The 56,243-nt window shown below is 68.5% G+C and carries 51 protein-coding genes (1 of these 51 running past the window's edge); 28 read left to right on the forward strand and 23 right to left on the reverse strand.

Going from position 1 to position 56,243, the window contains the following annotated elements:
- From ACE5C1_RS15440 to ACE5C1_RS15460, 5 genes are all read left to right on the forward strand, one after another.
- The coding region (locus tag ACE5C1_RS15440; protein ID WP_374944960.1) for a beta strand repeat-containing protein at positions 1-1,946 on the forward strand (1,946 nt) is incomplete at its 5' end.
- 60 nt (positions 1,947-2,006) lie between these two features.
- A complete protein-coding gene (locus tag ACE5C1_RS15445; RefSeq protein ID WP_374944961.1) occupies positions 2,007-4,124 on the forward strand; it encodes a penicillin acylase family protein in 2,118 nt (705 codons plus the stop codon).
- A gap of 56 nt (positions 4,125-4,180) precedes the next feature.
- Positions 4,181-7,021 (forward strand): M16 family metallopeptidase, encoded by a 2,841-nt coding sequence (locus tag ACE5C1_RS15450; protein WP_374944962.1) that lies wholly within the window; start codon positions 4,181-4,183, stop codon positions 7,019-7,021.
- A gap of 12 nt (positions 7,022-7,033) precedes the next feature.
- The gene (locus ACE5C1_RS15455; RefSeq protein ID WP_374944963.1) at positions 7,034-7,330 is read left to right on the forward strand and encodes a hypothetical protein; all 297 of its coding nucleotides are present in this window, start codon (positions 7,034-7,036) and stop codon (positions 7,328-7,330) included.
- Between the two features lie 133 nt (positions 7,331-7,463).
- The gene (locus tag ACE5C1_RS15460) at positions 7,464-9,266 is read left to right on the forward strand and encodes a DUF885 family protein (RefSeq protein WP_374944964.1); all 1,803 of its coding nucleotides are present in this window, start codon (positions 7,464-7,466) and stop codon (positions 9,264-9,266) included.
- Between the two features lie 26 nt (positions 9,267-9,292).
- Here the strand turns inward: ACE5C1_RS15460 and ACE5C1_RS15465 are convergent, their stop codons facing one another.
- Both ACE5C1_RS15465 and purE read right to left on the reverse strand, forming a co-directional pair.
- Positions 9,293-10,387, reverse strand: coding sequence for a 5-(carboxyamino)imidazole ribonucleotide synthase (locus ACE5C1_RS15465; protein WP_374944965.1), 1,095 nt, complete (start codon positions 10,385-10,387; stop codon positions 9,293-9,295).
- Complete coding sequence (purE, locus tag ACE5C1_RS15470; protein WP_374944966.1) at positions 10,384-10,860, reverse strand: 5-(carboxyamino)imidazole ribonucleotide mutase; 477 nt, start codon at positions 10,858-10,860, stop codon at positions 10,384-10,386. The genes ACE5C1_RS15465 and purE overlap by 4 nt, the downstream gene beginning before the upstream one ends.
- Before the next feature lie 159 nt (positions 10,861-11,019).
- Here purE and ACE5C1_RS15475 point away from each other — a divergent pair, with 159 nt between their 5' ends.
- Positions 11,020-11,424, forward strand: coding sequence for a hypothetical protein (locus ACE5C1_RS15475; protein WP_374944967.1), 405 nt, complete (start codon positions 11,020-11,022; stop codon positions 11,422-11,424).
- Between the two features lie 139 nt (positions 11,425-11,563).
- On the opposite strand, the gene ACE5C1_RS15480 is transcribed toward ACE5C1_RS15475, so the two are convergent.
- Genes ACE5C1_RS15480 through ACE5C1_RS15495 form a run of 4 tightly spaced genes read right to left on the reverse strand, consistent with a single transcriptional unit; the run spans position 11,564 to position 14,692 of the window.
- The gene (locus ACE5C1_RS15480; RefSeq protein WP_374944968.1) at positions 11,564-12,244 is read right to left on the reverse strand and encodes a hypothetical protein; all 681 of its coding nucleotides are present in this window, start codon (positions 12,242-12,244) and stop codon (positions 11,564-11,566) included.
- Positions 12,241-12,927, reverse strand: coding sequence for a 2,3-diphosphoglycerate-dependent phosphoglycerate mutase (gpmA, locus tag ACE5C1_RS15485; protein ID WP_374944969.1), 687 nt, complete (start codon positions 12,925-12,927; stop codon positions 12,241-12,243). Before gpmA ends, ACE5C1_RS15480 begins: the two co-directional genes overlap by 4 nt.
- Positions 12,928-12,959: 32 nt before the next feature.
- Complete coding sequence (locus ACE5C1_RS15490; RefSeq protein ID WP_374944970.1) at positions 12,960-14,081, reverse strand: M14-type cytosolic carboxypeptidase; 1,122 nt, start codon at positions 14,079-14,081, stop codon at positions 12,960-12,962.
- Positions 14,078-14,692 (reverse strand): DUF4136 domain-containing protein, encoded by a 615-nt coding sequence (locus ACE5C1_RS15495; RefSeq protein ID WP_374944971.1) that lies wholly within the window; start codon positions 14,690-14,692, stop codon positions 14,078-14,080. The genes ACE5C1_RS15490 and ACE5C1_RS15495 overlap by 4 nt, the downstream gene beginning before the upstream one ends.
- Before the next feature lie 143 nt (positions 14,693-14,835).
- Between ACE5C1_RS15495 and ykgO the strand changes: the two genes are divergently transcribed.
- Genes ykgO through ACE5C1_RS15515 form a run of 4 tightly spaced genes read left to right on the forward strand, consistent with a single transcriptional unit; the run spans position 14,836 to position 16,323 of the window.
- Positions 14,836-14,961, forward strand: a complete 126-nt coding sequence (gene ykgO / locus ACE5C1_RS15500) for a type B 50S ribosomal protein L36 (RefSeq protein ID WP_003046794.1) — start codon at positions 14,836-14,838, stop codon at positions 14,959-14,961.
- A gap of 14 nt (positions 14,962-14,975) precedes the next feature.
- Positions 14,976-15,578, forward strand: coding sequence for an HAD-IA family hydrolase (locus ACE5C1_RS15505; protein ID WP_374944972.1), 603 nt, complete (start codon positions 14,976-14,978; stop codon positions 15,576-15,578).
- A gap of 41 nt (positions 15,579-15,619) precedes the next feature.
- Positions 15,620-15,934 carry a type II toxin-antitoxin system Phd/YefM family antitoxin gene (locus ACE5C1_RS15510; RefSeq protein ID WP_374944973.1) on the forward strand — a complete coding sequence of 105 codons (315 nt, stop codon included), beginning with the start codon at positions 15,620-15,622 and terminating at the stop codon, positions 15,932-15,934.
- The gene (locus tag ACE5C1_RS15515; protein ID WP_374944974.1) at positions 15,931-16,323 is read left to right on the forward strand and encodes a type II toxin-antitoxin system VapC family toxin; all 393 of its coding nucleotides are present in this window, start codon (positions 15,931-15,933) and stop codon (positions 16,321-16,323) included. Before ACE5C1_RS15510 ends, ACE5C1_RS15515 begins: the two co-directional genes overlap by 4 nt.
- Here ACE5C1_RS15515 and pyk read toward each other — a convergent pair.
- Positions 16,299-17,768, reverse strand: coding sequence for a pyruvate kinase (gene pyk, locus ACE5C1_RS15520; protein ID WP_374944975.1), 1,470 nt, complete (start codon positions 17,766-17,768; stop codon positions 16,299-16,301). The two genes, ACE5C1_RS15515 and pyk, sit on opposite strands and share 25 nt — an antisense overlap.
- A gap of 85 nt (positions 17,769-17,853) precedes the next feature.
- On the opposite strand from pyk, the gene ACE5C1_RS15525 reads away from it, so the two are divergent.
- The 3 genes from ACE5C1_RS15525 (at position 17,854) to ACE5C1_RS15535 (ending at position 19,900) form a co-directional block, all read left to right on the forward strand.
- The gene (locus ACE5C1_RS15525; RefSeq protein ID WP_374944976.1) at positions 17,854-18,144 is read left to right on the forward strand and encodes a DUF1244 domain-containing protein; all 291 of its coding nucleotides are present in this window, start codon (positions 17,854-17,856) and stop codon (positions 18,142-18,144) included.
- Between the two features lie 51 nt (positions 18,145-18,195).
- Positions 18,196-19,515 (forward strand): amidohydrolase family protein, encoded by a 1,320-nt coding sequence (locus ACE5C1_RS15530; protein ID WP_374944977.1) that lies wholly within the window; start codon positions 18,196-18,198, stop codon positions 19,513-19,515.
- Positions 19,516-19,633: 118 nt separating this feature from the next.
- Entirely contained in the window at positions 19,634-19,900 is a 267-nt protein-coding gene (locus ACE5C1_RS15535; RefSeq protein WP_374944978.1) for a DUF2312 domain-containing protein, read from the forward strand.
- 96 nt (positions 19,901-19,996) lie between these two features.
- Here the strand turns inward: ACE5C1_RS15535 and ACE5C1_RS15540 are convergent, their stop codons facing one another.
- Positions 19,997-20,578 carry a hypothetical protein gene (locus ACE5C1_RS15540; protein ID WP_374944979.1) on the reverse strand — a complete coding sequence of 194 codons (582 nt, stop codon included), beginning with the start codon at positions 20,576-20,578 and terminating at the stop codon, positions 19,997-19,999.
- A 4-nt stretch (positions 20,579-20,582) separates the two neighbouring features.
- The gene (locus ACE5C1_RS15545) at positions 20,583-22,043 is read right to left on the reverse strand and encodes an ATP-binding protein (protein ID WP_374944980.1); all 1,461 of its coding nucleotides are present in this window, start codon (positions 22,041-22,043) and stop codon (positions 20,583-20,585) included.
- Between the two features lie 130 nt (positions 22,044-22,173).
- On the opposite strand from ACE5C1_RS15545, the gene ACE5C1_RS15550 reads away from it, so the two are divergent.
- The 8 genes from ACE5C1_RS15550 to ACE5C1_RS15585 all read left to right on the forward strand — a co-directional run bounded on the left by ACE5C1_RS15550 (position 22,174) and on the right by ACE5C1_RS15585 (position 27,493).
- On the forward strand, positions 22,174-22,917 hold the full coding sequence (locus tag ACE5C1_RS15550) for a YebC/PmpR family DNA-binding transcriptional regulator (protein ID WP_374944981.1): 744 nt from the start codon (positions 22,174-22,176) through the stop codon (positions 22,915-22,917).
- A 142-nt stretch (positions 22,918-23,059) separates the two neighbouring features.
- Complete coding sequence (gene ruvC, locus ACE5C1_RS15555; RefSeq protein ID WP_374944982.1) at positions 23,060-23,545, forward strand: crossover junction endodeoxyribonuclease RuvC; 486 nt, start codon at positions 23,060-23,062, stop codon at positions 23,543-23,545.
- 169 nt (positions 23,546-23,714) lie between these two features.
- Complete coding sequence (ruvA, locus tag ACE5C1_RS15560) at positions 23,715-24,311, forward strand: Holliday junction branch migration protein RuvA (RefSeq protein ID WP_374944983.1); 597 nt, start codon at positions 23,715-23,717, stop codon at positions 24,309-24,311.
- 1 nt (position 24,312) lies between these two features.
- A complete protein-coding gene (locus ACE5C1_RS15565) occupies positions 24,313-24,534 on the forward strand; it encodes a DUF5397 family protein (RefSeq protein WP_374944984.1) in 222 nt (73 codons plus the stop codon).
- Positions 24,534-24,812 (forward strand): virulence factor, encoded by a 279-nt coding sequence (locus tag ACE5C1_RS15570; RefSeq protein ID WP_374944985.1) that lies wholly within the window; start codon positions 24,534-24,536, stop codon positions 24,810-24,812. Before ACE5C1_RS15565 ends, ACE5C1_RS15570 begins: the two co-directional genes overlap by 1 nt.
- Positions 24,813-24,816: 4 nt before the next feature.
- Positions 24,817-25,221, forward strand: a complete 405-nt coding sequence (locus ACE5C1_RS15575; protein ID WP_374944986.1) for a hypothetical protein — start codon at positions 24,817-24,819, stop codon at positions 25,219-25,221.
- A complete protein-coding gene (gene ruvB, locus ACE5C1_RS15580) occupies positions 25,218-26,252 on the forward strand; it encodes a Holliday junction branch migration DNA helicase RuvB (RefSeq protein ID WP_374944987.1) in 1,035 nt (344 codons plus the stop codon). The genes ACE5C1_RS15575 and ruvB overlap by 4 nt, the downstream gene beginning before the upstream one ends.
- Positions 26,249-27,493, forward strand: coding sequence for an esterase-like activity of phytase family protein (locus tag ACE5C1_RS15585; protein ID WP_374944988.1), 1,245 nt, complete (start codon positions 26,249-26,251; stop codon positions 27,491-27,493). Before ruvB ends, ACE5C1_RS15585 begins: the two co-directional genes overlap by 4 nt.
- Positions 27,494-27,497: 4 nt before the next feature.
- Here the strand turns inward: ACE5C1_RS15585 and ACE5C1_RS15590 are convergent, their stop codons facing one another.
- From ACE5C1_RS15590 to ACE5C1_RS15620, 7 genes are all read right to left on the reverse strand, one after another.
- Entirely contained in the window at positions 27,498-28,499 is a 1,002-nt protein-coding gene (locus ACE5C1_RS15590; RefSeq protein ID WP_374944989.1) for a UDP-glucuronic acid decarboxylase family protein, read from the reverse strand.
- A gap of 20 nt (positions 28,500-28,519) precedes the next feature.
- Positions 28,520-29,593 carry a glycosyltransferase gene (locus tag ACE5C1_RS15595; protein WP_374944990.1) on the reverse strand — a complete coding sequence of 358 codons (1,074 nt, stop codon included), beginning with the start codon at positions 29,591-29,593 and terminating at the stop codon, positions 28,520-28,522.
- Positions 29,590-30,678 carry a glycosyltransferase gene (locus ACE5C1_RS15600; protein ID WP_374944991.1) on the reverse strand — a complete coding sequence of 363 codons (1,089 nt, stop codon included), beginning with the start codon at positions 30,676-30,678 and terminating at the stop codon, positions 29,590-29,592. The genes ACE5C1_RS15595 and ACE5C1_RS15600 overlap by 4 nt, the downstream gene beginning before the upstream one ends.
- Positions 30,675-31,862, reverse strand: a complete 1,188-nt coding sequence (locus tag ACE5C1_RS15605) for a glycosyltransferase (RefSeq protein ID WP_374944992.1) — start codon at positions 31,860-31,862, stop codon at positions 30,675-30,677. Before ACE5C1_RS15605 ends, ACE5C1_RS15600 begins: the two co-directional genes overlap by 4 nt.
- Positions 31,859-33,064: a glycosyltransferase family 4 protein gene (locus ACE5C1_RS15610; protein WP_374944993.1), complete on the reverse strand. Its 1,206-nt coding sequence runs from the start codon at positions 33,062-33,064 to the stop codon at positions 31,859-31,861. The genes ACE5C1_RS15605 and ACE5C1_RS15610 overlap by 4 nt, the downstream gene beginning before the upstream one ends.
- On the reverse strand, positions 33,064-34,122 hold the full coding sequence (locus ACE5C1_RS15615; protein WP_374944994.1) for an SDR family NAD(P)-dependent oxidoreductase: 1,059 nt from the start codon (positions 34,120-34,122) through the stop codon (positions 33,064-33,066). The genes ACE5C1_RS15610 and ACE5C1_RS15615 overlap by 1 nt, the downstream gene beginning before the upstream one ends.
- A 148-nt stretch (positions 34,123-34,270) precedes the next feature.
- Positions 34,271-35,386 carry an NAD-dependent epimerase/dehydratase family protein gene (locus ACE5C1_RS15620; protein WP_374944995.1) on the reverse strand — a complete coding sequence of 372 codons (1,116 nt, stop codon included), beginning with the start codon at positions 35,384-35,386 and terminating at the stop codon, positions 34,271-34,273.
- 202 nt (positions 35,387-35,588) lie between these two features.
- On the opposite strand from ACE5C1_RS15620, the gene ACE5C1_RS15625 reads away from it, so the two are divergent.
- Positions 35,589-36,185 carry a histidine phosphatase family protein gene (locus tag ACE5C1_RS15625; RefSeq protein WP_374944996.1) on the forward strand — a complete coding sequence of 199 codons (597 nt, stop codon included), beginning with the start codon at positions 35,589-35,591 and terminating at the stop codon, positions 36,183-36,185.
- A 4-nt stretch (positions 36,186-36,189) separates the two neighbouring features.
- On the opposite strand, the gene ACE5C1_RS15630 is transcribed toward ACE5C1_RS15625, so the two are convergent.
- Positions 36,190-36,684 carry a DUF1003 domain-containing protein gene (locus ACE5C1_RS15630; protein WP_374944997.1) on the reverse strand — a complete coding sequence of 165 codons (495 nt, stop codon included), beginning with the start codon at positions 36,682-36,684 and terminating at the stop codon, positions 36,190-36,192.
- A 68-nt stretch (positions 36,685-36,752) separates the two neighbouring features.
- On the opposite strand from ACE5C1_RS15630, the gene ACE5C1_RS15635 reads away from it, so the two are divergent.
- The 6 genes from ACE5C1_RS15635 (at position 36,753) to ACE5C1_RS15660 (ending at position 44,651) form a co-directional block, all read left to right on the forward strand.
- The gene (locus ACE5C1_RS15635; RefSeq protein ID WP_374944998.1) at positions 36,753-37,721 is read left to right on the forward strand and encodes a zinc-binding dehydrogenase; all 969 of its coding nucleotides are present in this window, start codon (positions 36,753-36,755) and stop codon (positions 37,719-37,721) included.
- Positions 37,714-38,694, forward strand: coding sequence for a Gfo/Idh/MocA family protein (locus ACE5C1_RS15640; RefSeq protein WP_374944999.1), 981 nt, complete (start codon positions 37,714-37,716; stop codon positions 38,692-38,694). Before ACE5C1_RS15635 ends, ACE5C1_RS15640 begins: the two co-directional genes overlap by 8 nt.
- A 120-nt stretch (positions 38,695-38,814) precedes the next feature.
- Positions 38,815-39,201 (forward strand): YsnF/AvaK domain-containing protein, encoded by a 387-nt coding sequence (locus tag ACE5C1_RS15645; protein WP_374945000.1) that lies wholly within the window; start codon positions 38,815-38,817, stop codon positions 39,199-39,201.
- Positions 39,201-39,830, forward strand: coding sequence for an OmpA family protein (locus tag ACE5C1_RS15650; RefSeq protein WP_374945001.1), 630 nt, complete (start codon positions 39,201-39,203; stop codon positions 39,828-39,830). Before ACE5C1_RS15645 ends, ACE5C1_RS15650 begins: the two co-directional genes overlap by 1 nt.
- Positions 39,831-39,858: 28 nt before the next feature.
- On the forward strand, positions 39,859-40,761 hold the full coding sequence (locus ACE5C1_RS15655; RefSeq protein WP_374945002.1) for a DUF2382 domain-containing protein: 903 nt from the start codon (positions 39,859-39,861) through the stop codon (positions 40,759-40,761).
- Positions 40,762-41,204: 443 nt separating this feature from the next.
- The gene (locus tag ACE5C1_RS15660; RefSeq protein WP_374945003.1) at positions 41,205-44,651 is read left to right on the forward strand and encodes a calcium-binding protein; all 3,447 of its coding nucleotides are present in this window, start codon (positions 41,205-41,207) and stop codon (positions 44,649-44,651) included.
- Between the two features lie 13 nt (positions 44,652-44,664).
- Here the strand turns inward: ACE5C1_RS15660 and ACE5C1_RS15665 are convergent, their stop codons facing one another.
- The 6 genes from ACE5C1_RS15665 to ACE5C1_RS15690 form a co-directional block, all read right to left on the reverse strand.
- Positions 44,665-47,784, reverse strand: coding sequence for a helicase-related protein (locus ACE5C1_RS15665; RefSeq protein ID WP_374945004.1), 3,120 nt, complete (start codon positions 47,782-47,784; stop codon positions 44,665-44,667).
- Entirely contained in the window at positions 47,781-48,320 is a 540-nt protein-coding gene (locus ACE5C1_RS15670; RefSeq protein WP_374945005.1) for a PRC-barrel domain-containing protein, read from the reverse strand. The genes ACE5C1_RS15665 and ACE5C1_RS15670 overlap by 4 nt, the downstream gene beginning before the upstream one ends.
- Positions 48,321-48,447: 127 nt before the next feature.
- Positions 48,448-50,694, reverse strand: coding sequence for a TonB-dependent receptor (locus tag ACE5C1_RS15675; protein WP_374945006.1), 2,247 nt, complete (start codon positions 50,692-50,694; stop codon positions 48,448-48,450).
- Positions 50,695-50,797: 103 nt separating this feature from the next.
- A complete protein-coding gene (locus ACE5C1_RS15680; RefSeq protein WP_374945007.1) occupies positions 50,798-51,205 on the reverse strand; it encodes a DUF2946 family protein in 408 nt (135 codons plus the stop codon).
- The gene (locus ACE5C1_RS15685; protein ID WP_374945008.1) at positions 51,202-54,381 is read right to left on the reverse strand and encodes a PAS domain-containing protein; all 3,180 of its coding nucleotides are present in this window, start codon (positions 54,379-54,381) and stop codon (positions 51,202-51,204) included. The genes ACE5C1_RS15680 and ACE5C1_RS15685 overlap by 4 nt, the downstream gene beginning before the upstream one ends.
- A protein-coding gene (locus tag ACE5C1_RS15690; protein WP_374945009.1) for a glycosyltransferase crosses the window boundary here: on the reverse strand, positions 54,378-56,243 show its 3' portion. It continues 438 nt past the right edge of the window; only the last 1,866 of its 2,304 coding nucleotides appear in the window; the start codon falls outside the window, past its right edge; its stop codon occupies positions 54,378-54,380. The genes ACE5C1_RS15685 and ACE5C1_RS15690 overlap by 4 nt, the downstream gene beginning before the upstream one ends.

Here is a 56,243-nt window from a genome sequence, read left to right on the forward strand (position 1 = left end):
CCGCGACGATCACCGGCACGCGGACGGGCAGCGTGACCGAAGACGGCACGCTGACCACGAGCGGCGATCTCGACATCGCCGACGTCGACACCGGCGAGGCGGTGTTCGCAGGGACCTCGGGCACGCGCCCGGGCACCTACGGCACCTTCACCTTCGACGTGACGACCGGCGCGTGGAGCTACGCGCTCGACAACGCCAATGCCGCGGTGCAGGCGCTCAACACCGGCCAGACGCTGATCGACACCTTGCCGGTCCAGTCGCTCGACGGCACCGCATCGACGACGCTCCAGGTGACGATCAACGGCACCGACGAGGCGCCGATGGGGATCGTCGGCACCAATGGCGACGATACGCTGAGCGGCACCGCGGCGGCCGACACGATCTATGGGCTCGACGGCAACGACGTCCTCAGCGGACTCGGGGGGGCGGACCGGCTGTTCGGCGGCAACGGCATCGACACTGCGAACTATGCGGCGTCGCTAGTTGCGGTCTCGGTCAGCCTGGTGACGGGCAGCGGCATCGGCGGCGATGCGTCGGGCGACGTGCTCGACAGCATCGAGAACCTGACCGGTTCGGGGCTGGCCGACACGCTGATCGGCAATGGCGGGGCCAACACGCTGAACGGCGGCGCGGGCAACGACACGCTGAACGGCGGCGGCGGCAACGACGTGCTGACCGGCGGCACCGGCAACGACACGATGACCGGCGGCAGCGGCGACGACACGTACGACGTCGACGCGACCGGCGACGTGGTGAGCGAGGCCGCGGGCGAGGGCACCGACACCGTCCGTACCGCGCTCGCCACCTATACGCTGGGCGGCAATGTCGAGAATTTGACCTACACCGGCTCCGCGGCTTTCACCGGCACCGGCAACACGCTGGCGAACGTCATTACCGGCGGCGCCGGTGCCGACAAGCTGGACGGCAAGGAGGGCGCCGACACGATGATCGGGCTCGGCGGCAACGACACCTATACGGTGGACGATGCCGGCGACCTGGTGATCGAGGCGTTCGGCGGCGGTACGGACACGGTCAACGCCAGCGTCAGCTACACCCTGGGGGCCGAGATCGAGAACCTCACCCTGGTGGGCGCCGCGCTCAACGCGACCGGCAACGCGCTCGACAACCTCATCAAGGGGACGAACGGCGCCAACCGGCTCGATGGCGGCGTGGGTAACGACAATTTGCAGGGGGGCCTCGGCGACGACACGTACGTCGTTGATAGTACCGGCGATATCGTGGTTGAGAACACAAGTGCTGGCTACGATACAATCGAAGCCTTCCTCAATACGCTGGTGTTACGCACCAACGTCGAAAAGCTCGTGTTTATCGGTACCGGCGATTTCGTCGGTACCGGTAACGCCGACGCCAACATGATCATCGGCGGCGCGGGGAACGACCACCTCGACGGGCGAACGGGCGCGGACACCATGGTCGGCGGGCAGGGCGACGACACCTACGCGGTCGATAACGTCGACGATGTGATCGTCGAGAATATCGGCGAAGGCGTGGACGAAGTCGTCATCCAGGTGGCGAGCTACACCGTCGGCGCCAATGTCGAGCGGATCACGCTGAGCTCGGCGGGGCGCAACGTCGTCGCGGGTGCCGTGGACAACACCATTCTCGGCAACGGCCAGGTCAACCGCATCGACGGCGGGGGCGGAGCCGACACGATGTCGGGCTTTGCGGGCAACGACACCTTCGTCTTCCAGCGCGGCCAGGCGTCCGGCGACGTCGTCACCGACTTCGCGGGTGCAGGCGTGGCGGGCGGCGACGTGCTCGAGTTCCAGGGCTATGGTACGGTCGCGTCGGGGGCGAGCATCGTCCGGATCGGTGCCACCGACCACTACCTTATCAAAGCCGACGCCGCGCACGGCGGTGGCACCGAGGAGATCGTGCTGACCGGGGTGACCACGCTGAACAGCGGCGACTACACCTTCCTGTAGGATCGGTCGCTCGGACGCAGACAGGTGGCAAGCTGCGCGGCATGGACTAGGAACGAGTCCATGCTGCGCCGTTTGCCGTTCGCCCTCATCGCTCTTGCCGTCCTGATCGCGATCGGGCTGGTGGTGTGGGAGCCGTTGCTTGCCGAGCGGGTGACGCCGCCGCCAGCGCATCGTTACGACAGCGTCATCGCCCGCGACGGTTTCGGGGTGCCGCACATCTTCGGGCGGACCGACCCCGACGTGGCGTACGGCATCGGCTATGCGCATGCCGAAGACGATTTCGCGACGCTGCAGCAGGTGCTGGCGATGACCCGCGGGCGGCTCGGCGCGATCACCGGATCGGACGGGGCGAAGACCGACTACGTCCTTCACCTGCTCGGCGCGCGCGCGACGGTCGCACGCGAGTACGACCGTCAGCCGGTCGACGTCCGATTGTTGCTCGACGGCTATGCGAGCGGGCTCAACCGTTACGCCGAACGCCACCCGGACGAAGTGCTGCTCGCCAAGCTGTTCCCGGTAAACGGCCGCGACGTCGCGGTCGGCTTCGTCGCGCGCTCGCCCTTTTTCTACGGGCTCGACGGGGTGCTCGGCGCGCTTGCGGGGAATACGCCGATGGCGGCGGAGAATGCGGGACCGCGCCCGGACGCGCCCGATGTGACGCCGGTCGGGCCCGATGGCGCGGAGAATGGCTCCAACGCCTTTGTCGTCGCGCCGAAGCGGTCGGCGGACGGCTGGACCAGGCTGGTCTCCAACGCGCACCAGCCGTGGCGCGGCGGGGTGGCGTGGTACGAGCTGGTCGTCCATTCGGGCACGGGATGGAACTTCGCGGGCGCGACCTTCCCTGGCGCGCCCTATCCGCTGCTGGGGCACAACGAGCGGCTGGGATGGACCAACACCGTCGACCGGCCCGACCTGCTCGACGTCTACAAGCTGACGCTGAACGCCGCGCGCGATGCCTACCGGTACGACCGTGCGTGGCGGCCGCTCGAACGGCACCGCGTCTGGCTGCCGGTCAGGCTCTGGGGTCCGTTCGTCCTGCCGGTGCCGAAGACGGTGGCGCGCGCGGTGCAGGGACCGGTGGTCGCGAACGACGCGGGCGCCTTCGCGGTCCGCTATGGCGGCGCGGACCAGATGCGGATGGTGGAGCAATATTACCGGCTGACGCGCGCGCGCAGCTATGCCGAGTGGGACCGCGCGATGGCGATCCAAGGCGTGCCAGGGACCAACTTCCTCTATGCCGACGCGACCGGCCGCATCGCGCACGTCTACAACGCCGCCTTTCCCAACCGCAAGCCGGGGTTCGACTACGCGCACGTCCTGCCCGGCGACACCAGCCGCGACTACGCGCCGGGAACGGTGCCGTGGACGATGGTTCCGAAGCACGTGAACCCCCGCACGGGCTTTCTCATCAACGCCAACAACACGCCGTTCCAGGCGGCGGGGACGGGGTCGGAGCTGGACCCGAAGGATTGGTCGCCGCTGCTCGGCATCGAGACCGACACCACCAACCGTGGCACGCGGGCGTTGGAGCTGATGGGCGCCGACGCGTCGATCTCGCAGGCCGATCTGGAGCGGATCAAGTACGACACCGCGGTCAGCAAGCGAAGCTGGGCGGGGCGCTGGTTCGCGGATGCGGCCGCCGCCGTGGGGGATCGGGCGGCGAAGCGCGTGCTCGGGCGCTGGGACTGGAATTTCGACGGGCACGGCCCCGCCGATGCGCTCGCCGCGCTGGTGCTGCGCGAGGGCAACAAATGGCATTATCAGCGCAAGCCCCGCACCGATCCGGGCGAGGCGCTCGCCACGTCGGCGGCGTATCTGCGCAAGCATTTCGGTCGCCTCGATCCACCCCTCGGGGAAGTGCTGCGGCTGCGTCAGGGCAAGATCGACCTGCCGCTCGACGGCGGTCCCGACGTGCTGCGCGCGATGCCCTTGTGGGACGAAGCGCCCGACGGGCGGCTCGCGGTGAAGCACGGCGACAGCTTCGTGATGTTCATGGCATGGGACAGGGCGGGGCGCGTCCATTCGCGCTCGATCCAGCCGTTCGGCGCGTCGACGACGCGGCCCGCGTCGCCGCATTACACCGATCAGGCGCGATTGTTCGCGGCGCACCGGACCAAGCCCGTCCTGTTCCGCCCGGCGGACCTGCGTGGTCACGTCGAGCGGGTCTACCGCCCCTGACTTGCGCGTCCCCCTCGCGGCGGTATGGTCGTGGCTTCTTCCGGGGGACGTCCTGCATGCATTCCAAGGCCTTGGCGCTCACCGGCATCGCGTTCCTCGCGTTCGCTGCGCCTGCGTTCGCCCAGACCATGTCCGCGCTGGCGCCTGCGCCCGCCCCGGTCGCGACGCTCGTGAAGGCCATCGACATCCCGTACACGCAATTCACGCTCGCCAACGGCCTGCGCGTGGTCGTCCACACCGACCGCAAGGCGCCGGTGGTGGCGGTCAGCGTGTGGTACGATGTCGGATCGAAGCACGAGCCCGCGGGCAAGACCGGCTTCGCGCACCTCTTCGAGCATCTGATGTTCAACGGCAGCGAGAATGCGCCGGGCGACTTCTTCGAACCTTTGAAGCAGGTCGGCGCCACGGACTATAACGGCACGACCTATTTCGACCGCACCAATTACTTCGAGACGGTACCGACCGCGGCGCTAGACCGTGCGCTGTTCCTCGAATCCGACCGGATGGGCTATCTGACCGGCGCGATCACGCAAGCCGTGCTCGACGAGCAGCGCGGGGTCGTCCAGAACGAGAAGCGCAGCGGTGACAACCAGCCCTACGGCCTGGTCCGCTACAAATTGACCGAGGGCCTGTTCCCGGCGACTCATCCTTACGGCCACACGACGATCGGTTCGATGGCCGATCTCGACGCCGCGAGCCTTGCCGACGTGAAGGCATGGTTTCGCGATCATTACGGCCCGAACAATGCGGTGCTCGTGCTGGCAGGCGACATCGACCTCGCGACCGCGAAGCGGCTGACGACTAAGTATTTCGGCGCGATCCCGGCGGGGCCGAGGACGCGTGCGGTCGAGGCGCCGGTGCCGGTGCTGAGCGCGCCCAGGACCGAGGTGATGAAGGATCGCGTCGCCGCGACGCTGGTGCTCAAGACCTGGGCGGTGCCGGGGTTGAACGACACCGAGTCGGTGCCGCTCGACGTCGCGGCGTCGGTGCTCGGCGGTCTCGCCAGCTCGCGGCTCGATAATGCTTTGGTCAAGCGCGAGAAGCTGGCGGTGCAGGTCGGCGCGGGCAATTCGGCGTTCGCGCAGGTCGGCACGTTCACGGTCAACGCGGTGGTTCGGCCCGGCGTCGATGCGGCTTTGGTGTCGAAGCGGATCGACGAGATCGTGGCGGAGTTCCTCAAGACCGGTCCGACCGCGGACGAAGTGCAGCGCGTCGTCACCAGCCAGGTCTCGCGGCGGATCGGCGGGCTGGAGTCCGTCGGCGGCTTCGGCGGCAAGGCGGTGGCGCTGGCCGAGGGCGCGCTCTATTCGAACGATCCCGGCTTCTACAAGGTGCGCCTGGCGCGGCTGGCGGCGCAGACCCCGGCGACGGTCAAAGCGGCGGCGGACAAATGGCTGACCAGGCCGGGCTACATGCTGTCGGTGATATCCGGTCCGCGCGACGCCTATGCCGAGGCCGTCGTTCCGCCCGCAATCGCGGTCGCCGCGGCGCCGACGCCGGCGTTCAAGGGCACGCGCGGGCCGCTCCCCGCGGTCGGCCCGGTCGCGGGGCTGACCTTTCCGAAGGTCGAGCGCACCAAGCTCTCGAACGGCATCGAGCTGATCTATGCGCAGCGCGATGTGGTGCCGGTCACGCAGGCGGTGCTCAGTTTCGACGCCGGGGTCGTGGCCGACGTCGCGGACAAGCTCGGCACCCAGCAGCTGACGCTGGCGATGATGGACGAGGGCACCGCCAAACTCGATTCGATCGCACTGGCCGAGGCGAAGGAGCGGCTGGGCGCGGATATCTTCACCAGCGGATGGCCCGATCGCTCGACCTTGTCGCTCCGCGTGCCGACCGCGAACCTCGCCGCCGCGGCGTCCTTGTGGGCCGAGATCGCGCGTGCGCCCGCTTTCCCGCAAGCCGAACTGGGCCGCGCCAAGAGCCAGCAGCTCGCCGGCATCGCGCAGGAACTGACCAGCCCCGACGGGCTGGCGGATCGCGTCCTCCCGCCGATCCTCTACGGCGCGGGCAACCCCTATGCCAAGGCACGCGGGGGCGGCGATCCGAAGGCGGTGGCGGCGCTGACCCGCGCCGATCTGGTCGCCTTTCAGCAGGCCTGGCTGCGCCCCGACAAGGCCAAGCTGTTCGTCGTCAGCGATCTGCCGCTTGGCGAGGTGCGCACGGCGTTCGATCGTATCCTAGGCGACTGGAAGCCCACCGGCACGCCCGGAACCAAGACGTTCCGTTCCGACCGGAGCCTGCCCGCGCCGCGCATCATCCTGATCGACCGGCCCGATTCGCCGCAGTCGCTGATCTCGGCGGGGCTGCGGACCAGCCTGGTCGGCAGCGACGAGCTGCTGCCGCTGATCACCGCCAACGATGCGCTCGGCGGCAGTTTCCTCGGCCGGATCAACATGGACCTGCGCGAGACGCGGCATTGGTCCTATGGCGCGAGCGGCAACTTCTACCGCAACGAACGGGCCGCGCCCTATGTCGTGCGCGCGGCGGTGCAGGCCGACAAGACCGGCGCGTCGATCGCCGCGATCCGCCAGGACGTCGGCGAATTCGTGACGACGAAGCCGCTGACGCAAGGCGAATCGGACCGCGCGATCGCGGGCGCCATCAACGCGCTGCCTGGCAATTTCGAGACGTCGAGCGACGTGCTTGGCGCGATGCGGATCAACGACCTCTACAGGCGCCCCGACGATTATTACGCGACGATCACGCAGAAATACCGCGCGCTCACCCGCGACCAGCTCGACGCTACGGCACGCGCGGCGATCGATCCGGCGCGTTTCGTGTGGGTGGTGGTCGGCGACGCCAAGCTCGTGCGGCCGCAGCTTGACAGTCTGGGCCTGCCGGTCGAGATCGTGCCGGCGGCGTCGGTGGCCGGTGATCCCGGTCCGGCGCGATAAGGAGAACATGACATGGCAGACGTGGACGGCACCTACGAGTGCGTGGTGAAATCGCCGCTGGGCGACCAGAAGACGACGCTGACGGTCAAGAGCGACGGCGACACCTTTACGGGTACCAACGCGGGCGCGATGGGATCGATGGACGTGTCCGGCCCGGTCAGCGGCAACACGCTGACGTGGAAGATGGCGATGACCGTGCCGATGCCGATGACGCTCGATTGCGAAGCGACGGTCGACGGCGACACGCTGACCGGCACCGTCGGCGCGGGCGCGTTCGGCAGCTTCCCAATGACGGGGAAACGGGTTTAAAATTCCTCCGTCACTGGGCCTGCTCGCGGGGCGAGCGGGGAGTTGAGGGCGGCAGTGGGCCTCACCCTCACCCTTCCGCCCGCTTCGCGGGCTCCCTCCCTCTCCCGGTTGGAGAGGGAATTGGAGGAATACCATGACCATCGACCGCCGCCATTTCCTCGCCGGGACCGCCGCCGCGACCACGCTCGCTGGGTTGCCCGCGACCGCGCAGCCTGCATCGCCGCTCGCCCCGCTGTTCGACGCCCTCGTCCAGGCGCAGCTCCGCCGTAGTCCGGAGGGCGCGACCAATCTCGGGCTCGACACCGGCGCCAACGCCGACCTGCGCGCGAAACTGTCGGACCAGTCCGCCGCCGGGATCGCCGCCAATCGCGCCGCGACGACCGCCGAGCTGGCGCGGATCGACGCGGTGAACAAGGCGGCGCTGTCGCCGGAGGACCGCATCGACCTGGAATGCGTCCGCTATGCGCGCGCCTCGGCGGTTGCGGTGCAGCGGTTCGACTTCGGCGGATCGTCCTATGGGCCCAGCCCCTATGTCGTGTCGCAGCTGTCGGGCGCGTACCAATCGGTCCCGGACTTCCTCGATACCAAGCACAAGATCGACACCGCGGGCGATGCCGACGCCTACCTCCTCCGCCTGCGCGCGTTTGCAAAGCAGATCGACGACCAGACGCTCAGGATGCGGCACGACGCCGGCGTCGGCGTGGTGCCGCCCGACTTCATCCTCGACCTCGCGCTCGAGCAGATGGGCAAGACCCGTGTCCCCGCTCCGCAAGCCCTGGTGGTGAAAAGCCTCGCCCACCGCGCAGCCGCCAAGGGGCTCGATGCGCATTACGCGGCCGACGCCGCGCGGCTGTACGAGGCGGAGGTGCTGCCCGCGCTCGATCGCCAGATCGCCTACACCCGCGAGCTGCGCGCGCACGCGACGCATGACGCGGGCGTGTGGAAGCTGCCGCAGGGCGCGGGCTTCTACCCGGCCGCGCTGCACGCGACGACCACGACCAGCCTGTCGCCGGAGGAGGTCCACCGCTTCGGGCTCGATCAGGCCAAGGCGATCTCCGCGCGACTCGACGGCGAGTTGAAGAAGCTCGGCTACGCCAAGGGCGGCGTCGGCGCACGGATGACCGCGCTCGCGAGAGATCCCGCGCAGCTCTTTCCCAACACCGACGCTGGGAAGGTCGAGGCGATCGCCTACTGCAACGCGCGGCTCGCGGCGATCAAGGGCCGCTTGCCCGAGGTGTTCGAGCGCGTGCCGCCGTACCAGTTCGAGGTCCGCCGCGTGCCCCCGCAGACCGAGGCGGGCTCCGCCGGCGCCTTCTCGCAATCTCCCGCGATCGACGGTTCGCGCCCGGGGCTCGTCTATTTCAACCTGAAGGATTCCGCCGACTGGCCCAAGTTCGACCTGGCGACGACGACCTATCACGAGGGGCTTCCCGGGCATCAGCTCGAAGGCGGGCTCGCGCTGTCGAACACCCGGCTGCCGCTGATCCGCAAGATCGGCGGGTTTTCCGGCTATGGCGAGGGCTGGGCGCTCTACGCCGAGCAGCTGGCCGACGAGATCGGCATGTACGACGACGATCCGCTCGGGCGCTTGGGCTACCTCAAGGCGCAATTGTTCCGCGCCAACCGCTGCGTCGTCGACACCGGGCTCCACCATTACCGCTGGACGCGCGAGAAGGCGGTGCAGTATTTCGTCGGCGGTCAGGGCGATACGCCGGGCGATGCGGGGCGGGAGATCGACCGTTATTGCGTCAACCCGGGGCAGGCGGCGAGCTACAAGCTCGGGCATTCCACCTTTGTGGCGATCCGCGACAAGGCCAAGGCGAAGCAGGGCGCGCGGTTCGACCTGAAGGCGTATCACAGCGCGGTGCTGCGCTACGGCCGGGTGCCGCTGGATGTACTGACGCGGATCGGCGACGACTGGATCGCGAGCGCTTGAACGCCCTCTACCACCGGGAGAGGGATTTATCGCGTCACCCTCGTCACATGCCCCATCTTGCGGCCCTCTCGCGCGTCGCTCTTGCCGTAGAGATGCACATGCGCCCCCGCCTCGCCGAGCGCGGGCAGATAGGGTGCGTGGCCGATGAGGTTCTCCATGGTCACGCGGGCGCCGGTCAGCGCGGTCGAGCCGAGCGGCAGGCCGCAGATCGCGCGGATGTGGTTCTCGAACTGCGAGGTCTCCGCGCCCTCGATCGTCCAATGCCCCGAATTGTGGACCCGCGGCGCCATCTCGTTGAACACCGGGCCGTCGGCGGTCGCGAAGAACTCCGCCGCCATCACGCCGACATAGCCGAGCCGCTCAGCGACCGCGCGCGCGACGCCGATCGCTTCGCCCGCCTGTTCGGCGACCAGCCCTCGCGCAGGCACGGTCGATGTCGCCAGAATGCCGTCGACGTGAACGTTCTCGGGCGTGTCCCAGGTGACGACCGTGCCATCGCGCCCGCGCGCGAGAAGCACCGAAAATTCGCACGCGAAGTCAACGCGGCGCTCGACGATTGCGGGCACGCCGTTCGCCAGCGCAGGCGGTCGCCCCAGCGCCTCCCACGCGGACGCGGCCTCGCCGGCGGAATCGATCCGCACCTGCCCCTTGCCGTCATAGCCGAACAGCGTCGTCTTCAGGATCGCAGGCGCGCCGATCTCGCCCAGCGCGCGCGCCAGCTCGTCCGCGCTCGCGACCTCGCGGTACGGCGCGGTGCGGCCGCCGAGCTGCGTTACCAGCGCCTTTTCGTTGGGACGGTAGCGCGCGACATCGAGCGCGACGACCGGCGGGCTCACCGCCACCCGCCCCGACAGGAACGCGACTGCGTGGGGGTCGATATTCTCGAACTCGTAGGTGGCGATATCGACCTTGGCGGCGAAGGCGCGCATCGCGTCGGCATCCTCGAAGCGGCCCTGCGTCCAGTGCGCGGTCACCTCGGTCGCGGGACCGGTCGCCTCGGGCGCATAGACATGGGTGCGATAGCCGAGCTGCGCCGCCGCGATCGCGAGCATGCGGCCGAGCTGCCCGCCGCCGAGGATACCGATCGTGGCGCCTGGTAGAATGGTCGGTGCCAGGATCATTCCGGATTTTCCACCACGCCCGCGGTCTGCGCCGCGCGCCACGCCTGCAAGCGCTCGCTCAGCGCCGGGTCCGACAGCGCCAGGATCGACGCGGCGAGCAACCCCGCGTTGATCGCCCCCGCCTTGCCGATCGCGAGAGTCCCGACCGGCACCCCGCCCGGCATCTGGACGATCGACAACAGGCTATCCATGCCTTTCAGCGCATGGCTCTCGACCGGCACGCCCAGCACCGGCAGATGGGTCATCGCCGCCGCCATCCCCGGCAGATGCGCAGCCCCGCCGGCGCCGGCGATGATGACTTTGAGTCCGCGATCGGCGGCGGTTGTCGCATAATCGTAGAGCCGCTGCGGCGTCCGATGCGCGGAGACGACCCGGGTCTCGTATGCGACGCCCAGCGCCTCGAGCGTCTCGGCGGCATGGCGCATCGTGTCCCAGTCGGATGTGGAGCCCATGATGATCCCGACCAATACCATGCCCGCGCCTCGCCGATCAGAGAGGTGGCGTTAGCCGGAGGGGGAGGGGAGGGCAACCGAGAGCACCATTGTACATCCCCTTGCGACCGCAAAGTCGCATCCTACATCTGCGTTGTCGGCCAACGGCGCGCTCAAAAACGTCATTACGGAGCGAAAGCAATGTCAATTATTGGTATTGGTGCCATGTACGGTGGTACCCAAGATGTAAGTGCTGATTTTGTTGAACGCGGAGTGGCCGCTATCGGCTTTGAACCGGTAAACGCGCCATTCACGCATAGTCAGATGGCGACTTTAAAAGTCGGCGATATGATTTTTATCAAGTCATATCCGCCTCACCTTGGTTTGTATATCAAGGCTGTCGGAGTGGTGATCGACGCCGTGATAAAACCGATTGAAGGTTTAGGTTATGGTGTCGATGTGCGCTGGGCTTGGCACGATATTAATAACCCTGTCGTGCTAGGAAAAATGGATGATCGAGGCGACCACGTCCGCCGCGGTACGTTCTACGAGGAAGTCGGACCCGCCGTTCAAGCAGTAGTTATAGATCTGCTGTTAGGCTCTTAGTCGCGCGTTCTAAAAACTAGCTAATACTCTCGCGGTGTTTGGCCGACATGATGCGAGTGACAGTGCAGCCCGGACGACCTCTCGACGCGAAGAGCTGTCACTGTCCAGTCAATCCCAACATTTCTCCCTATGGCTTGCTTCACCGCCCCGCATGCGCCTCCGAATACCGGCTGCGCGTGCGGATGCTCCCCGCTTTGCCCATCAGCGAGCCTGCGATGTCGCTGTCGGTCACGCTCGGGAAGAGGCGGCCATCGGCGAGCGGGGCGTAGGACGCCGTGACGACGTAACGGTCGACCCTGGCGACCAGCATCATCCGGAACGGTTTGGATGACGTGAAGCGCACCCGCTCGACATAGGGCGCCGGGCCCGCGGTGTTGACCACCGCGTCCGCCACCGTGTCTGCCGAGGCGTCATGGCTGCCCATCATGACGACGCCCTTGGGCAGCGCGGCGAAGCGGTAGGTGACGCTGCCCGGCGCCTCCGCCACCCGCGTCGCGCGCCCGCCAAACCAACGCGCCATGCGGGCGTAGCCTGGAATAGGCGACCGCGTCGCCGCCTTGACGATGTCGGCGGTCTGCTTCGCGGTCGGCGCGCGTCCGTCGACCCGCGTCACCGTCCAGTGCGCCGTGGCGCGCGGATCGTAGCGGGTGACGATCTCGGTCGCCGCCGCACCCGTCCGCTCGATCCGCGTGGTCTGGGCAAAGGCGACGTCGCCGGTGTCGGTCGCCTTCATGCCTGCGAGCACCCGGTCCTGGAGCGGGTCTGCCGCTGCCGGTGCCGCGACCAGCAATGCGAGCGCGGCGGCGGTGCGCGCGATCACCGCTCGCTCAGATAATAGCGGTCGGTCGCGTTCAGATCGTTGTCGAGTTCGTAGACGATCGGCTGCCCGGTCGGAATTTCCAGGCTCGTGATCGCGTCGTCGGGAATGTTCGAAAGATGCTTGACCAGCGCGCGCAGCGAATTGCCGTGGGCGGAGATCAGCACCCGCTGCCCGTCTTTCAGCGCGGGCGCAATCCGCGCGTCCCAATAGGGCAGGACGCGCGCGATCGTGTCCTTCAGGCTCTCGCTGTTCGGGATCGCGATGCCTGCATAGCGCCGGTCGTTCGCCAAATCATAGGCACTTCCCGCCTCCATCGCCGGCGGTGGCACGTCGAAGCTGCGCCGCCAGATCCTCACCTGGTCGTCGCCGTGGCGCGCCGCGGTCTCGGCCTTGTCGAGGCCGGTCAGCCCGCCATAATGCCGCTCGTTCAGCCGCCAATCCTTCTCGACCGGCAGCCACAGCCGTCCCATCGCCTCCAGCGCGATGTTCAGCGTCTTGATCGCGCGCAACTGCAGCGACGTGAAGGTCTGGTCGAAATCGAGGCCCCGCGCCGCCATCAACTCGCCCGCCGCGCGTGCCTCCGCCGCGCCCTTTTCGGTCACGTCGACGTCCCACCAGCCGGTGAAGCGGTTTTCGAGGTTCCACGCCGATTGGCCGTGGCGGATGAGGACGAGGGTTGGCATCGGGTCTCCTTCGAATAGCGGGTCGGGCGCGCTTAGATCGTGTCGATCATGCCGGCGAGCGTCTCCAGGCATGCGACCGCGAGGCGCTTCGAGCGCTCGGGGCTCCAGCCGAACTCGGGATCGGGGTTGGCGTCATGATCCTTGAACGGCATCTCCAGCGTCACCGACACCGCGCCGAAACGGTGCGCGAGCTGGTTGGTCGACATCGACAGGTTGGCGGTGCCGGGCGCGGATTTGGGATAGCCCTTCTCGGTCTGGAAGTCGGCGGTATGCGCGGCGAGCCGCTGGCCGAAGTCGTAGAATTTGGCGCCGTGATCGTCGGTCCAGTTCGGAATGCCCTCGTACCCCGCGATGAAATTGGCGGCGATCGCCTCGTCGCCGTGGACGTCGAGCGCGAACGCCACGCCCGTCGCGTCCATCGCATCGCGCACGCACAGCACTTCCGGGCTGCGCTCGGGGGTGGGGGCGTGCCATTCGCGGTTGAGGTTCACGCCGGCGGCATTGGTGCGCAGATGCCCGCGGCGCGTGCCGTCGGGGTTCATGTTGGGCACGACATGGACGGTGGCGGCGGCCAGCAGCGGCGCGGCGGCGTCGCTCGCCAGCCAGTCGAGCGCGCCCTCCATCCAATATTCGGTCATCGATTCGCCGGGATGCTGGCGCGCGTACAGCCACACCGGCTTGGCGCCGTCGCCGAAGCGGAAGTAATCGATCGCCTGCCCGTCGAGCGTGGTGCCGAGCTGGCGGTGATGTGCGCCGGTCGCGGCGATGCGTGCGACCAGATCGTGGTGCATCTCCATCGTATACGGCGCGAAATAGGCGAACCAGGCGATGTCGCTCGTCGCTTCCCAGGTCCATTCGAGGGTGCCTTCGCCATAAGCGGTGTCGACCATCCGCCAGGCGCGGCGGTCGGTCGATGCGCGCACCTTGTATCCGGGCCAGCCAAACGGATAGGCCGCGCCGCCCGCGTTGACGATCCGCAGCCGCAGCGTGCGTCCCCTGGCGCCCGCCACCCGGAACGAGAACCATTGATAGAAGTCCGACAGATGGTCGGTGACGATCTCCAGGTCTACGGTATCGCCGTCGATCGCGACGACGCGAATGTTGCCGCCATCGAAGGCGGCGTTGACGGTAAGCGGCTGGTTCGGTTCGGTCATTTCACCTCGATAGTGCGCCCCGACTCTCCCGGAAAGCCCGTGAAGAGCGCGGCCGCCAGCTTGGCCGCCTGCGCGCCCGCGTCCGCTCCGGCACGGCGCGCATCCGCGGCGGTCTGCGCCTGGCCCTCCCACACCGGCGACTGATCGACGCGCTGCTTGATCGTCACCGACAGCTCGGTCACGACGAGCGCGCTGTTGCCGCCGCCGCCGATCGGAAAGCCGACGCCGCCGCCGAGGCCGACGCCGCCGCCGCGCCGCCCGCCGCTGAAGCCGCCGCCGCCTAGGCCGATGGAGATCGGCGAGCGCCGGGGCGGGCCGACCCGGTTGGCGCGCGAGTACGACACCACCGCGACATATTGCGGCGTCGCCCCGGGCGCCGCAGGCGTGTAGCCCGATCGCGCCAGCTCGCCGCGGACCGCCGCCGCATAGGTCTCGAACTCCAGGCTGACCGGGCCCGTCGCCAGCGGCTCGACCGCGATCGTGCCGCGCCCGACCGTTTCGGGCCCGCGGTGATAGCGCACCGATTCGGTCGGCGGCAGCGGTGCGGTCGTGGCGCAGCCTGCGAGCGCCAGCGCGCCGATCGCCGCAACTGTAATGGACCGTCCACGCATCGCCATACTCCACACGATTGTTCCGGGTGGGTAACGCCCGAACCGGTCGAGCGGGTTCCATACGGGTTGACTTGATTGGGGGCCGCTTATAGGCGGTCCCGTCCTTTCGACGGCCAGATGCCGCCTGCAGCAAAGCGAATGTCATGAAGATCCGCAATTCCCTGAAGTCCCTCAAGGATCGCCACCGCGACAATCGCGTGATCCGCCGCCGCGGTCGCACTTACGTGATCAACAAGACGAACCGCCGCTTCAAGGCGCGCCAAGGCTGATCCAGCCTCGGCCTATGGCCGTCGTCTTTGACGTCGGCCGCGTTCTCTACGATTGGGACCCGCGGTTCCTCTACGAGCGCATCATCCCGGCGGGTGAGGTGCTCGACGCGTTCCTGCGCGACGTCGTGACGCACGATTGGCATTTTCAGCACGATGCGGGGCGCGATTTTGCGGAGACCTCCGCCGAGCTGATCGCGCTGCACCCCCATCACGCCGAGCTGATCGCCGCCTGGGGTCCGCGCTTCCTCGAAAGCATCGGCGATCCGGTGTCGGGCATGCACGCGATCGTCGCCGAGCTCGACGAACGCGGCGTGCCGCTGTTCGCGATCACCAACTTCAGCCATGAATTCTGGCCGCCCTTCCGCGCACGCGAGGCCGCATTGTTCAACCGCTTCCGCGACGTGGTCGTATCGGGCGAAGAGAAATTGGTGAAACCGGACGCCGCTATCTACATCCGCGCACTCGCCCGCTTCGGTTTGCGCCCCGAGGAAGCGGTGTTCGTCGACGACAATGCGGCGAACGTGGCAGGAGCGGCAGCGGCCGGGATGACGGCGCTGTACTTTACCGACGCGCCGACATTTCGGGGCGAACTCGTCGCACTGGGCTTGCTGAACTAGCGTCACCCGTGTACACCGCGTACACGTATCGGAGACGTGCCATGGAAATGTCGGTCCGCGAAGCCCGCGCACAATTCGCACATGCGCTGTCAGCAGCCGAGCGCGGCGAGCGAGTCACCATCACCAAGAACGGCAAGGCGGTGGCGGAGCTTGGACCTCCGAGCCCGGCTGTTGCCGATCCGGAGGAAGACTTCTGGACCCGGGTTGAGCGAACACGCCGTGAGCTTGGGCTGGACAAATATGACGGACCGCCACTCGACGAAGCATGGCGTCAGGAATTCGACGATCCTGCATGGACGCGCGAACTGTTCGGTCCCGAATATTTTGATGACGAACCCGACACCGGCACCCGATGAAGCTGCTGCTCGATACGCATTACCTGATCTGGTTCGTCAATGACACGGCGATGATGACGCAACCGGAGCGGCTTGCCATCGCCGGTGCGTCCCTGGTTCACGTATCAGCTGCGTCGCTCTGGGAAATCCGGATCAAGTGGCAGACGCGGAACCGGCACGGGGAACGGAAAGGTACGCTCGCGCCCTCCGCAGCGCTGTCGTTCATCGAGGCCAACAACTTCCGGCTGGTTCCCCTGGTGGGCGAAGACAGTCTGTTCGCCCTCGATCCGCCGATCGACCACCGCGATCCGTTCGACGAAATGTTGCTGGTCCACACGGGCCGGATCGGCGGCAGATTGCTTACGCGCGACCAGAAGCTGCGCAATCACCCGTTGGCGTTGTCCGCATAGCCTTTCAGCTCGTCGCCGACGATCCGCACCACGTGCACGACGTTGGTCGAACCCGGCGTCTTGAACGGCACCCCCGCCATCACGACCACGCGGTCGCCCGCCTGGGCCAGCCCGTGGCGCAGCGCCATCCGCTTCGACTTGGCGACCATGTCCTCGAACGACGCGACGTCCTTGGTATGGACCGCATGCGTCCCCCACAGCAGCCCGAGCCGCCGCGCCGTCTCCAGCTTGGGCGTCAGCACCAGGATCGGCACGCCCGGCCGCTCGCGTGCGATCCGCCTCGCGGTCGATCCCGACGAGGTGAAGCAGATGATCGCGACCGCGGATACGGTGTGCGCGATGTTCTTGGCCGCTTCGCAGATCGCATCGCCGGTCGTCGGATCGGGCTTGGTCACGGTGAAGTGGATGCGGTCGCCATGCATCGGGTCGCCTTCGACCGACACCCCGATCGCGTTCATCATCGCCACCGATTCGACCGGCCACGCGCCCGCGGCGCTCTCCGCCGACAGCATGATCGCGTCCGCGCCGTCGTAGATCGCGGTGGCGACGTCGGACACTTCGGCGCGGGTGGGGGAGGGGGAGACGATCATCGATTCGAGCATCTGCGTCGCGACCACCACCGGCCGCCCCAGCCGCCGCGAGACTTCGACGATCCGCTTCTGCAGCGGCGGCACCGCTTGCGGGGGCAGCTCGACGCCCAGGTCGCCGCGCGCGACCATCACCCCGTCGCACGCCTCGACGATCTCCTCCAGCCGGTCGATCGCGGCGGGTTTCTCGATCTTGGCAAGCAGCGCGGCCTTGCCGCCGATCAGCTTGCGCGCCTCCGCCAAATCTTCCGGCCGCTGGACGAAGGACAGTGCGATCCAGTCGACCCCCTGCTCGACCGCGAAGGCGAGGTCGCTGATGTCCTTCGGCGTAAGCGCCGCCATCGGCAGCACCACGTCGGGGACGTTCAGCCCCTTGTTGTTGCTTAAAGGTCCCCCGACCTCGACAATCGTCTCGATCCGCTCGGCGCCATGATCGGAGACGCGCAACACCAGCTTGCCGTCGTCGAGCAGCAGCCGCGCGCCGGGCTCGATCGCCGCGAAGATCTCCTTGTGCGGCAATTCCACGCGGGTCGCGTCGCCCGGCTCGGTCGAGCGGTCGAGGACGAAGGCGCTCCCCGTCACCAACTCGGTCTTGCCGCCCGCGAACGCACCGACGCGCAGCTTGGGGCCCTGCAGATCGGCCAGGATCGTCGAGGGTCGCCCGAACTGCTTCTCCAGCGCGCGGATCGCGCGGATCACCGCAACTTTCGATGCCTGATCGCCGTGGCTCATGTTGACGCGAAACGCATCGGCGCCCGCGCGGAACAGCGTCGCGATCATCTCGGGGGTGTTGCTCGCGGGGCCGAGCGTGGCGAGCACGCGCACCTTGCGCGCCCGCGGACCGATAGCCTTGATCATTGCGGTGTCCTCGCCGACTGGGTGGGGCCGATTGTGTGGGCTCGTGTAGAGCCTATCTCCCGTCGATCAACCAGAAGGCATATCCATGGATCCGCTCGACACCCTCGATGACGCAACCGCTGCGGCCGCGTTCCGCCGCCTGGTGCTCCATCTGCGTCACCGCGACGACGCGCAGAACGTCGACTTGATGGGGCTGGCGGGGTTCTGCCGCAATTGCCTTTCGGACTGGACCGCCGAGGCGGGCGGGCTCGACAAGGACGCTGCGCGCGAGGCGATCTACGGCATGCCCTACGCGCGGTGGAAGGCCGAGCACCAGAGCGAGGCGACGCCCGAGCAACTCGCGCGCATGGCCGAGAGCGTGAAGCGCAACGCTTGACCTGAGCCCCGTTCGCTTCGACGATGCGCGAAACGAACCGGGGATGGATACATGATCAGGACCGTCATCGCAGCGCTCGCGCTGAGCGTCGCCATGCCCGCGACGGCGCAGACGGCCGCGCCGCAAGCCGCGTCGCAGGTGACGTACATCCAGGCAGGCGCGCTGCTCGACCAGCCGGGCAAGCCGCCGCGCGGGCCGAGCACGATCGTCGTGCGCGATGGCAAGGTCGCCGAAATCCGCGACGGTTTCGTCGCGCCCGAGGCCGGCGCCGCGCTGGTCGACCTGAAATCCCAATTCGTCCTGCCCGGCCTCATCGACATGCACGTCCACCTCTGGGGGATCGGCGGCGATCCGATGCGTGCGCGGCTGGTGGAGGCGACCAACGACGAGGCCGACGACATGATGCAGGCGATCGTCAACGCCCGCGTGACGCTGGACGCGGGCTTCACCACCGTGCGCGACCTCGGCGGCGATCCGCGCGGCATCCGGGCGCTGCGCGACGGCATCGCGCGCGGGGACGTCGAGGGGCCGACGATCGTGAATGCGGGGCGCATGATCTCGGTCACCGGTGGCCACGGCGACGGCACCAACGGCCTGGCCGAGGAATTCGCCGATGCGGTCCATGCGCATCAGATCAACACCTGCGACGGGCCGGACGATTGCCGCCGCGCGGTGCGCGCGCAGATCGGTCTCGGCGCCCAGGTCATCAAGTTCGCGGCGACCGGGGGCGTGCTGTCGAACGTGAGCGGGGGGCTGGGCCGCGCGATGACGCCCGAGGAGATGAAGGCGATCGTCGACACCGCGCACGGCTTCGGCCGCAAGGTCGCCGCGCACAGCCACGCCGCCGAGGGCACCAAGGCGGCGCTGGAGGCGGGGGTCGATTCGATCGAGCACGGCACCTTCCTCGACAACGAGACGATCCGGCTGTTCAAGGCCAAGGGTGCCTATCTGGTGCCGACGATGATCGCGCCGGTCACCGCACTCGCGCAGGCGCGCAGTGGCGTGCTGCCGCCCGCAACCATTCCCAAGGCCGAAGCCGCGGCGGCGGCGGCGATGGCCAGCCACCGCCGGGCGATCGCGGCGGGCGTGAAGATCGCGTTCGGCACCGACACCGGCGTGTCGAAGCACGGCGACAACGCGCGCGAGTTCGCGCTGATGGTCAACGCAGGGATGACGCCCGCGCAGGCGATCCGCGCCGCCACCGCCGCCGCCGCCGATCTGCTCGGCCGCGACGACATCGGCACGCTCCAGCCCGGCACGGTGGCGGACATCATCGCGGTGCGCGGCTCGCCGCTCGACGACGTGCGGCGGCTGGAGCATGTCGATTTCGTCATGCACCGCGGGGTGATCGCGCACCGCCCGGCGCAATAGGCTTGAGCGCGCCGCGCCCCCGGCCTAGACGCGCCGCCGCACCCCTACAGGGTTGATCGGCCGCTCCCCGTGCGAATCGCCGCGCGGGACAGGGCAGCGTTTTACAGGGATTTTAAGCATGGCCGAGGAACGGCAAGAAGGCATGGGCGGCGGCAAGGTCGCAGCGGACGAACTGCGCCTGCTGATCGAGCGCGCCGAGCGCCTGGAGGAAGAGAAGAAGGGTATTTCGGACGACATCAAGGACGTCTTCGCCGAGGCCAAGGGTCGCGGGTATGACGGAAAGGCCATGAAGAAAATCATGGCAATCAGGAAAAAGAAGAAGGAAGAGTACCAGGAAGAGGAAGCTATTCTCGAAGTTTATATGCAGGCTTTGGGTATGGTCTGATACCCTTGTAGAAATGCTTAATCATCATCGCGCGATTGTATCTCGCGGTAAGCGGCAAGCGTAGCTTCGTCACCTGCTACCAAGTCGCCAACGACGTCACGCATATCTGCCACTTAGGACCCGAAAGCGCTTACGACGATGGCCATCGAACGTTCGGTGGATCGTAGCGTTCAGTCGAACGCGGACTTGAATATAGTCATGTCGTCTTATGATACAGCGAGGTCTCCTTTTAGACTTGGGATGTGTAATGCGGTGGCGGACCTCCAGGGACGACTTGAGGTCGGACCAGCCGCGATCGCTGAAATCGATGGAGAGCGAGGGGGCGATCAGGCGGGCCTGTCTGATCGCCAACCTGATGATCGTCGGTAGAGTGACGTACCGGACCTGTTCAATGATCGCACCGCGCTCCGACACGTTGAAGGTGCGTTCACGTCGTGCAAGGTCCGCAAACGGAGTTAGTACGTCCATCGTTTTGGCAACGGACCGGACATGCTCCCGATAAAGCCACACCGATCCTTCGATGGCCGCAAATGTCGTGCGGATCATGTCACGGCGGTGCGCGGGCGAGTCATCGGCTCCTCCGCGTGCACCAGCCGTCAGTACGTCTTCGATCAACGTGCGGAGGAACGTTGCGCGCAGTTCGGAGTCGATCTGCTCCAATGTGATATCTGCACTCATAAACCTATACTGACTCCGCCACCCCCGTCGTCCATCCCAGCCGCGGAATCGTGATCGACCGTTTTCCCGACATATCGGTACGGGTGACGATCAGGTCGCGGGTTTCCATATACGCCATCAGACGCCGCACGCGCCCCAGCGAGCTGGTGCCGTAGGTCTCCGCCAGCGCCGTGTCCGACGGGCAGGGCGCGCCGTCCCGCGCCGCGCGCGCGACCAGCAGGAAGGCGCCGAGCATATCGTCGGGCAGGTCGCCCGCGAGGCGCAGCGCCTCGTCCCACGCCGGATCGGCGATGTCGAACACGCCGCCGCGCGCCGCCGACAGCCGCCGTGCGAAGGTGGACAGATCGAGCGGCGGTCGCGCCAGCCCCGCCATCCGGCAGCGCACCTGGAAATCCTGGAACAGCACCGATGCCGGGCGCAGCACCGATTCGCGATCCTCGACGATGGCGCGCATCACCCCCGCGAGCAGCGCATCGACCTCTTCGGGCGCACGCTCGGGCTCGGCCGTGCGCACCGGCGCGGGGCGTGACAGGTCGGCGATCAGCTCGTCCGCCGGCACCCGCCGCGGGCGCGCGTCGAACGCCATCGGCAGCTGCGGCGCGTCCTCCACCTCGGGCTCGGCGAAGACCAGTCCGGCTAGGTCCGCCGCAGCAGCGCTCGGCAACGGCGTCAGCTTCGGCGATCCGGACCGTGCGGACGTGTCCACCGCCCCGATCCTGACCGACACCGGCCTACGCGACACCGCCGGGCCCAGTGCCAGAAAATGCCCGCGGGGCAGATCGCGGATCGCCTCTGCCTGCCGCCGCTCCATGCCGAGCAGGTCGGCGGCGCGCGCCATATCGATGTCGAGGAACGTGCGTCCCATCAGGAAATTGGACGCTTCCGCCGCAACGTTCTTGGCCAGCTTGGCCAGCCGCTGGGTCGCGATGACGCCTGCCAGCCCGCGCTTGCGCCCGCGGCACATCAGGTTGGTCATCGCCGACAGGCTCGCGCGCCGCACCTCCTCCGACACCTCGCCGCCGGCTGCCGGCGCGAACAATTGCGCCTCGTCGACCACCACCAATGCGGGATACCAATGCTCGCGCGGCGCATCGAACAGCGCCGACAGGAACGCCGCGGCACAGCGCATCTGTCCTTCGGCCTCCAGCCCTTCCAGGCTCAGCACCGCCGACGCGCGGTGCTCGCGCAGCCGCGCGGCGAGGCGCGCGACCTCGCGCTCGCTATAGTCCGGCGCTTCGATCACGACATGACCGTAGGCGGGGCCGAGGGTCACGAAATCGCCCTCGGGATCGATCACGATCTGCTGCACCTGACCCGCCGAGCGTTCGAGCAGCCGGCGCAGCAAATGCGACTTTCCCGACCCCGAATTGCCCTGCACCAGCAGACGGGTCGCGAGCAGTTCCTCGAGGTCGATGGGAACGGGCGTACCGCGCTCGTCGGTCCCCATATCTACGCTGACGGTCATCGGGCGCCGTGTGGCCGATAGCGGGTCGGCGGCGCAAGGTCTGATCGGGGGCGCCTGCGTGCAGGCGGAAGGCTTGATGCGACGGGCGCGACCGGCCTAAGAGCCTTGGCATCCCCGCACAGAGGCATCAATGGCTGGCCATTCCAAATACAAGAACATCATGCATCGCAAGGGTGCGCAGGACAAGAAGCGCTCGAACGCGTTCTCCAAGCTCAGCCGCGAGATCACCGTCGCGGCCAAGATGGGCCTGCCCGACCCTGACATGAACCCCCGGCTGCGTGCCGCAGTCAACGCCGCCAAGGCGCAGTCGTTGCCCAAGGACAATATCCAGCGCTCGATCGACAAGGCGTCGCGCGGCGATGCCGAGACCTATGAGGAAATCCGCTACGAAGGCTTCGGCCCCGGCGGCGTCAGCCTCATCATCGAGGCGCTGACCGACAACCGCAACCGCACCGCCACCAACGTGCGCACCGCGGTGGCAAAGAACGGCGGCAATCTGGGCGCGAGCGGATCGGTCAGCCATGCCTTCGACCGGGTCGGCCTGATCAGCTACCCCACCAAGGCCGGCGATGCCGAGGCGGTGTTCGAGGCGGCGCTGGAAGCGGGCGCGGAGGACGTGACGTCGAGCGAGGACGGCCACGAAATCTGGACCGCGGTCGGCGACCTCCACGAAGTGACCAAGGCGCTCGAACCGGTGCTGGGCGAGGCGGAGGGTGCCAAGCTGGCATGGCGTCCCCAGGTGATGGTCGCGGTCGAGGAGGGCGATGCGGGCACGCTGTTCAAGCTGATCGACGCACTCGATGATGACGATGACGTCCAGACCGTGTGGGGAAATTACGAGGTGTCCGATGCGGTGATGGAGAAATTGGGGTGAGTCGTAACGCCCTCTCCCTTTGGGAGAGGGAAGGGGCCCGCGCCGAAGGCGTGGGAAGGGTGAGGGTGACCCCATCACTAGCAATCACCCTCACCCTTCCGCCGCTTCGCGGCTCCCTCCCTCTCCCGGTGGGAGAGGGACAGTGATCGTCCTCGGCCTCGACCCCGGCCTTGGGATCACCGGCTGGGGCGTCATTCGTGCCGAGGGCAACCGCTTGCAGCACATCGCCAACGGTCGGCTGAAGACCGACAGCGCCGCCCCGCTCGCCAGCCGCCTCGCCCACCTCGACACGATGCTTGCCGCCATCCTCGCCGATCACGGCCCCCAAGCCGCTGCGGTGGAGGAAGTGTTCGTCAACACCAACCCGCAATCGACGTTGAAGCTCGCCCACGCCCGCGGTGTCGCGCTGCTCGCGGTCTCGCGCGTCGGCATCGACCCCGGCGAATACGCCGCACGCCTCGTCAAGAAAGCGGTGGTCGGCACGGGCACCGCCGAGAAAACGCAGGTTCACGCGATGGTCGCGCGCTTGCTGCCGGGCGTAAAGATCGCCGGCGCGGACGCCGCCGACGCGCTGGCGGTGGCGATCTGCCACGCGCACCATCTGGCGAGCGCACGGGCGCGGGGCTGATTTACCCTTTCCTACACGGGCCCTTCTCCCTTACCGTTCCAAGTGTGCGCTTCCCCCCGACTTTCTCCATCGCCAGCCGGAACGCCGATGCCGGCGAAAACACGCATTGGCTTCACCTTAGCCTCACCTTCCGCGCCGCAACACCGCCCGTGCGCGGCGGCGGGTTGCCATGATCGCGCACCTGAAAGGCCGTCTCGATTCGACCGGCGTCGACCATGCGGTAATCGACGTCGGCGGCATCGGCTATCTCGTCGGCGCCTCGTCGCGCACGCTGGCAGCGCTCGGCGCGGTGGGCGAGTCGGCGATGCTCCATACCGAGATGCTCGTCGCCGAGGATTCGATCCGCCTCGTCGGCTTCGCCCACGCCGCCGAGCGCGACTGGTTCCGCCTGCTGACCGGCGTGCAAGGCGTCGGCGCGCGCGTCGCGCTCGCCATCCTGTCGACGCTGGAGCCCGCCGATCTCTCCCGCGCGGTCGCGAGCGGCGACAAGGCTATGGTTACCCGCGCCAACGGCGTCGGGCCCAAGCTGGCGGCGCGCATCGTGCTGGAACTGAAGGACCGGGTCGGCGGCATCGCGCTTCCCGCGGCGGCAGGCGGACTCCCGGCACCGTCGGGGGCTGGATCGGACGCGGTCTCCGCCCTCCTCAATCTCGGTTTTCGCCCCGCCGAGGCAAGCGCGGCCGTGGCATCGGCGGAGGAGGAGCTCGGCGCTGCGGCAACGCTTGATGCGCTCGTGCGGCTGGCACTCCGCAAAGCGGCGAAGTAGAATGGCGAGCGCGGCGAAACGGAGCGAAGGCGAGATGGTCGACATGGGAACGCTGGTGGGTACGTTCCGCCGCTTCGGGCTGGTCGGACCGCCGTACGAAGTGCTCGGTCCCGTCGCGCCTGCTGCAGGAGCGGAACCGAGAATGCGCATTCGGCTGCTCGAAACAGGCGAAGAAACCGATTATGCGCTTGCACAGCTCCTGCTCGATCCAAGCGAGGATTGATGTTCGCGATCGGCTTCGACTTGATCGTTCGGCAAACTGAGGCCAACCATCCGAATAGCGTCAGCCAGGCCTATGCCGACATCGGCGCGGCGTTGAACCATTACGGCTTCGATCGCGTGCAGGGTAGTGTCTATGTCTCGCGGTCGGATAGCCTCGTCAACGTCACGCAGGCGATGAACGCGCTCAAGGCGCTGCCTTGGTTTCCGACCTGCGTCCGCGATGTCCGCGCGTTCAAGGTCGAGCATTGGAGCGACTTCACCGATTTCATGAAGAGCTGATTGCATGGCGACGTTGCTGAACATGACTCGCGATCAATGGGCTGGTCGTGCGATGCTCATGGCTTTCCTGTTTCTATGGATCGAGATGGCCTTTTTTGCCCGCAATCTGAATTTGACGAACCTATCCCTTCTGATCTTGCCAGCCGTTCTGATGGCTGTCCCGACATGGGCGGGTGCGACAATGGGCGCGCGGGCGGGCTCGTCGATCACTCGGGGGGTAGCAGCCGTCGCGGCGTCGATCGTTTTCATCCTATCTGCCAAGGCGGCTTACGATATCATCACGTCAGAATCTTCGACGGCGGGGATCGCATTCTTTTTCTGGCCGATCATCGCAGCCGCGGTGCTTGGCCTAGTGGTCGCAGTCGCGGCGGCGCTCGCTTGGCTTTTGGAACGGCGTTCTCGCGATTGACCGACGACCGCATCCTCACCCCCGCGCGCAAGCCCGAGGACGTCGACGCCGCGCTGCGGCCCAAGACGCTCGACGAGTTCGTCGGGCAGAAGGCCGCGCGCGAGAATCTGCGTATCTTCGTCGCCGCTGCCAAGGCGCGCGGGGAGGCGCTCGATCATGTGCTGCTGTTCGGCCCGCCGGGGCTGGGCAAGACCACCTTGGCGCAGATCGTCGCGCGCGAGATGGGAGTCGGCTTCCGCGCCACCTCCGGCCCGGTCATCGCCAAGTCCGGCGATCTCGCCGCGCTGCTCACCAACCTCGAGGACGGCGACGTCCTGTTCATCGACGAGATCCACCGCCTCCAGCCCGCGGTCGAGGAAATCCTCTATCCCGCGATGGAGGACCGTGCGCTCGACCTGATGATCGGCGAGGGGCCGTCGGCGCGCTCGGTGCGGATCGACCTGCCGCGCTTCACGCTCGTCGGCGCGACCACCCGGCAGGGGCTGCTGACGACCCCGCTCAGGGACCGCTTCGGCATTCCGGTGCGCCTGCAATTCTACACCGTCGACGAACTCGAACGCGTGGTTACCCGCGCTGCCGGGCTGCTCGGCCTGGCGATCGCGCCCGACGGCGCGGTGGAGGTCGCGCGGCGCGCTCGCGGCACCCCCCGCATCGCCGGCCGCCTGCTGCGCCGCGTGCGCGATTTCGCGGATGTCGCGGGCGAGCCTGTCGTCGACAGGAAGGTCGCCGACGCCGCGCTCCTGCGCCTGGAGGTCGATGCGCTTGGGCTCGATGCGATGGACCGCCGCTACCTGACGATGATCGCCGACATCTACCGCGGCGGACCGGTCGGTGTGGAGACGCTGGCGGCGGGTCTTAGCGAGCCGCGCGACACGATCGAGGAAGTGATCGAACCCTATCTGATCCAGCTCGGCCTCGTCGCCCGCACGGCGCGAGGGCGATGCCTGAACGCGGGCGGGTGGAAGCATCTCGGCCTGAACCCGCCGACGGGGGCGCAGGACGGGCTGTTCGACGCCGCGCCGAACACGTGACCGCCCCATCCGCCCGCATCGTGCCGCTGGCCTATGCCGACGAAGTTCTGGCCACGCTCGACTTCCCCGAACGCCCGCTGATCGTGACGCGCGGTCTGGGCTCCGGCCTGGCGTACCGCCGCGGCGACCCGCCCGGCACGATCTGGGCGGTCGGCGACCGCGGCCCCAATCTGAAGGTTCCGTTCGCGATTTCGCGCTACGGCATCCGTCACCTCCGCCGCTTCGCCGATGTCGAAGGCGCCAAGGTGATGCCGTGCTTGGGCATCGGCCCGGCGATGTCGGAGCTTCGCGTCGAGGCCGACCGCGTGGTCTGCGTCCGTACCATTCCGTTGCGCAACCGCGACGGCAGCCCGGTGTCGGGCGTTCCCATCCCCGGTGGCTTCAGCGAACCCGCGATCGACGGTCACGGTCACCGCATCGCGCCCGATCCGGGCGGTGCGGACAGCGAAGGCATTGCGGCGGCATCGGACGGGACGTTCTGGATCGCCGACGAATATGGTCCGTCGCTCCTCCATGTCGCGGCCGACGGGATGGTGTTGGCGCGCTGGGTTCCCGAGGGGTGCGGTCACTGGTTCCGGGATGCGGGTTATCCGATCGTCGAGGCCTTGCCGGCGATCGCAACCCAGCGGCAACTCAACCGGGGGTTCGAGGCCCTGACGCTGTCGGCGGACGAGGCGTCGCTCTATCTGGCGTTCCAGAGCCCCCTCGCGCATCCCGACGAGAAGGCGTACCGGCATGGGCGACACGTCCGCGTCTGGCAGCTCGATCTCGCGAGCCGGTCGGTGATCGCGCAATATCTCTATCCGCTCGACGATTCCGACACCTTCCTGCGCGATTGTGCGCTCGGAAAGATGCACCGGTCGGACGTCAAGGTGAGCGAGATGCTGGCGCTCGACGACGAGCGCCTGGCGGTGCTGGAACGCGGTTCGGCGACGACCAAGCTCTACGTCGTCGGGCCGGACCCCGCGAACCTCATCGACCCTGCGCATCTCGACATTGCGACGGCACCGACCCTGGAGCAGCGCAGTGGCGGGCACGATCTGGGCAAGCACATCCGGCCGCTGGCCAAGACGCTGCTCCTGTCGTCGGACGACCACCCGGAGCTGGGCGCCGACCTGGAGGGACTGGCGGCGATCGGACCCACGTCGCTGCTGATCGTCAACGACAACGACTTCGGCGTCGCGGGCGTCGCCACCCGCTTCTGGCGCATAGAGCTGGACGCATGGCCCTCCGGCGGGTGATCGCTCAGGCGTCGATCGTTGCAGGCTGCGGCAAGCGGCCAAGCTCCTCGGCGAACCAACGGCAGGTCTGTTCGAGCCCGTCCTCGATCGACACGACCGGCGTCCAGCCCAGCCGCTCCTGCGCGCGCGAGATGTCGGGACGGCGGCGGCGCGGATCGTCCTGGGGCAGGGGGCGGTAGACGATGCGGTTGCCCGTGCCCGTCATTGCGACGACCCGTTCGGCCAGTTCCTGAACCGTCAGCTCGATCGGGTTCCCCAGATTGACCGGCTCGCTGCCGTCGATGTCCGATTCCATCAGCCGGATCAGCGCCTCGACCATGTCGGAGACGTAGCAGAAGCTGCGCGTCTGGCTGCCGTCGCCATAGATGGTGATGTCGCGGCCCGACAGCGCCTGGCAGATCAGGTTCGACACGACGCGGCCGTCGTCGCAGTGCATCTGCGGGCCATAGGTGTTGAAGATGCGCGCGACCCGCACCTCGGCACGGTTCAGGCGGACATAGTCGAACGCCAGCGCTTCGGCCGCGCGCTTGCCTTCGTCGTAGCAGGCGCGGGGCCCCGTGCAGCTGACCCAGCCGCGATACCCCTCGACCTGCGGATGGATCTCGGGATCGCCGTAAACCTCGCTCGTCGAGGTCAGCAGGAAGCGTGCGCCCGCCTTTTCGGCCAGGCGAAGCAGATGGTGGGTGCCGACGACGTTGGTCAGCATCGTATGCTCGGGATCGGCCTGATATTGCGGCGGCGACGCGGCGCAGGCGCAATTGTAGATGCGGGTGATCCGGTGCGCCTGTTCTGTCACCGCCTCGGGAAGCGGCGCGACGATATCGCCCTCGACGAAGGTGAAGCCTGGACGATCCTCCAGCAGCCGCAGATTCGATGGGCGTGCGGTCTGCAGGTTGTCGAGGCACAGCACAGCGTTGCCTTCGCGCAGCAGCCGGTCGCACAGATGCGAGCCGATGAAGCCCGCGCCGCCGGCCACCAGGATCAGATCGGGTTCGGATCGCGCCATGGTCTTCTCTCCCTGGCCGCTCAAGCGGCGCTCTTGCGTTCGGCGGCGGCGCAGGCCTCCGCCAGATGGTGTTCCAGTTCGCCCGCCCGGATAGCGGCGGTGTGTTCGGCGAGAACACGTTGCTGCGCCGCCCTGCCCAGGGCGCTCGCGTCTGCGCCTTCGAGCGCGGCGATCACCTGTTCGGGGCTTGTCGCCAGGATGATCTCGCGGCCGGGAGCGAACAGGCGGTCGAGCCCTTCCCACACGTCCGACACGATCGGCGTCGCACAGGCTGCGGCCTCGAACAGCCGCACTGACGGCGACCAGCCCGCGGCGATCATGTCGGCGCGGGTGACGTTCAGCGTGAAGCGCGAGGCGGAGTAGAAGGCGGCGTGCTCGGCGGGGGGCAGATGCTCGATCCGCTCGACGTTGGCGGGCCAGTCGATGTCGCCGGGATATTGCGGCCCCGCGACGACGAAGCGGCGGTCCGGCAGTGCGCGGGCGGGTTCGATCAGCAGGCGTTCGAGCGTGGGCTGGCGATCCGGGCTGTAGGTGCCCAGATAAGAGAGGTCCCAGCGCTTGGCGGCGCCGGTCGGGGCGTAGAGCGCCGGATCGACCGAACAGTAGAGCGCGCGCGCCGCAGGGCTGCGGTACGTGCGCTCGATCAGGTCGAGGGTGGGGCCGCCGGTGAACGACAGGTACACGTCGTAGCCGGGGATGACCTCGGGGCTCAGATATTCGAAGTCGCCGCGTGCGAGTTTTGCCAGCGTGACCGGCGTGTCGATGTCGTAGAAGGCGGTGGTGCCGCCCGCGACCTCCTGGACGAAATGCGCGACCGCGACGCCTTCGGGGACGTAGGATCCGACGATCACCGCGTCGGCTTCGGCGATCTCGGGGGTGAAGCGCGCGAGGTCGTCGAGGTCGTCGTAGAAGCAGAGCCGGCAGAAATCGGGATCGGCGAGGTCGCGCTGGTCGCGGTACCAGGCGACGTCGCGTTCGAGGAACAGGATGTCGTGGCCGCGGGCGGCAAACGCCTTGAGCAACGCGCGGAAGGTAGTGGCATGGCCGTTGCCCCAGGCGGACGACAGGCTGAGCCCCAGGACGACGAGCCTCATGCCGCCTCCCTCGCGCGGGCGGCGTGCTCGCGGAAGAGGACGTCGACCTGCGCGCCGCGCAGCGCATAGGTGTGTTCGGCGAGCACGCGGGCGAGTGCGGCTTGGCCGATCGCCTTCGCGCGCGCAGGGGTGAGTGCGGCCATGTGGTCGACGACGTCCTGGCCGTCGCGAGCGACGAGGACCTCGGTGTCGGGCCGCAGGAACTGTTCGATGCCTTCCCATGCGTCGGTGATCAGGCACGCCGCGGCGCCTGCGGCCTCGAACACGCGGGTCGCCGGCGAGAAGCCGATGTGCGCCATCGAATCGCGCGCGACGTTCAGCACCGCCTTGGGGGTGCAGTTGAAGGCGTTGTGCTCGGCGGTATAGACGTGGCCGCGGTGGCGGACGTTGGCGGGCATGGCCTTCGACTCCCAGCCGTTGCCGCCGATCAGGAACTGGCGCTCCGGCAGCGATGCCGCGGGTTTCAGGAAAAACTTCTCCACGCGAGCCTCGCGGTCGGGAAGGCGGTTGCCGAGGAAGGCGAGGTCGCAGGCGAAACGATCGTCGGGGGCGACGGGGAAGTGCGTCGATGGGTCGAGCGCGTTGTAGATGGGGACGCACCGCGTGGCGCCGAACGCGTGATAGGCGTCGATTACCGGCGGGCCGCCGCCGTAGGTGAGGACCATGTCGAGGTCCGGCAGTGCCGCGAGCACCGGGTGCGACGGGTCGGCGCGCATCTCGTCGAGGGTAGCGGCGGCGTCGACGTCCCAGAACACTTTCAGTGCATGGGGCGCGGCGTGCGCGATGGCGCCTTCGAGCAGCTCCTTGTCGAACACGCCGACGCCGTTGGCCTTGACGACGATGTCGGCGGCGCCGGCTTTGGCGATGACGCCGCGCATCGCGGCTTCTGTGGCGGGGTAGACGACGACGCGGGCCCATTCGGGTGGGTCGATGTCGCGATGGAGCTGGCGGTCGAAGGCATCGGGCTCGTAGAAGGTGATGTCGTAACCGCGGCCTGCAAGATCGCGCAGGATGCCGCGGTAATAGGTGGCGGCGCCGTTCCAGTAGGAGGACAGCAGGCTGGAGCCGTAGAAGGCCATCTTCATGATGCAGTTTCCGCTAGTTCGTCACCCCAACGCAAGCCGGGGTCTTTCCGTGATGAAGCGGTGCCCGCTTCATCGGGAGGTCCCAGCCTTCGCTGGGATGACGTGATTTGGCTAAGGATCGCCAGCAACTCGTCGGCACGGTGGGAGCAAGTGTGGCGGGTGCGGATGGTCTCGAGGCCCGAAGCGACGAGAGCCGCGCGGAGGTCGCGATCCTCTCTTACGTCGCGCAGACAGGCGGTCGTCGCTTTGCCGTCCGATGCGTCGAGATAGTCACGACCCGGCCTGAATAAATGTTCGTTGTCATCCCACGGAGCGCTGACGAGTGGTATTCCGCAAGCGAGCGCTTCGAAGACGCGGATTGTCGGGATGCCGGGCAGGATCGTGGCGTAATAGCGCCGGGGGACGTGGACCGTTGCTAAGTGCCGGGCGAAGATTTGCGGCGCGGTCGCGTTGGGCGCCCAGCCGCGATAGCGCGCGCCGTGCTTCGCCAGCATCGCCTTGGCTTCGTCGGGGTAGCGGACACCGTAGATGTCGAGCGGCAGCCCGGCGGCCTGAGCGGGCGCGAACAGGAAGCCTTCGAGCTCGGCAGTGCGCTCGCCGTCCCCCCAATTGCCGATCCAGACCAGGCCTTCACGCTCGCCTTCGGCCGCGGGCGGGTGGAACAGGCGAGTGTCGGCGGCCTCGTGCCAGGTCCAGACCCGGTCGCGCCAGCCCCAGCCGCGGTAGACCTCGGACAGCGTCTCGCCGAACGCGAGGATGCCGTCGTAGGCGGAGAGGTCGAACGCCTGCATCTCTTCGGGCGCGCTGACCGCGCGGTGGTGGGTGTCGTGGAACAGCAATGTGAAGCGGGCCCCGCGCGCGCGCAGCTTTCCCACCTCGGCGACGAGCGCGGGCTCGTTCCATTCGTGGACGATGACAAGGTCCGCGTCCTCGACCAAGGCGTCGACCGGCTCGGCGGGGTCGTAGGCTACCGGCGACAGCTCGGGGTAGCTTTCTCGGAACGGCGCGAGCCCCGCGTCGCCGCCGTCGGCGAGGAGGTTGGCGAGGCTCCAGTTTCCTGCGGGCTCGCACGCCTGGACGTCGTGGCCCTTGGCGATCAGCTCGCGCAGCACGCCGCGCAGGAAATGCGCGTTGCCGTGGTTCCAGCAGGAGAGCAGCGAATGGGTAAAGTAGACGATTCTCATGCGGCGGCCTGCCGCGGTGCGCCGATGAGCCCGGCGTAGATCGACGCCATCGCGCTCGCCATCGCGGTGGGGGTGTAGCGCTGCGCCCGGATACGGGCCGCTTCGCCGAGATGCGCGCGCAGGGCGGCATCGCCGAGGATGCGCTCGATCGCGGCGGCGTAGGCGGCATCGTCCTGCTCCTCGACGATCAGCGCCGCGCCGGTCCACAATTCGCGGAAGGTGTCGATGCCGGACAGCACCAGCGGGCAGCCCGCCTGCGCGGCCTCCAGCACCGCCAGCCCGAACGGCTCGAAGCGTGCCGCCGAGACGAAGACCGGGCGGCCTGCCAGTTCGCGCGCCATCGCGGGGGCGTCGAGCTGACCAAGGCGGTGCAGATGGTCGAGCTGCAGGCGTTCGCCGTGCGGGCCCTCGGCGCTGCCCGCGGCGCGGAAGGGAACGCTGAGCCGGGCGGCGGTGCGATCGAGCAGCGCGGTCGCCTTGACCTCGTCCCACAAGCGCCCGGCGGTGAACGCGTGTGCTACCGGTTCGGCATCGGCGTCAGTCGGTTGAGACTGGCTGATTTCCCGTTCGCCCTGAGCGAAGTCGAAGGGCAGGTGGCTTGGCGATGTGCTTCGACTTCGCTCAGCACGAACGGAGGGAGGTGGATCGGCATCGTGGGGCCGTGCGATGAATGGCGCGCGGCCGTTGTGGACCGCCAGCGGGACCGCCGGGAGCGTGTAGTAGCGCGCGACAGTTTCGGCGTAGCTCTGGCTGGGCGCGACCACTGCGTCGGCGGCAAGCAGCCCGGCGCGGACCAGCGCGTCCTGCCAGGCATAGGCGGGATCGGGGCGGGTACCGCGAGCGGCTTCCCACCAGGTGCCGACGCAGCCGTGCGCGACCGCGACGACCGGCACGCCGAAGCGTGCGCGTGCGCCAAGCGACGGCATGTTGAGCTGGACGAGGTCGACGCGCTCGCGTGCCGCCAATGCGGCGATCGCATCGCCTGCCGCCAGAACCTTGTCGGGGCCGTCGCTGAGCCAGTCGAGCGGCAGGCCGGTTTCGATAAGCGTTACGCCCGCCCCATCGCGCCGCTGCGCTGCGGTGAGGGATGGACCCAGCAACGCTACGATTGCCTCGACGCCCATCGGCCGGAGCGCTGCCACGAGGTCGAGCGTATATTGCCAGACGCCGCCGACCGCATCTGCGGTGATGAGGATGCGCATCAGGCGGCCGCGACGGATCGGCGCTGGCCGATCGGCAGGTTGAGGCGGCGCTCGCTCGCCAGCCAGCGCGCGAGTTCGGCGACGCCGTCGCGCCAGTCGATCCTGGGGGCGAGCCCGAGTGCGGCCTCTGCTGCGCGCGTGTCGGCGACGAAATAGCGTTGGTCGCCCGCGCGCCAGTCCGCATAGGTCACGTCGACGTCGCGGCCGGTGAGGTCGGCGATGTGGGCGAGGAGCTGGCGCAGGCTGATCGCGTTGGCGGGGCCGCCGCCGAGATTGAACGCGCGGCCCTTGACCGTGTCGATGCGAGCCCAAGCGCGGACATAGGCGTCGACCGCGTCCGAGACGTCGAGGATGTCGCGGACCTGGTGGCCGTCGCCGTAGAGCGTGATCGGCTTGCCTTCGAGCGCGCGGATGAGGAAGTGCGCGACCCAGCCCTGGTCCTCGGTCCCCATCTGGCGGCGGCCGTAGATGCAGCTCATCCTGAGCACCGCGGTGGGCACGCCGAAGCTGCGCGCGTAGTCGAGGACGTATTGGTCCGCGGCGCCCTTGGAGCAGCCGTAAGGGGTGTGGAAATCGAGCGGGCGCGCTTCGCCGACGCCGTGTGCGCGGATGCCGGGGTCGGTCGGGACGTAGGCGTCTCCTTGGAGGTCGAAGGAGAGATCGGCGAGGTCGCCATAGACCTTGTTAGTGGACGCGAAAATCAGCGGCGTGGCGTCACCCCGCTTGCGCAGCGCCTCCAGCAGGTTGAGCGTGCCGGCGATGTTGATCGTGAAATCGGCGGCCGGATCGACCATGCTGGTGGTGACAGCAACCTGCGCGGCCAGGTGGAACACGGCTTGCACGTGCGCCGCCGCCTCGCCCAGGCGCGCGTCGTCGCGGATGTCGGCGTGGATGAAGTCGATCCGGTCGCCGTGGTTCTCCTGGAGCCAGGCGAGGTTGCGTTCGGTGCCGGGGCGGCTGAGCGCGTCGTAGATGCGGACGCGGTGGCCTTCGCCCGCGAGGCGATCGGCGAGGTTGGCGCCGATGAAGCCGGCGCCGCCGGTGATGAGGATGGTCAACGTCGTTCCTCCCCGGAATGGGGAGGGGGACCGTCGGCGAAGCCGATGGTGGAGGGGCAGCCACAAGCGACTGTCCTGCTGGGCTGCCCCTCCACCAGCCTGCGGCTGGTCCCCCTCCCCGTTCCGGGGAGTAATGAGAAGAAGCCCCTCACGCCACCAGGCCCCGGGCGTCGAGTTCCGCGCGCATCTGTTCGACCTTGTCGGTCGCGGTCTGTTCGCCGACCCAGTCGGCCAGCGCCGCCAGGCCTTCGCCGAAGTCCTGCTGCGCGCGGAAATCCAGACGCTCGGCGGCGAGCGTCGTGTCGCAGAAGCAGTGGCGGATGTCGCCGATGCGGGCCTTGCCGACGATGATCGGGGTCAGATCGTTCTTGCCCATCGCGCGCGCCAATTCGGTCGCGACCTCGGTCACCGAGCGGTCGTGGCCCGATCCGATGTTGAAGGTGCCCCCGACCGCACGCGGGTCGACCAGCGCATCGGCGAAGGCGCGCGCGACGTCCGACACATGGACGAAGTCGCGGCGCTGCTCGCCATCCTCGAAGATCATCGGCTGCTGGCCATTGAGCAGGCGCGAGGCGAAGATCGCCAGCACGCCGGTGTAGGGATTGGAGAGCGCCTGGCCGGGGCCGTAGACGTTGAACAGCCGCAGGCACACGCCCTCGATCCCATAGGGCGCGGCCATGATGTGGGTGGTGCGCTCCTGAACGTATTTGTTGAGCGCGTAGATCGACGACAGATTGGGGCGCTTCCACTCAGGGGTGGCGACCGGCGACAGCGGGCGGCCCTGCGCGTCGACGGGTTCCCAATTGCTCAGGCCGTCACGCAGGCCCTTGCGCTCGGCATCCTCCACGCTCGCGCCATCGGCGTCGCGGTACAGGCCTTCGCCGTAGATCGACATCGACGAGGCGGTGACGACGCGGCGGACGGGGTTGTCGATCAAGGCCTCGAACAGCACCGCGGTGCCGACGTCGTTGGTCGAGGTGTAGCGTTCGACCTCGTACATCGACTGGCCCACGCCGACCTCTGCGGCGAGGTGGATCACGCTGTCGACGCCCTTGAGCGCACCCGCGACCGCGGCTTTGTCACGTACGTCGGCTCGGATCAGATCGGCGTCGGGCGACAGCATCTTCGATCCGTCGACTTCGCCGTGGACCTGGGGGATCAGGCTGTCGAGGACGCGCACCCGGTTGCCGCGCGCGAGCAGCTCGGCGGCGACGAAGCGGCCGATGAAGCCGGCGCCGCCGGTGATCAGAACGGTTTCGCTCATGCTCGCGACTTGACCCATGTTGGTGCATGCGCGGCACCGATAGTGCTCGAAGGTGTCATTGGTCGTCCGCCCCCTGGTCGTCGTCGGCTGTCGTCACGGCTGCGTAACCGGCCTTCTTCATCTTTGTTCCTCTCTATGGCATCAGGAACATAGAAGCTGCAAGCGGTGTTGTGGCGGCGCAATTTTGAGGCTTGAGCGACGCGTGGCGACTGACTTCCTTCTGATCCGGCATGCCGCGCATGTCCATCTCGACCGCCTGCTGTCGGGCCGGCTCGACGGCGTGCCGCTAAGCGCGGCCGGTCGCGATCAGGCGGCGCGGCTGGGAGCAAGGCTGGCGCGCGAGCGGGTCGACCGGGCGATGTGCAGCCCGCTCGAGCGGACGCGCGAGACCGCCGACGCCATCGCCGCCGCGTGCGGATTGCGCGCCGAGCCCGTCGCGGCGCTCGTCGAGATCGACATGGGCGAATGGACTGGGCGGGCGATGGCGGAGCTGGACGGTGATCCCGCATGGGACGCGTGGAACGCCCGTCGCGGCACCGCGCGCATTCCCGGTGGCGAGACGATGCGGCAAGCGCAGGCGCGGATCGTCGGCGCGCTGGGCGACGTGGCGCGTGAGGCGGACGGGCAGACGGTGGCGGTGGTCAGCCATTCCGACATGATCCGTGCCGCGGTGGCGCATGTGCTGGGGCTGTCGCTCGACCATCTGCTGCGCTTCGATATCGCGCCGGCATCGGTGACGCGGGTCGTGTGGGGAGACTGGGGCGCGCGGCTGGTGACGCTGAACGTGGCGTGCGCGTGACCCGTCAGTTGCGGGTCGGCGCCGCCTCGATCGCGTCGAGGACGCGTTCGGGCTGCACGTCGCGCTCGATCTCGCCGATGTCCGCGGCGTCGATATCGACGTCGAGCTTGCGCGCGATGCCGGCGACCAACGTGGTCAGCCGCGACAGTTCGTGTTCGGTGAGCAGATTGATGTGGAGGTCGAGGTCGGCGCGGCGATCCGCGACCGCGGCCATGCGATTCTGGCTGATGAGGACGAAGGTGGAGAGGAAGATCGCTTCCACCGACGCGATCATCGCCAGCATCACGAAGCTCGGATCGAACGGCTTTGCGATCGGCAGCCAGCCGAGATTGACGAGGATCCAGCCGCCAAAGACAATGAGGTGCAGCACGACGAACGGCATCGATCCAGCGAAGGCGGTGATCGCGTCGGACACCCGCTCGCTGACCGGCGCGGCGGCGGCGGTCTGGCGCCGGCGCGCGGCGAGCCGCTCGATATTGTCCTCGAGCGTGCGGGTCATGCCCGGCGGGGGCTGGTCGGCGGCTGCCATCACCCGCTAAGCCGGATTTTTGACGAAAGGTTCCTTGCTTGACCGAGACGATGCAGGCCGCGGTGCTGAACGGCCCCGCGGCGATGGCGGTGACGCAGGTCGCGCGACCCGAGCCGGGTGCGGGCGAGGTGCGCGTGCGGCTGGAGGGATGCGGCGTGTGCGCGTCCAACGTAGAGCCCTACGAAGGGCAGCCGTGGTCGACCTTTCCCGGCGACGCGGGCGGGCTGGGGCACGAGGGCTGGGGCGTGATCGACGCGGTCGGCGACGGGGTGACCGGGGTAATGATCGGCGACAGGGTCGCGACGCTCGCCGGGCGGAGTTTTGCCGAATACGACATCGCCGCGGCCGATGCGGTGGCCGTGCTGCCGCCCGAGATGGCGGGCAAGCCGTTTCCAGGCGAGCCGCTGGGGTGCGCGATGAACATCTTTCGCCGCGCCGACATCCACGCCGGGCAGACTGTCGCGATCGTCGGCATCGGCTTCCTGGGCGCGGTGCTGACCCGGCTCGCGACCGACGCGGGGGCGCAGGTGATCGCGATCTCGCGGCGCCAATCGTCGCTCGACCTGGCGCGCGCGTTCGGGGCGGCCGAGACGATCGTGATGGACGACCACTACCGGATCATCGAAGACGTCAAGGCGATCACCGGCGAAGGATTGTGCGAGCGGGTGATCGAGGCGGTCGGCAAGCAATGGCCGCTCGATCTGGCGGGCGAGCTGGTCGGCTATGGCGGCAAGCTGATCGTCGCGGGCTATCACCAGGACGGGCCGCGGCAGGTGAGCATGCAGATGTGGAACTGGAAGGGGATCGACGTGATCAACGCGCACGAGCGCGATCCCGCGGTGAACATGCGGGGGTTGCGCGAGGCGGTGGACGCGGTGGCGAGCGGGCGGATCGACCCGGCGCCGCTCTATACCCACCGTTATCCGCTCGCGCGGGTGGCCGAGGCGATCGAGGCGACGCGCGACAAGCCCGATGGGTTCGTGAAGGCGCTGGTGACGTATGAATAAGCCGCGGGTCGCCTTCCTGGGGACGGGGTGGATCGGCCGCCACCGGATGGAGGCGATGCTGGCGACCGGCGTGGTCGAGGCGGTTGCGATCGGCGATCCTTCGGCAGAGACGGCGGCGCAGGCGCACGCGCTCGCGCCAGACGCCACTTTGGTCGCATCGCTCGACGACATGCTGGCGCTCAAGCCCGACGGGGTGGTGATCGCGACGCCGAGTGCGCTCCACACCGCGCAGTCGATCCGGGCGCTGGAGGCGGGGGCGGCGGTGTTCTGCCAGAAACCGCTCGGGCGATCGGCCGACGAGGCCGCCGCGGTGGTCGCTGCGGCACGAGGCGCGGACCGGCTGCTGTCGGTCGATTTCTCCTACCGCTTCACCGCGGGGATGGCGCGGATCGCCGAACTGGTGCGCGGGCGAGCGCTCGGCCACATCCATGCGGTCGATCTGGTGTTCCACAACGCCTACGGGCCCGACAAGCCGTGGTTCTACGACCGGGCGCAGTCGGGCGGCGGGTGCGTGATGGACCTGGGCGTGCATCTGGTCGACCTGGCGCTGTGGACGCTCGGTTTTCCCGAGGTGGTGGACGTGACGTCGAACCTTTTTGCAGGGGGGCAGCCGCTTGCGGGCGACCAGGTCGAGGATTTCGCGCTGGCGACGATCACGCTGGCGAACGGCACCGCGATCCGGCTGACCTGTTCGTGGCGTGCCAGCGTCGGTCGTGACGCGGAGATTTCGGCGAGCTTTTTCGGCGATGCGGGCGGCGCTGCGCTGCGCAACGTCGACGGATCGTTCTACGACTTCCGCGCCGAGCATCATCGCGGAACCGGCTCCGAGGTGCTGGTGTCGCCCCCTGACGATTGGGGCGGGCGTGCCGCGATCGACTGGGCCCGACGGCTCGCCGCGGGGGAGCGGTTCGACGCGGGGTGCGAGCACCTGGTCACCGTCGCGCGGGTGCTCGACCGCATCTACGCAAGCTGACCGCCGCGACATACCAGGGTGGTTGGTAGCGGCTCACCATCTATTGTCGTTGCGGGTGTGCAACGGTGGGACACAATTTCGCCACCGAGTGGTTGAGCGGGCCGAACTGCAAGGTCAGCCATGCCCAACGATCGCGTCATTCCGATTATCGAAGAACAGGCGCACGTCACCAAGCGTAGTGCAGAGACCGAGCGCGTCTCCGTGCGGACGTCGCCCGTCGTCGAGGATGTGCTGATCCGCGAAATGCTCAATCACGAGCATGTCGAGGTGACCCGCGTCGCCGTCGATCGCGAGGTCGATGCGGCGCCGGCGATCCGCACCGAGGGCGACGTGACGATCGTTCCCGTGTTCGAGGAGCGGCTGGTCGTCGAGAAGCGGCTGTTCGTGGTCGAGGAGCTGCACCTGCGGCGCACCACGCGCACCGAGCAGGTCGAATTGCCGACGACGCTGCGCCGCATGCACGTCGAGGTGACGCGTGAAGATCTGAATCCACAGGAGGAACATTGATGGCCGATCCCAACGACACCAGGCCCGACGGCGCCCCCCATCACATCCACATCGAGAAGAAGGACAAGGGGTTCAACTGGCTGCCCTGGCTGCTGCTCGCGCTCGGGCTGCTCGCGTTGCTCTTTGCGCTCAGCCGCTGCAATCGCAACGATAGTGCCGCGGTCGTGCCGGTCGCCGCCAACACCTCGGACGCGGTCGTCGCGGAAACTCCGAACGCGCCCAAGGCCGACGCGCTGGCCGGTACCGCTGGTCTGGGCACGTACCTGGCCGGCAACGAGCCCGCACCGCGAACGTTCGTGTTCGAAAAGCTCAACTTCGACACCGCCAAGAGCGAGGTTCGTGCCGCGGATGCCGCCGAGGTCGACCAGGTGGCCGGTGTGCTGAAGCAATATGGCACCGCCAAGATCCGCATCGCCGGCTATGCCGACGCGCGCGGGACCGACGCCGCCAACATGGCGCTCGGCAAGGCGCGCGCCGATTCCATCAAGGCGGCGCTCGTCGCCAAGGGCATCGACGGTAGCCGGATCGAGACCACGACGGGCGGTGAAACCGACCCTGTCGACACGAATTCGACCGCCGGCGGCCGCTTCGAGAACCGCCGCACCGAGCTCGTCGTCACCGCACGTTAATCAAACCACAACCCGCAGGAGAAGACCCATGTCCAGCACCATCACCGCCCTGTTCGATACCCGCGCCGAAGCCGAAGCCGCCAAGGATCGCCTGAAGAGCGCGCGCGTCGATGCCGACAACGTCCATGTCCACGACAAGTCGAGCAAAGGCTATAACGAGCAAAGCTATTCCACCCACGAGGATCGCGGCATCTGGGATTCGATCAAGAACGCCTTCGCCCCCGACGAGGATCGCCACACCTATGAGGAAGGCATTCGCCGCGGCGGCGCGCTGCTGACCGCCGATGTGGACGACGATTGCGTCGACGAGGCGGTGCGCGTCCTGGAGGAGGCCAATTCGGTCGACATCGACGACCGTTCGAGCCAGTGGCGCTCGCAGGGCTGGGACTATCCGGCAACGGGCGCGGCAACCGGCGCAGGCCTGGGCACTGCATCGGCGTTCGGCGGCTTCGGCAAGGGCGACGACGACCGCGATCTCGACCGTGATCGCGACACGAACCTGGGCACGCGGGGCAACGATCGCGAAGAGGTGATCCCGATCGTCGAGGAGAACCTGGTCGTCGGCAAGCGCGACGTCGATCGCGGCGGGGTGCGCGTGCGCTCCTATGTCACCGAGACGCCGGTGTCCGAGCAGATCCGCCTGCGCAACGAGCGCGTCAAAGTCGAGCGTCGCGCGGTCGATCAGCCGCTTTCGGCAGCCGATGGCGACGCGTTCCGCGAGCGGACGATCGCGATGACGGCGACCGGCGAAGAAGCCGTGGTCGGCAAGAATGCACGCGTCGTCGAGGAAGTGGTGGTCTCCAAGACCGCCGACGAGCGGACCGAAACGGTGTCCGACACGGTCCGCAAGACCGAAGTCGACATCGACCGCGACACCGACGTCGATACCAAGAGGGACTCGACCTTCGGGACGACCGACACGCGTCGCTGATCCGGGACGCTTCGTGCCGGCAAGGCCCGGCGCGAGATCGCAGAGCGGGAAGACGGGAGGCACCCCAGAGTGCCTCCCGTTTTTGTTTGCGAGCCCGCCGATCCGCAACGCCGGAGCGGTCGATTTGGGCGGCGTCGGCGTGGTCTGTTGAGAGCCGGACTCGGTATCGACGCGGTGCGGCACACACCGGGGAACGGGATAGAATTGGGACAACGCGGCGGCGTTCGATTACGAGGGTAGCGGCGCGCTGCCCCCATTTCAGTTCCTCAGTCATCGCAACTTGGCGCGATCCGAGGCACAAAGCGGACGCGCGACTACGGGGCGAAGCAGGGCGGCTTGGTTTGATGTCCTCGTCAGTGACGTCGCGAAATCGTATATCTCCGTCTACTCTATCCGTTAGACCTATGGGCAGGTAAGCGCCCATGCGTTCAAGGAGGACAATCATGGCCGCAGCCGTAGAACCGATCGCGTCGGAATTCCTCATCAACACGGTCACGGCGGGCGCCCAATCTACGCCTTCCACGGCGCGGCTCACGAACGGCAACATCGCGGTAGTCTGGCGCAGCGCCGAGAACGGCGGCGACCTGAAAGCGCAAATTCTCGATGCCAGCGGTGCAAAGATCGGCGGAGAGTTTCTTATCGATCCTACCGGTCAGGTCAGCGACATCGAAATGACGTCGGTGGCCGCACTCGACACGGGAGGTTTCGCGGTCGCCTATACCGTGCCAGGCGATCCGAGGATCGTTGGCCGCATATACGACAACTCGGGCGTACAAGTCGGTTCGGATTTCAGCCTGCCTACGACCTCCGGTAACCTCGGCAACGGAACGCCGATGGATATCTGTATCGTTGACGTTCCGGGCGCTGGCTTCGGCGTCACATGGGCCGAGCGTGAACCCACGTTCTCCACTCGAAACTTCATTTATTCGGTCAAGGCCGGCTTCGTCTCCGACACGGGAACGATCACCTCTGCTCCGACCGTGATTGCACAACGGGCAGGGCCGGTGCTGCTCGACAGCGCGCCGCTTTCCGGTGGCAAGATCGTCACGATCTTTGGCAACAATACGCTTGAGGGAAGGATCGTCGATGCTGCCGGAACGGCGGGACCGGTATTTTTCGTAGCACCAGGCGCCTCCGCCGATCCCAGCGTGGCCGTGTTGCAGTCGGGCGGTTTCGTGGTGGCTTATGCCGGATCCGGCGGTGTCTCGGTGCAACGCTTCGACTCGAACGGCGCGCAGGTGGGGCCGTTGCAGATCGTTCCCGTCCCGGTCGGCTCCGCACGCCCGGAAGTGACAGCCCTCGGCGACGCATTCCTGGTCACCTTCGACGTCGCCGAAGCCAATTCGACGCTGGGGGTTCGGGGTCAACTGTTCGGCGCGGATGCGCTGGCGGTCGGCGATGTGTTCGTCGTCAATGACGCACCGGCCGGCAATCAAACCGCGCCGGAAATCGTGTCCTTGCGCGACGGGCATGTCTTCATCACCTGGCAGGATAGCAGCGGCGCGGGCGGCGATCCGGACGTCGGCATCAAGGGGCGCATTTTCCAGATCAACGCCCTGCTCGGCACCGGGGGCGCCGACACGCTCACCGGCACCGCGGCTGGCAACGAATTCTATGGCGCGGGTGGCGGCGATACGCTGATCGGCGGCGCTGGCGACGATGTGTACCGGGTATATGCGGGCGACGTCGTCGTCGAGCGCGCGGGCGAGGGGACCGATATCGTTGCCGCGGTCGGCAGCTACACGCTGGGCGTCGACGCCGCTGTCGAGGTGCTCGCGACCTTCAGCGCCGCGGGCACCGCCGCGGTGTCTCTCACCGGCAACGACTTCGCGCAGGCGATCTACGGCAATGCGGGCGACAACGTCCTGACGGGTCTGGGCGGTGCCGATGCCATCGTCGCGGGCGCAGGCGCGGACCAGCTGTTCGGCGGGGCGGGCGCGGACGAACTCTACGGCGATGCGGGCAACGATTATGTCGAGGGCGGCGTCGATGCCGACCGGCTCTACGGCGGCGTGGGTCTCGATACGCTGGTCGGCGGCACCGGCGCCGACCAGCTTTACGGGCAGGACGATGCGGACCAGCTCTACGGCCGCGAGGACGACGACTTTCTCGACGGCGGCGCGGGCGACGACGGCGTCTACGGCGATGCGGGAACCGATACGCTGGTCGGCGGGGCGGGCTCGGACGAGCTCTATGGCGGCGACGGCAACGACGATTTGTTCGGCGGCGACGACGGCGACACGCTGGACGGCGGCGCGGGCGCGAACCGGCTCTTCGGCGGCGTGGGCAACGACACGCTGATCGGCGGCGACGATGCCGAGCAGCTGTATGGCGAGGATGGCGACGATATCCTGCTGGGCCGCGGCGGCGCCGATTTCCTCGATGGCGGCGCGGGTACGAACCGGCTGTACGGCGACGCGGGTGCCGACACGCTTGTCGGCGGCACGGATGCCGACCAACTGTATGGCGGCAGCGAGGACGACCAGCTGTTCGGGCGCGCGGGCGACGATTTCCTCGACGGCGGCGCGGGTGACGACCGGGTGTACGGCGACGTCGGCAACGATCGGATCTCGGGTGACGTCGGCAACGACCAGCTCTATGGCGAGGGCGGCGACGATGAGCTGTTGGGGCGCGATGGCGACGACTTCGTCGACGGCGGCATCGGCAACGACCGGGTGTTCGGCGAAGCGGGCACCGACACGATGCTGGGCGGCACCGGCACCGACGAACTCTACGGCGGCGACGGCGGCGATACGCTCTTCGGGCAGGATGGCGCCGACGTCATCGATGGCGGCAGCGGCACCGATATCCTTTACGGCGGCAATGGCGCGGATACGCTGATCGGCGGCACCGAGGCCGATCAGCTGTATGGCGAGGCCGACGGCGACGTGATCCTGGGCCAGGACGGCGACGATGTCGCGCGCGGCGACGATGGGGACGACTATATCGACGGCGGCACCGGACGCGACCAGCTCTATGGCGGCGTCGGCGCGGACACCGTCATCGGCGGCGCGGACGACGATCAGCTCTATGGCGAGGAGGGCAGCGACCGGCTGTTCGGCGGCGACGGCAGCGATTACCTCGACGGCGGCGCCGGTCTCGACCGAATTTATGGCGGCGCCGGCGCCGACGTGGCGGTCGCCGGCGCCGATTCGACCGAGCTCTACGGCGACGATGGCGACGACGAGCTGATCGGCAATGCGGGCAGCGACTATCTCGACGGCGGTGCGGGTGCCGATCGCCTCTATGGCGGCGCGGGCGGTGACGTGTTGCTGGGCAATGCCGATGCCGATCAGCTCTACGGCGGCGAGGGCGGCGATCAGCTCCAGGGTGGCGAAGGGGCCGATTACCTCGACGGCGGCGGGGGTGCGGATATCCTGCTCGGCGGCGGCGCCAACGACTTGGCGATCGGCGGCGCGGGCAACGACCAGCTGTATGGTGAAGCCGGGGACGACGAGCTGCAGGGCGGCGACGGCGACGATTATCTGGTCGGCGCAGAGGGCAACGATACGCTGTACGGCGGCGCGGGCACCGACACGCTGATCGGCGGCACTGGTTCGGACCGGATGTATGGCGGCGCGGGCGCGGACATGTTCGTCTTCACCGCGATCGGCGAAGGCGCGGGCGTGGCGGACCAGGTGCTCGATTTCGACGGCGCCGCCGGGGACCGGATCGATCTCACTGCGATCGACGCCGATGCCTTTGTCGAGGGCAACCAGGCGTTCGCCTTTCTCGGCACCGGCGCGTTCACCGGGCGCGCGGGAGAGTTGCGCTACGCCGTGGTCGACGGCCAGGCGCGCGTGTTCGGCGACGTCAACGGCGACGGGGCGGCCGACTTCACCTTGCTGGTTGGCACGACGACGCTGCAGGCGAGCGACTTCCTGTTATAGGATCTTTTCCGGGCTATTCGCCGAGCGCCTCGAGCAATCGCTCGACGCGCTCGGCGCGGTCGTCGTCGCCGGTCTCTTCCTTGAGCAGCCACCGCGCGTCCTTCTGGACGAGCCCCAGCGCCGCCGGATCGCCCGCGAAATCCTTGCGCGGGGTCAGTGCGATCGCCGCCGGGCCCGCGTCGATGCGCGCGATCCGGGCGGCGCGGGCCTGCAACCCCAGGCGGACGCGCGAGATCAGCGCCGCGGCGGGCGGGGGCAGCGGGCCGAAGCGGTCGATCAGTTCCTCCTCGAACCCTTCCAGCTCGGCGTCCGCGCCGATCCGCGCGAGGCGGACGTAGAGGCCCAGGCGCAGGTCGGCTTCGGGTATCCACTCCGGCGGCAGGTGCCCCGCGGCTCCGATGTTGAGCTCAGGCGTCCAGTCGTCGACATTCTCACCGCGCACCTGCCGGAGCGCGAGTGCGAGCAGGTGCTGGTACAGGTCGATGCCGATCAGCTTCATGTGGCCCGCCTGCGTCTCCCCCAGCAGGTCGCCGCCGCCGCGCATGTCGAGGTCCTGCGCGCTGATCTCGAACCCTGCGCCGAGCCGGTCGAAGGTGGCGAGCGTGCGGAGCCGCTTCATCGTGCGCTCGCCGATCGGGTGGTCTGCGTCGGTCAGCAGGATCACCTGGCCGCGGCGGTTGCCGCGCCCGACGCGGCCGCGAAGCTGGTGGAGTTGCGCCAGGCCGAAGCGGTCGGCGCGCCAGACGATCATCGTATTGGCGCGCGGTACGTCGAGCCCTGCCTCGATGATGTTGGTCGCCAGCAGCACGTCGCCGTCGCCGCGCGCGAAATCGACCATGACCGCGTCGATCTCGCCCGCGGGCATCTTGCCGTGCGCCTGGACCAGGCTGAGGTCCGGAACAATGCGGTGGAGCCGTTCGGCCATCGCCGCCATGTCCTCGATCCGCGGCACGACGACGAAGCTCTGGCCGCCGCGATCCTTCTCACGCAGCAGGGCGGTGCGGATACGCGCGTCGTCGAAGGTGTCGAGACTGGTGCGGATCGGCTTGCGGCGCGCGGGCGGGGTAGCGATCACCGCCATCTGCTGCAATCCGACCATCGCCATCTGGAGCGTGCGCGGGATCGGCGTGGCGCTGAGCGAGAGCAGGTGCACCCCGCCGTCCCCACGCAGCCGCGCCTTGTCGGCGGCGCCGAAGCGCTGCTCCTCGTCGATGATGACCAGGCCCAGTCTGGCGTAGGTCACCCCCTTGCCCATCACCGCGCCGGTGCCGACCACGACGCCGACCGAACCGTCCGCAAGCCCCGCCTTGACCGCCTTCTTCTCGGCCGCCGAGGACAGCCGCGACAGGCCGCATACGGTGATGCCGGTGCCCTCGAACCGTCGCCGGAACGTCTCCAGATGCTGGCGGACCAGCACGGTCGTCGGCGCGGCGAGGACGACCTGGTGCCCGGCGAGCGCCGCCATCGCCGCGACGCGCAGCGCGACCTCGGTCTTGCCGTAGCCGACGTCGCCGATCACCAGCCGGTCCATCGGTTTGCCGCTCGCCAGATCGTCGCGCACTGCCGCAATCGCGCGCGCCTGGTCGGCGGTTTCGTTGAAAGGAAAGGTGCCTGCGAAGCGCTCGTAGGCGGCGTCGTCGGGAACCAGCGCGGGTGCGGTCAGCTCGGCACGCGCCTCGGCCAGCGCGGCCAGCCCCTGCGCGCTTTCGGTGATCGTGCGGCTGATGTCGGCGCGGCGCTTGGTCCAGCTGGTGCCGTCGAGCTTGTCGAGCGTCACCGCATCGGCATCCGCGCCGTAGCGCCAGATCCGGTTCGCCTCGGCCACCGCCACCAGCCGCCGTGCGCCGCCCGCATAGTCGAGTGCGATCAACTCGCCCGCCTCGTGCTCAGGCGCGGGCTCGAGTCCCGCGACGCAGCCGATGCCGTGATCTTCGTGGATGACGACATCGCCGATGCGGATGTCGCTGCCCATGATCGCCAACGGGTCGGTGGCGGGGCCGGCGACGTGGCCCAGGACCGCGCGGCTGCCGAGCAGGTCCCCCGCGGCGATCACGACGCGCGCCGGATCGACGAAGCCGCGGTCGACTGGCATGTCTAGCGCGGCGGCGGCGCCCGCCGGGAGCGCGGCGATGTCCTGCCAGGTCGCCGCGGCGGACAGTTCGATGCCGAGCCGCTTGGCGACCTTGGGCCGGAGAAAACGGAGGTCGCGTGCGCTGCCCGCGAGGACGAAGGCGCGGCCCTCGTCGAGCAGCGGCTTGGCGAAGCGGGCCATCGCCGCCAGCGGCGTGCGCTTCTCGATGAAGCGCGGCACGGGCGCGGCGTCGCCGCTGTCGAAATCGTGTGCACGCCACGGCTTGCACGCCGCCTTCCAGGTCTTGGCGTCGACCGCGTCGAGGGTCGCGCCGCGGCGCTTGGCGGCATCGGCGGCGAGCGCCACGAAGCGCTCGCGCCGGGCGTCCGCCTGTTCCGACCGGCCGATCAGCCCGGGCGCGAGGTGCCCCAAAATCGGCACCGGCTCGCTCAGCGCCGGATCGGCGGCGCGGCCGATCGCCAGCGTCTCGCGCTCGTCGGTGGTGCGCTGCGACACCGCGTCATAGGCGCGGATCGCGACGATGCGGCCGTCGGCGATCTCGATCCGCACCGGGCTCCCTGCGTCGGCGGGAAAGATGTCGATCACGTCGCCGCGGATCGCGACTTCGCCGGGTTCGTCGACGCGGTCCTCGGCGAAATAGCCGATATCCGCGACTTGCGCGGCGAACGCCTCGACGTCGATCGCCTCGCCCAGCGTCAATCGGGGCGGCGCCAGATCGAAGGCTTGCGGCGCGGGATAGCGCCGCGCCGCGGCCTCACCACTCATGATGCACGCGATCCGGGCGCGCTTCTCGGCGGCCTGGGTCTGGCGCAGGGTCAGCAGCGCGGCGACGCGGCGGCCGATGTTGGCGGGGGAGGCGGGCGCGGTGTCGCCGGGAAGCGCATCGCTCGATGGCAGGAAGACGACGGTCGCTTGCGGCACGATCGCCGCCAGTGCGGCAGCCAGCGCCTCGGCCTGCTGCTCGTCGTCTGCCAGATAGACGATGTCGTCGCGGTCGAGCGCCGCCGCCATCGCCATCGCGGTCTGAGCGATATTCGTCATGCTTTCGCTCCGTGCGCTTCGTCGGGGTCGCCGGGCCAGTCGCCCGCGGCCAGCGGCGCGAGCGCACACAGATGCGCTTGGTCGAACGCCAGTCTCAGACGATCGCAGCCGAAGGAGACCGCGTCGCGGCTGACCGCGCGCAGCTCCTCCGCGATGCCGCCGACCCCACCCGACGCCACGACGACATAGGCGACGCTGCCCGACGCGCATTCGACCAGCGCCTCGACCGCCTTGCCGACCGGCTGTCCCTCGCTGTCGACGACCGCCATCCCGGCGATGCCGGTGGCGGTGAACAGGTTCGGGACCGCCGAGCGGCGGCTCGCCTGCTTGGCGGTCTCGCCACCCTGCTCGTAGACCCGCTGACGCCCGAGCCAGCGCCAGATGCCGGCGAAATTGACGAGCGTCAGGAAGGCGTTGGTCGCGACGAGATTGGTCTGGCCGGTACTCAGGCCGACGATCGACCAGCACACCGATCCGATCGTGAACACCACGAACCCCCAGCCGGTCACCCGCGCGCCCAGGTTGGCGGCGGTCATCATCGCGGCGATCGTCGTCGCGACCGGCGCGATCCACCCGGCTATGTCGTCCAGCGTTCCATCCTCTCGAGCGTTGCCGCCTCCGAACGCGCGGACGCGAAGTTTGCACCAAGGAATCTGCCATGCGTCACAACGTCACCGTCACGTCCGCATGGACGGTACGTTGCGGGAAGGGGTGGAAGAGGAAATAGCGATCGTTGCCGGCATTATCGACGCCTAGCGCGAAGGTGTAGCGGTCGGTCGCTCGCACGGTCGCGCGCAGATCGACGACAAGGTATTTGTAGAAGCCCTGATAGGTGTTCCCCACCGTGTCGCTGTTGTCGAGCGTCGCATAGTTGCGGCTGGCGTAGCGGGCCGCCGCGGTCAGCGCAAAGCGGTCGACGGGTCGCCACGTCGCGACCGCAGTCGCCTTCCACCGCGGCACCGACGGTAGGCGCTGGCCGACCGCGGCGGGGAAGGCGGTGTCCTTGCGCGTGACGGCGTCGGCATAGGTGACGCTGCCCGACAGGTCGAACCGCCCGAGCGTCTGCTGCGCCGCCGCTTCGATGCCGCGGGCGCGGGTGCGGTCGACGTTCTGGACATAGGTAAACGCCGCCGACGATCCCGGCACCAGCACCGCCGATTGCGAGATCAGCGCATCGCGGATCGTCTCGTTGAACAGCGACAATCGGAGGCTCCCGTTGGCGTTGCGATGCTCGACCGCCAGCTCCTCCGACAGCGCGCGTTCGGGGCGCAGATTGGGGTCGGGCACGGTCAGGACGGTGCCGGTGGTGATCGCCTGGTACAGTTCGCCGACGGTGGGGAAACGATACGCCTTGCCGAACGACGCGCGCACCGTCCATCCAGGTGCGGCAGTGTAGGCGAGCGAGGCCTTGGGCGAAAAGCCGTGCGCGGTGCGCGCCGGCTGGTTCACCGACAGCGCAGGCGCCAGCGAATAGTTGAACCCGTCGTACGCACGCCACCATTCGTACCGCCCGCCGAGCGTCAGCGTCAGCGGGGTGGCCAAGCGGACTTCGTCCTGCGCCCACAGCGCCGCCGTGCGGGTCTTGCCCTGCGACGCCTGGTTGCGCGCGCCTTGCGCGCCGCGCAGCCAATCGACGGTGGCGTAGCGTTGGCTGTTCACCTCGAACCGGTCGAGGTGCGCGCCTGCGCTCAGCGTGCCGAGGCCGGACGTCCAGGCGCCCTTGGCATCGAGCGTCGCCCAGCCGGTGCCGTCGAGCCGCACGATGTTGCCCGCGCCGCCTGCGAACCCACCCGGCAGCGCGGCGGTCGGCGTGCGCTGCACGTCGTGCGCGAAATCGTACAGCGTGCCGATCACCTGCCAGTCGAAGCGTGCGCCGGTGCCGGTCGCCGACAGCGCATGGCTCCAGTGGCGCTCGTCGTAGCGGTACACCCCGCCCGAGAACGCACCCGCCGCCGACGGATAGGCACTCGTGGCATAAGCGGGCAGGCCGGTCGCGGTGTTCCTCAAGTACGTCTGCACGGTCGATTCGGTATCGTTGACGAACAGCCCGCCGACATAGGTCAGCCGCAGCGACGGCGAGACGTCGAGCGCCAGCTTGAGCTTGGCATTGTCCTGTCGCTGGTGCTCGAAGCCGGTCGCGCCGAGGACGCGGATCGGCTGGCCGGTGCGATTGACGTCGTCGAAGCCGCCGGCCGTGTTGCTCGTCGCGGTGGAGCGCAACGCCGTGACATAGGCGAGCGGCTGGCCGTTGCTGGTCGTGCGGCTGAAGCTGCCGAACACCGCCAGCGGGCCGAAGCGGTCACCGAGCGTCGCGCCGATTTGGTACGCCGGAAGTGTCCGGTGGGTGTCGTATTGGTCGTACTGCTGAATGCTGGTGCCCGCGACGATCGTGCCCTCCAGCCGGTCGGGCAGCCGCGTCGTGATGTTGACCACCGCGCCGATCGAATTGCCCGCGTACGCCGCCGAGAACGGTCCGTAGAGGACGTCGATCCGCGCGATCTCCTGCGGGCTGACCAGGCTCCAGCGCGGCGACGCGGAGGTGTTGTTGTTACCGATCAACGATGACAGCAATGCGCCATCGGCGAAGATCAGGCTGCGCGCACTCGACCCCAGGCCGGAGGTGCGGGTGGCGAGTGGCGCCTGGGTGTCGCCAATGTGGCGTTTGCGGATGACGAGGCTGGGCAGGTATTTGAGCGTATCCTCGACGTTCACCGCATTGACGGTGTCGGCGATCTGCGCGGCGGTGACGGTGGCGCGAGTGGAGGGGGCGTTCTCGATCGACTCCGCTTGCTTGTGCGCGACGACCAATATGTCGGCGGGGGGGCGGGCGGTCTGCGCCGTTGCTGAAGTGGCGGCGGCGAGCACGGGAATAGCCGACGCGCAGGCGCGAAGGCGGGAATGGAGAGTCATGGAATGTACCTGTACGCAGCACGCCGCAGGCGGCGCGCGGGACGACGGAGCCTGTCACGGCCCGGCGGAATCAGAACGCGCCAGCGGTCGTGGCGCGTTTCGGTCAGGCGGCGCTCGGTGGTCCCCGCAGGTGCGGGCGCAGGTAGGCCGTTTGTCGTCTCGGCGGCGGTGTCGCGAAGAGCAATCCCACAACAACCGCGACCGCGAAGGCGAGCGCAAGCTGGAGCGGATCGACCGCACCCAGGATCGGCGCGGCGATGCCTGCGCCCAAGCACGGCGAGTCCGGTTTCGCCGGTGCGTGGTCGCCGCCTTCATGCCCGGCCATGCCCGGCATCGCGGTCATGTCCGCCGCCCCCATGCCGGTGCACGCGACGATCGCCAAGGCCCGGCCCGATGCGGTGTCGACCATCGCGGGCATGAAGCCGACCGGCACGACCACCTTCATCGCCAGCGTCAGCGCGATCAGCAGCCACGCCGCGCGCAGGTGCCGACGGATCAGCCGCCGCATCATCCGGCCTCGAGCATGTCGCGGATGCGGGTCGCCAGCGCCTCGACCGCGAACGGCTTGGTGATCATCTCCATGCCCGGCTCCAGGAAGCCGTTCGCCAGTGTCGCATTCTCGGCATAGCCGGTCATGAACAGCACCTTCAGGTCGGGCCTGGCCACCCGCGCGGCATCGGCGAGCTGGCGGCCGTTCAGCCCGGGCAGGCCGATGTCGGTGACGAGCAGGTCGACGCGCATGTCCGATTGCAGCAGCTTCAGCCCCGCCGGCCCATCCGCCGCCTCGACCGCGCGGTAGCCCAGGTCGCCGAGCAGGTCGACGACCAGGTCGCGCACCGCCGCCTCGTCCTCGACGACCAGCACCACTTCGCCGTCTTCGGCAAGCGGCGCGTCGGCCACGCCGTCGACCGTCTCGTCGGCCTCCTCCGCCTCGCCGTAATAGCGCGGCAGGTAGAGTTTGACGGTCGTGCCCTGGCCGACCTCCGAATAGATGCGCGCATAGCCTTCGGACTGGCGCGCGAAGCCGTAGATCATCGACAGGCCCAGCCCCGTCCCCTGGCCGATCGGCTTGGTGGTGAAGAACGGCTCGAACACCTTGGCGATCGTGTCCTTGTCCATGCCGGTGCCGGTGTCGGTCACGCAGATGCACACATATTGGCCCGGACGCACGTCGCGGGTCTGCGCGGCATAAGCGCTGTCGAGATGCGCGTTGCAGGTCTCGATCGTCAGATGCCCGCCGTCCGGCATCGCATCGCGCGCATTGATCGCCAGATTGAGGATCGCGCTTTCGAGCTGGTGCGGATCGCACAAGGTCTGCCACAAGCCGCCCGCGGTCACGATCTCCAGCGCGATCGCCTCGCCGATGGTGCGGCGCAGCAGCTCCTCCATCCCGGTCACCAGCCGGTTGGCGCCGACCGGCCTGGGATCGAGCGGCTGGCGGCGCGAAAAGGCGAGCAGCCGGTGGGTCAGCGCCGCGGCGCGGTTGGCCGACGTCATCGCGATCGCGATGTAGCGTTCGACCCGGTCGGTCTCGCCCTTGGCCATTCGCCGCTGCATCATGTCGAGCGAACCGATCACCCCGGTCAGCAGGTTGTTGAAATCGTGTGCGATGCCGCCGGTCAGCTGACCCACCGCCTCCATCTTCTGCGCCTGGCGCAGCGCCTCCTGCGTCGCGGCGAGCTCGTCCGCCTGCTGCTTCTCGGCGGTGATGTTGCGCCCGCTGGCATAGATCAGCGCATCCTCGGGCGCCGCGACCCACGATATGCAGCGGAAGCTGCCGTCCTTGTGACGGTAGCGGTTCTCGAAGGTCGGCAGCACATCCCGCCGCGCGTGCGCCAGTGCGTCGCCGGTCGGCGCTTTGTCATCCGCGATCACGAAGTGGAACACCGTCCGGCCGATGACCTCGTCGGGCGACCAGCCGAGTATCGTCGTGAACGCCGGATTGATCGCGCGAAAGGTGCCGTCTCCGTCGATGACGACCTGGATATCCTGGGTATTGCGCCACAGCCGGTCGCGCTCCGCAGTGCGCGCGGCGAGGGCCTGCGCGCGCTCCTTGTCCTCGGTGATGTCGCGCGCGCTGCAATACACCTTGGCGTCGTCGGGCACCGCCACCCACGACAGCCACCGCCAGCCGCCGTCCTTGTGTCGATAGCGGTTCTCGAAGTGCAGCGCGGGAAGCTCGCGATCGACCAAATCTGCCCAGACTGCCTGCGTCCGGGCGATGTCGTCGGGGTGGATGAAGTCGAAGAACGGCCGCGAAGCGACCTCCTCCTCCGACCAGCCGAGCATCGTCGCCCACGCCGGATTGGCGCTTTCGAAAACGCCTTGCGCGTTGATGACGCCCATGATCTCCGGGCTGAGTTGCCAGGTCCGTCCGCGCGACAGCGCCCGTTCGGTGACCCGACGTTCCAGATCGGCGTTCAGCTCGCGCAGCGCCAGCTCGGCGCGGCGCTCGCGATCGACATCGAGCGAGGCGACCACGCCGCCCACCGGCTGCCCGTCTTCGCCGCGGATGGCCGACGCGATGAACCGCACCCAGGCATCGCGTCCGTCGCCGCGGCGGTACAGCACCTCGAGCTCGGCGTGGTCGGCGCCCGCGACCACCTGGGCCAGCGGGTATTCGCGTCCTTCCACCCGCCGCCCGCCGGGGTGGAAGCCGACCCATTCGCCGTAGGCGTCGATGTCGGGCGAGGGCAGCACGGCGTGCCCCAGGATGTGCTCGACATGCGCATTGCCGCCGGTGATCCGGCCGCTCGCATCGGCGAACACCAGTCCGATCGGCGCGGCATCGATCACCGCCCGCAGCCGCGCCTCGCTGCCGCGCAATTCCGCCTCGGCGCGGACCCGTTCGGTCACGTCGTAGCCGCCCGCGAAGATGCCCGTGACAATGCCCGCATCGTCGCGGATCGGCTGGTAGAGCAGGTCAATGGCGCGCGGTTGCGCTTCGCCCGCCAGATGGACCGGGAGCGCTTGCGCGGTGAACGGCTCGCCGCTCGCATAGACGCGGTCGAGCAGTTCGAAGAAGCCCTGGCCGTCGAGCTCGGGGAAGACTTCGCGCACGCCGCGGCCTACGAAGTCGCGCGCCCCCGTCATGGCGACATAGGCGTCGTTGACGTAATCGAAGACGTGGGTGGGACCGGAGAGGACCGCGACGAAGCCTGGCATCTGCCCGAACAGCTGGCGCTGGCGCTCGGCCTCCTGCGCGCGGCGGCGCTCGGCCAGCACCGCGCCGGTGGTCTCGGTACACGGGCAGAACAACCCCGCGACCGTGCCGGCCTCGTCGCGCACCGGGGTGTAGGAAAAGGCAAAATGCGCCTCGCGCGGGCGTCCCGGCCGGTCCAGCAGCAGGGTAATGTCGGCCATATGGACCGGCTCGCCCGCGAACACCTGGTCGACGAGCGGGGTCAGCGCCTCGCGCACCTCATGCCATACGTCGAAGAACGATCGGCCTAGCGCGCGCGGGTGCCGGTCGGCGAGCATCGGCGCGTAGCGGTCGTTGTAGAGCAGGATGTGCTCGGGTCCCCAGGCGACGAACATCGGCTGGTCGGCCGCGAGCATCACCCCGACCAGCGTCTTGAGCGGCTGTGGCCAGCCTTCGGGCGGCCCCAGCGGCGTGGTCTGCCAATCGTGGGCACGCATCAGCGCTCCCGCCGCACCGCCGCCATCGAGGAAGGCCGCGTCAGTCATCGCGCGTGACGTGCCAAGCGATCATGCGCGGCGCCACGACCCGCCACTCCAATCACCCGGGCGAGCGGCGGGTGCGCGACGCGCTTGTCGGCAGCAGGCGAGCACGCGAGCAGGCCGTTGGGGCAATAACGGCCGTCGTCCCAGCCGGGATGGTCGAGGATCGGATACAGGCACACCCCCTCGACCGGCACGCCGAGCGCGATCGCGGCGTCGACTTCGCGCAGGATCATGGCAAGCCAATCGGCGCGGCCGTCGCCCTCGATCCCCGTCTCGGCGACAAAGATCGGGCGGCCGTAGCGGGCGTATACCTCGGCCAGGATGGCGCGGAACGGGCGCGCCAGCGGGTCGTCGAAGCGCAGCGGCGGGCCGCCGTGCAGCCACTGGTTGTTGTGATAGAAATTGACCCCGACGACATCGAGCAACCCGGGCCGTCCGCCGATCTGCGGCCATGAGCGGCCGGCGATCATGTCCCACGCCTGATATTGCGCCAGCCGGTGCCCCTCGGCATGCGCGGCTTCCCACGGGCGGTGCGGATCGGTGACGACGTTGATGACCGGGTCCGCGTGGACGAAGCGAGCATGAGGGTCGACGCGCAGGATCGCCTCCATTGCCGCGATCGACGCACGCGCCAGCTGGACCTTGAGCTCATACCCGCGGCCACGCGCGAAGGGGTTGAGGTACGCCGCGTCGCCGCCGCCCCAGGCAAAGAACGACACTTCGTTGACGGGAGCGTAGAAGCGGCGCTCGCCAGCAGGCGCGGGGCCGATGTGGCGCGCGGCGGCCGCGGCGAACCGCGCGAACCGCTCGACGAACGCAGGCGTCCAGATGTCGATGTCGTCGGGCCAGCCGTAGTGCAGCAGGTCCCAGATCACCTCGGTCCCGGCCGCCTTCGCGCCCGTCAGCTGGCGTTCGAGGCTCGACCAGTCGTAACGGCCCGGCGTCTGCTCGATCAGGTGCCAGCGCAGGCCGTCGCGCACCGTCAGGATGCCGTGGCGGGTCAATTCGCGATAATCGTGCCCGGCATGCACGTCGTGATGGCTGGCCGCGATCATGTCGAGCCGCGCCTTATCATGCGCGCGGCGGTGCGACGAGGATTCGAAGCCGCCCTGGAGGAAGCTGCGGAACAGCCCGGTCGGGCGTGCGCGAGGACGCTCCGCCAGCACGTCGGCGAACAGGCCTTCCCAATGCGGCACCACCGCCGGCACCGCATATTCGGCATCGACCTTTGCGCGCAACGCCGCCCCGAGCCGATCGCGCAGCGCGGGGTCGCCGATCAGACGGAGCACCGCGGCGGCGACGGCGGCCGGGTCCTCGTGCGGCACGAACAGGCCGCTCACCCCGTCGACGATCTGCTCGGCGGTGCCGTTGTCGCAGGTCGCGATTACGGGAAGGCGGGCTGCGCCCGCTTCGGCGATCACGTGCGGCATGCCCTCGCCGCGCGACAGCCAGACGAAGACGTCGAGCGCGGATAGCAATTCGGGCACGTCGGCGCGGTCGCCCAGGAACTGGAGAACGCCGCTCAGACCCAGTGCGGTCGCGCGCTGCCGGAGCATGTCCGCATAATGCGGCATGAAGGCGTCGGGGCCGCCGATGACCAGGAAGCGGGCGCTGGGCTGCCTGGCGTGGACCAGCGCGGCGGCCTCGATGAAATCCTCGACCCGCTTCTTCTCGTCCAGGCGGCCGAGCCAGCCGATCAGCAGCACGCCCTCCGCGATCCCCAGCGCGGCGCGGGTCGGTGCGCGGGTGCGCGGGTCGAACGCATGCGTGTCGACCATTGACGGGATCTCGATCGCATGATGCGGCCGATCGGGCATCCGGCTCGCCGCCGCATCGCGGATCGACGCGCACACGCCGACGTAGCG

Source organism: Sphingomonas sp. (assembly GCF_964263785.1).
Lineage (GTDB): Bacteria > Pseudomonadota > Alphaproteobacteria > Sphingomonadales > Sphingomonadaceae > Sphingomonas.

What these genes read in the sequence shown, in the direction of transcription:
- ACE5C1_RS15450 (WP_374944962.1), top strand. Translation starts at nt 4,181, where the DNA reads ATGCATTCCAAGGCCTTGGCGCTCACCGGCATCGCGTTCCTCGCGTTC.
- gpmA (WP_374944969.1), bottom strand. Translation starts at nt 12,927, where the DNA reads ATGCCAACCCTCGTCCTCATCCGCCACGGCCAATCGGCGTGGAACCTC.
- ACE5C1_RS15660 (WP_374945003.1), top strand. Translation starts at nt 41,205, where the DNA reads ATGGCCGCAGCCGTAGAACCGATCGCGTCGGAATTCCTCATCAACACG.
- ACE5C1_RS15680 (WP_374945007.1), bottom strand. Translation starts at nt 51,205, where the DNA reads ATGATGCGGCGGCTGATCCGTCGGCACCTGCGCGCGGCGTGGCTGCTG.
- ACE5C1_RS15645 (WP_374945000.1), top strand. Translation starts at nt 38,815, where the DNA reads ATGCCCAACGATCGCGTCATTCCGATTATCGAAGAACAGGCGCACGTC.
- ACE5C1_RS15490 (WP_374944970.1), bottom strand. Translation starts at nt 14,081, where the DNA reads ATGACCGAACCGAACCAGCCGCTTACCGTCAACGCCGCCTTCGATGGC.
- ACE5C1_RS15445 (WP_374944961.1), top strand. Translation starts at nt 2,007, where the DNA reads ATGCTGCGCCGTTTGCCGTTCGCCCTCATCGCTCTTGCCGTCCTGATC.
- ruvA (WP_374944983.1), top strand. Translation starts at nt 23,715, where the DNA reads ATGATCGCGCACCTGAAAGGCCGTCTCGATTCGACCGGCGTCGACCAT.
- ACE5C1_RS15565 (WP_374944984.1), top strand. Translation starts at nt 24,313, where the DNA reads ATGGCGAGCGCGGCGAAACGGAGCGAAGGCGAGATGGTCGACATGGGA.
- ACE5C1_RS15530 (WP_374944977.1), top strand. Translation starts at nt 18,196, where the DNA reads ATGATCAGGACCGTCATCGCAGCGCTCGCGCTGAGCGTCGCCATGCCC.
- ACE5C1_RS15640 (WP_374944999.1), top strand. Translation starts at nt 37,714, where the DNA reads ATGAATAAGCCGCGGGTCGCCTTCCTGGGGACGGGGTGGATCGGCCGC.
- ACE5C1_RS15515 (WP_374944974.1), top strand. Translation starts at nt 15,931, where the DNA reads ATGAAGCTGCTGCTCGATACGCATTACCTGATCTGGTTCGTCAATGAC.
- ACE5C1_RS15590 (WP_374944989.1), bottom strand. Translation starts at nt 28,499, where the DNA reads ATGGCGCGATCCGAACCCGATCTGATCCTGGTGGCCGGCGGCGCGGGC.
- ACE5C1_RS15600 (WP_374944991.1), bottom strand. Translation starts at nt 30,678, where the DNA reads ATGAAGATGGCCTTCTACGGCTCCAGCCTGCTGTCCTCCTACTGGAAC.
- ACE5C1_RS15620 (WP_374944995.1), bottom strand. Translation starts at nt 35,386, where the DNA reads ATGAGCGAAACCGTTCTGATCACCGGCGGCGCCGGCTTCATCGGCCGC.
- ACE5C1_RS15570 (WP_374944985.1), top strand. Translation starts at nt 24,534, where the DNA reads ATGTTCGCGATCGGCTTCGACTTGATCGTTCGGCAAACTGAGGCCAAC.
- ACE5C1_RS15630 (WP_374944997.1), bottom strand. Translation starts at nt 36,684, where the DNA reads ATGACCCGCACGCTCGAGGACAATATCGAGCGGCTCGCCGCGCGCCGG.
- ACE5C1_RS15575 (WP_374944986.1), top strand. Translation starts at nt 24,817, where the DNA reads ATGGCGACGTTGCTGAACATGACTCGCGATCAATGGGCTGGTCGTGCG.
- ACE5C1_RS15510 (WP_374944973.1), top strand. Translation starts at nt 15,620, where the DNA reads ATGGAAATGTCGGTCCGCGAAGCCCGCGCACAATTCGCACATGCGCTG.
- ACE5C1_RS15465 (WP_374944965.1), bottom strand. Translation starts at nt 10,387, where the DNA reads ATGATCCTGGCACCGACCATTCTACCAGGCGCCACGATCGGTATCCTC.
- ACE5C1_RS15540 (WP_374944979.1), bottom strand. Translation starts at nt 20,578, where the DNA reads ATGAGTGCAGATATCACATTGGAGCAGATCGACTCCGAACTGCGCGCA.
- ACE5C1_RS15670 (WP_374945005.1), bottom strand. Translation starts at nt 48,320, where the DNA reads ATGACCGCCGCCAACCTGGGCGCGCGGGTGACCGGCTGGGGGTTCGTG.
- ACE5C1_RS15550 (WP_374944981.1), top strand. Translation starts at nt 22,174, where the DNA reads ATGGCTGGCCATTCCAAATACAAGAACATCATGCATCGCAAGGGTGCG.
- ACE5C1_RS15460 (WP_374944964.1), top strand. Translation starts at nt 7,464, where the DNA reads ATGACCATCGACCGCCGCCATTTCCTCGCCGGGACCGCCGCCGCGACC.
- ACE5C1_RS15495 (WP_374944971.1), bottom strand. Translation starts at nt 14,692, where the DNA reads ATGCGTGGACGGTCCATTACAGTTGCGGCGATCGGCGCGCTGGCGCTC.
- ACE5C1_RS15665 (WP_374945004.1), bottom strand. Translation starts at nt 47,784, where the DNA reads ATGACGAATATCGCTCAGACCGCGATGGCGATGGCGGCGGCGCTCGAC.
- purE (WP_374944966.1), bottom strand. Translation starts at nt 10,860, where the DNA reads ATGGTATTGGTCGGGATCATCATGGGCTCCACATCCGACTGGGACACG.
- ACE5C1_RS15535 (WP_374944978.1), top strand. Translation starts at nt 19,634, where the DNA reads ATGGCCGAGGAACGGCAAGAAGGCATGGGCGGCGGCAAGGTCGCAGCG.
- ACE5C1_RS15475 (WP_374944967.1), top strand. Translation starts at nt 11,020, where the DNA reads ATGTCAATTATTGGTATTGGTGCCATGTACGGTGGTACCCAAGATGTA.
- ACE5C1_RS15455 (WP_374944963.1), top strand. Translation starts at nt 7,034, where the DNA reads ATGGCAGACGTGGACGGCACCTACGAGTGCGTGGTGAAATCGCCGCTG.
- ACE5C1_RS15595 (WP_374944990.1), bottom strand. Translation starts at nt 29,593, where the DNA reads ATGAGGCTCGTCGTCCTGGGGCTCAGCCTGTCGTCCGCCTGGGGCAAC.
- ACE5C1_RS15525 (WP_374944976.1), top strand. Translation starts at nt 17,854, where the DNA reads ATGGATCCGCTCGACACCCTCGATGACGCAACCGCTGCGGCCGCGTTC.
- ACE5C1_RS15655 (WP_374945002.1), top strand. Translation starts at nt 39,859, where the DNA reads ATGTCCAGCACCATCACCGCCCTGTTCGATACCCGCGCCGAAGCCGAA.
- ACE5C1_RS15685 (WP_374945008.1), bottom strand. Translation starts at nt 54,381, where the DNA reads ATGACTGACGCGGCCTTCCTCGATGGCGGCGGTGCGGCGGGAGCGCTG.
- pyk (WP_374944975.1), bottom strand. Translation starts at nt 17,768, where the DNA reads ATGATCAAGGCTATCGGTCCGCGGGCGCGCAAGGTGCGCGTGCTCGCC.
- ACE5C1_RS15650 (WP_374945001.1), top strand. Translation starts at nt 39,201, where the DNA reads ATGGCCGATCCCAACGACACCAGGCCCGACGGCGCCCCCCATCACATC.
- ACE5C1_RS15505 (WP_374944972.1), top strand. Translation starts at nt 14,976, where the DNA reads ATGGCCGTCGTCTTTGACGTCGGCCGCGTTCTCTACGATTGGGACCCG.
- ACE5C1_RS15545 (WP_374944980.1), bottom strand. Translation starts at nt 22,043, where the DNA reads ATGACCGTCAGCGTAGATATGGGGACCGACGAGCGCGGTACGCCCGTT.
- ACE5C1_RS15675 (WP_374945006.1), bottom strand. Translation starts at nt 50,694, where the DNA reads ATGACTCTCCATTCCCGCCTTCGCGCCTGCGCGTCGGCTATTCCCGTG.
- ACE5C1_RS15605 (WP_374944992.1), bottom strand. Translation starts at nt 31,862, where the DNA reads ATGAGAATCGTCTACTTTACCCATTCGCTGCTCTCCTGCTGGAACCAC.
- ykgO (WP_003046794.1), top strand. Translation starts at nt 14,836, where the DNA reads ATGAAGATCCGCAATTCCCTGAAGTCCCTCAAGGATCGCCACCGCGAC.
- ACE5C1_RS15610 (WP_374944993.1), bottom strand. Translation starts at nt 33,064, where the DNA reads ATGCGCATCCTCATCACCGCAGATGCGGTCGGCGGCGTCTGGCAATAT.